Source organism: Thiospirochaeta perfilievii, from assembly GCF_008329945.1.
GTDB lineage: Bacteria > Spirochaetota > Spirochaetia > DSM-2461 > DSM-2461 > Thiospirochaeta > Thiospirochaeta perfilievii.
On the sequence record NZ_CP035807.1, the window covers coordinates 346028 to 403698 of the forward strand.

Below are 57671 nucleotides of genomic sequence, written 5' to 3' on the forward strand. Positions count from 1 at the left end.
AATCAGTTGTAATTGCAATACCACTAGCAACATTTAACTCTTCACCAGAACAGTGCCACTGATTTTCAATATCTTCACTGATAGTAATTGGCAGAGGAACATATTCACATCCAATCTCATCTAACCCAGCTTGTTTAATTGCCTCACCAGCTGTGTAGGCAAAATCCCACCATTGATCGATCATACCTAAAACTCTTCCTGTAGAAACTTTTGCAATATATTCATCGTATGTTTGAGTGAATGATTCAGGATCTACTATACCTTTTTTATACTCTTCGTTTAGTTTTTTAAAATAAGCTATAGCAGTATCTGTAGTATTGTAGTCAATAACTTCCAAAGTTACAGGGTCAACAATACAGGCTCCATCGTTTGGATAACCATCAAGGAATTGAGGTGCATTTTCTAGGCAAAAATATCTCCAGTCATCACATAATATTGTGTATGGAATATTCTCTGTTCCATCTGGCATTGTAGGATTAGCAGCATAATAAGCTTCAATTAAGTCAAAGTACTGATCCATTGTTCTAACAGTAGGATAATCAGCCCATTTTAAGACTCTTGTTTGAATCCAGAAAGCTTCACCATTGTGAGTACAAGTTTTCTCTTCACCTTTAATGTTACTAAACTGAGGAATCCAGTAAATTTTACCGTCATCTTGTTTTAAAGCATCCCATTGTTGTTCAGTAAAGAACGCTTTAATATTAGGATATTTATCAATATAGTCATCAAGTGCAACTAAAGCACCTGCTTCATATAGCTGCTTAGAACCATTTCCACCATCAATTAGGTCAGGATATTCTCCCCCGGCAATAAATGTCCCTACAGCCTCTTCAGCTGTTTGACCTGTTAACCATACTTCTTTTACAGTGACACCTGTTTTTTCTGCAATCACTTTCTGAATAACATTATCATCATTTATTTCAGAACCTGGTACTGCAAAAAATGCAGAAAATTCTTTAGGACCACCATCTTTAGCATTGCTTTTTTCTTTTGAACACCCAGTTGCTAAAACAATAACTAAAGCAATGACAAACAAATAACTTACAATTCTTTTTTTTCTCATTTAAGACCTCTTGTTTAGATTTTGATTTAGTTTAAACCCTATATCCAATACCACAACCATAGTAATTATATGAGAAACCATGGCAAACTATAGTTTATACATTAATAGAACAGGTATTTTTTCTATATGTTGTAGGTGTACAATTTTTTATAGCAATGAATCTTCTAATAAAATAATCCTGATTATGATAACCAACATCTTCTGCTATTTTGTAAATTTTATCGTCTGTTCTTAATAATAAAATAGCAGCTTGTTCAATTCTAAAATTATTGAGATAATCTTTAAAAGAACAGCCATGTTTTTTTCTGAATTTCTGTCCAAGATAGGCTGTATTTACATAATATTTTTCACTTAACTCTTTTAATGTTATATTTTTATTAAAATTATCCCGAATATCTTTTTCGATACTACCAAGAACACCTTTAGAACAGTTTCTTCTTAATTGCGTAAGATAATCACTATATTTACATGAGAAATCTGCTAAATGAGCTTTACTACCACGTGCTATTCCCTCTTCTATAGAGCTCTCACTAATTAGTCTAAATATCTCTTTCTGATTAACGCTATTATCTTGAATTATTGCTAAATGAATAAGTTGAAATAACAGATAATTTATATTTAAACTCATTACCTCCCCAATAGCACCTATAGACTGCATCTTTTGGTAAAGAGTTTTCACACACTGTACAATTTTTGCATGATCATTATGTTCAATATTTTTTAAAAGTTCATCTATACTTTTCTTACATAATAAATTAACACCAGAACTTACTGGTTGAGATTCTTTTTCGTGATAATATATATCTTTTTTACTTCTAAAACCTTTAAAGGTTCTTAGAAGACTTATTGTGTCATATGATTTGGATAAACAACTAATATCTTTTACTTTTTTTCCAACTAAAAAATTTACTGGTAAATCTATTTTATTTTTTAAGTAGTTAAAAAAGGATTTTAGATACTCTTCTTCGCTGCATTTCTTTTCCTCTGCCATATAATCACAGAAGATAAAACCTATATCATAAATATTTTCAAGTCGTGATACATCAAAAATGCAATGAGATTCATCATTTTTATTGTATTCAATACAAGTTTGAAATAGTTTTTTTTGAAACTCTCTTTTTTTATCACATGAAATTTTCTCAATTATACTAGATGTATCAAGTTCAATATCAATATAACGAACGCCTACTGATAATTTCATATGTGATTTTATATATTTCAAATTTTCATTATCATATTTTCCAGAGATTAGGGCTATTATATTTCTTGCAAGGTATGCTCTTCCCATTTTTAAATCTACTTCAGTTTTGTATTCAATTTCCTCATTTATTTTTGAAATTTTAGAAAGAACTTTTATCAGATTCTCTTTATTTATTGGTTTTAGTATATAATCTATACAATTATATCGTATTGCTCTTTGTGCAAAATCAAAATCTGCATGACCACTAAGCAGTACAAAATGTGCATCTGAAATATTCTCTTTTTTAACCTTTTCCATAAGATCTAATCCTGATAATTTTGGCATTTGAATATCTGAAATAATTAAATCAACTCTATTTTTGTACAAATAATTTAACGCATCTATAACATTGTTGACGGTGGCAGCAATTTCAAAACCTACCTTGTTCCAATCAATTAAAACTTGTAACCCTTTTAGTATCATGGGTTCATCATCCACAAGTAGTACTTTTAACATATGGCCTCCTTTCATTTTAAATTAACATGGGGAATTTTTATATGAACAATAAAACCACTTCCCTCTTCTCCATCTAACTCATATAGAGCACTGTTACCTGAAATCATATTGATTCTCAGACATGCATTTACAATACCGACTCTACTATTACTTTTTAACATTTCTATATTTGCATTTCTCATTTTATTTAACATTTCAGACATCATTGATTCACTCATACCAGCGCCAGTATCTTCAATATCCAAACATACAACTTCATCTTCTTGATAAATACGCACAAATATCCATCCTGGGGTCATTTTGCTTTCGATTCCATGAATACATGCATTCTCTATAAAGGTTACAATTGAAAGTTTTGGAATTTTGTAAAATAAACACTTGTCATCAACCTGTAATTCGTAAGAGATACGATCACCGAACCTATGTTTTTGCAACCCTAGATAAGCTTTGACAAATTCCATCTCTTTATAAATTTCAATAAAATCATTACCCCACTCTACATTCTGCCGCTGAATTACAGATAATTTTTCAATCATATTAGCAGTTTCAAATTCTTCTTTAACAATACTATGCATCCTAATACTCTCAAGGACATTATATAAAAAGTGAGGATTAATCTGACTATGTAGTGCTAATAGTTCTGCATTTTGCCTTGCAACTGTTATTTCCTGTTCATGTATTTTATTTTTATATACAATTTGAATAAGTGAATTGATTCTATCTGCCATTCTATTATATTTTTTCATCAAACTACCAATCTCATCTTTTCCATGAACATCTTTAATTTTTAGTAACTCTTCTTTATCTACATTTTTAAAAACTTCACTTAGTTTAGTAATACGTTCCGTAAATGATTTATTAAACATAGTAACAAGAATATATGGTAGTACTGTATTTATAAGTATTAGAATAATTATCAGCTGAATATTTTTGACTAAAGATTTAGTAATTTCATGTTTTGGTTTAAGAATAACTATATCAAAATCCATTCCAAATAAATTTATTTTTTGGGTGTATCCAATTTCATCTGTTAACGCTTCAAAATCTTTCCCTATATCTCCATATTTACCATTAGATAAAAGGATATAACTATCTCTACAGATATATACTGTTGCCCCATAACTCATCTTAGTTAGGTTTCTTGAAATTGAACTATAATCCAGTTCAACTTTTACGAGTTTTTCTCTTTTTAAATATTTGTAATAGTTTAATTTCTGTATAAAAATAATTTTTCTTTTTGCATCTATTGCAGGACTAATACTCTTGTCAAAATATAAATAAACTATTTTATCTAAACCTGATTCTTGTAAATAGTTATACCAGGGTTTACTTTTTGCTACTTCAATTCTTTTAAACTCATTACCATTTACTATTGAATCATTATCTGAATAGAGTGTTATAATAGTATTATCTATACCAACAATACTGTCTAACAAAGTATCTCTAAAGAAATTCTGATAGTTGATAAAAAAGTCCAGTGGATTCAGAAATTGTCTATCAAGAAATTCATCAATATATTTATTAATATAAACACTTCTAGCAATTTCTGAAGCTCTGTTGATATTATTTTTAAAATTATACTCTACTGCATTAGCAATATTGCCCATTTTACGTTCTATAATATCTCTCTCTGTACGAAGAACATCGTAGATAACTATACTATCTGTAATAACTATAGGTAGAAGAACACATAAAATATAAAGAAGAAAAAACTTTTTTCTTATACTATAATCATCAATGATTCTAATCATATTATCCCCACCTAAATTATGTTTAACTTAAATACCAAAATTTAAAATTAAATAATAAGTTTCTACCATAAACTTTATCACATGATTTTATATGACAACAGAAAAAAAACTCTGTATTCAGATATTTTCTCTGAATACAGTTTTTTTTAATTACTTTAATTTTAATAATCCAAATCCAGAAGTATCCTGGTATCCCATATTTGAACTATTTTCCCAGTTAATAACTCCAACTCTTACACCATTTGCATCAGAGTTATTAATTTGTATATCAAATCCCATTACTAGATCTTTTCTAAGAGATATTGAAGTCATAGGAATTGCCACTTCAGCTATATAACCACTCTCTGTTGTTTTTGCTACAGCTTTAAACCCTTTAGAATCTCCACTATTAAAAGTAATTAAATTATTATAGCTAACCCTATATTGGGCATCATCCGACTCATAAACATCTGTTTTTCCATTATTTTCATCAATAAATATCTCAATAGAATCATGTTCCCAAGGGTTTTCTGAACCATCGTTTAGTACAGAATCAACAACACTTACTAATACATAAAGGTAGTTATTATCCCATAATGTTTTAAAATTTGAACCCTCATCACACGTTCCTTCTGTTTTTACAGTAATAGGAACAGGTTTAATTAAGTCCCATTGTTCATCTATTAAACCGTCAATGTTAACTGTTCCAGAGAGTGCTTCTGTAGCTCTTATATTTTTTCTAAGGGTTACTTCCTTTACATGTAATGGGTTTAACTCCTCAGGATTAACAAGTGCTGTATATACAGTTTTCTCTTTAAGGTTACCATCAAAGAATAAAGGAGCATTCTCTCTACCTTTTACTGGAAAATCATTCAACCAACTTTTATCATCAGTTAATCCCCAAATTGTTACATTGGATAAGTTACCTAAAGCAGCTTCTTCTTTAAACATATCAAATAGAGACTTATATCTATATGCCTGCTCTAATAGGATCTCTTCAGTAATCTCCTTTTTAGGTTCATTATCGCTTTTATATACAGATATATCTAACTCTGTTATTTGTACATCAAGGCCTAATGCTGCAAATCGTTTAATAGATTTTCTAATATCCTCAACAGATGGATAATTTAAATTAATATGAGTTTGGAAACCAACTCCATCAATAGGAACACCTCTATCAAGCATACTTTTTACAAGGTTATATAACCCATCTTGTTTGGGACCTTTACGGCTTATACCATAGTCGTTAATAAATAATTTAGCTTTTGGATCAGACTCTCTAGCCCATCTAAAAGCCATTTCTATATATTCATCACTACCAATAATATCATAGTATTGAGACTCGCGAAGGGTTCCATTTTCAGCTAAAACTTCATTTACAACATCCCATGTATTAATATCACCTTTAAGTTCACCAGCTATTGTTTTGATGTGTGTTTCAATCCGTTTTAACAGTGTATCTTTATCTACTTTCTTTCCACTTTTATCAGTAAAAAACCAATAAGGATACTGACTATGCCATAAAAGAGTATGACCTCTAACCACAGAATCATTATCCTTTGCAAATTTAATCATTTTTTTAGCATTATTAAAATTAAATTCACCCTCTGAAGGTTGCATTGCATCCATCTTCATTGAATTCTCAAAAACAAAACTATTAAAGTGTTTTAGTAGAGAATTATACTCGCTTGAACTTTCAAAATACGAAGAGTTATTAATGGCAACCCCTAATTGAAAGTCAGGATAAATAGTGTGTAATAATGTTTTTCCTTTATACTGTGACTCATTTTCAATAGTTTTACATGAGAAAAATAAAACAAACAATAAAACAAATAAACCTATAATAATATTCTTTTTTAACATACTTCCTCCAAAGTTATTTATATAAAATTTCTTTTTGTAATTATTCAATAAGGTTATAATATTAGGAATAATAAGCTTTTCTTATAGTTAATAAATATACCTCCCTTTTTTATCAGAAATAGATGATTTCCTATAGAAGTATGTATTAATTACATCCCTCCACTCCTTCGCATGAGTTAATTGGAACTTAAGTCTATCCAATACTCTTTTGTAACTTTTATTATCAATTAAAGCCTTTAAATTCTTCCAATTTTTAAGAAAAGACTCTACATCTTCTACACCATCAAAATGAGAGTCGTATATGTGTTGAATGATAGTTTTACCTGAATCTAAAACAAAGTTGTAATCTAACCTATGGAAAAAAAGTTTTAGCTCATCCGGACAAGTTTTAATATTTGAAAATAGCTCTTCATTCTTTTTATAAAACTGAAGAGTAAAACCAGTTCCAGTTTTAGTCCTATCGATACCAACACCTAAATGGTCAGCTCTATGGTATGTTCCCCATCTATCATACTCATATCCATCAACATTTGGACCAAAGTGGTTATTTGGGTTTACCATCCAACCTATACCAAGAGGAGCATTATATTTTTCATAACTCTCCCATGAATTAAGAAGAATTCCAGAAACGATATCCACAACTTTTTTATTGTTATTAAATGTCTGTTTTATCCACTCCTCTGCAATCTGGTTAGCAGTTAGAGTTGTATCCCATGCCAATCTTGCAAAACCGTATAAATTTGCCCCTGCAAGATCATGCCCAGTCCAATTTTGATCATCACCTGTATTTGTAACTGCTACTATTCCAGTATTTGTTTTATTAAAGGTTTTACCAGATATAATATCAGAGACCTTTCCATATTTACTGTTACAATATGTATTAAAATCTAGTATCTCTTTAAACATTGGTATTAAATAACATACATGTTTTTGTTGTCCTGTATACTCCTGGGCTATTTGTACTTCAAGGAGTTGATTAGTATTTTCTAAACCACCAAATAGTGGAGAGACAGGTTCCCTTACTTGGAAATCCATAGGTCCATTTTTAATTTGTAAAATTACATTATCTTTAAACTTACCATCTAAAGGTTTGAAGTTATCGTATCCAGATCTAGCTCTATCGGTTTTTGTGTCTCTCCAATCCTGTTGACAATTATATACAAAACATCTCCATATAATAATTCCATTAAACTCATCTATACATTCTGCAAGCATATTTGCTCCATCAGCATGGGTTCGTCCATATGTAAATGGCCCTGGTCGACCTTCTGAGTCAGCTTTTATTAAAAACCCACCAAGTTCTGGAACCATTTTGTATATTAACCGGCATCGATCTTTCCACCAGGTAATAACATCTTTATTCAGGGGATCAGCACTATTAAGACCTCCTATAACCATTGGAGAAGCAAAAGAGACACTAATAAATAGTTTTATACCGTAACCTTTAAATATATCTGTTAAAGTATTGAGTTTTTCTAAATACTCTTCTGTAATTAGTTTATGGGCATCGTAGACATTAACATTATTAATATTAATTGTATTTATTCCAACTGAAGCAATTATACGGGCATAATCTTTTATCCGTTCATTTATTATAATTTCACCGTCTTTAAAAAAGAAAGATTTACCAGAATACCCACGCTCTATTTCACCACTCATATTATCCCAGTGGTTTAATATTCTTAATGGATTTTGTGGAATACTTTTAAAATTATACTCTAAAATAGTAGAATTGCAGTTAACATCTCTAATTATATGAAATACTCCATATAATACTCCAACAGCATTATTAGCTTTAATAATAACCTGTGTTTTGGTTAATGAAAAATCAAACCCTTCATCACCAAGTGTTTTGTCACTTACTAATTTAAGTATTAATGTAGAGTCCTTTATACTTTTACATTCTGTAATATTATAACCAAATTTTTTGTTGGTAAATAAAGCTAACTCTTTAATTATATTATTAGATATATCACCGGAAAAATTTATATAATAATTAGAAAAGAATCTTTTATAACTACTATCTTTGTCTAGTTTATACTCTAACCAAACCTGTTCGTAACTGTTTTCTATATTGTTTATTGCCATAAATAACTCTCTTTTGGTCCAAGGTATGATTCTGAAATATCATTTTGATAAATCACTATTTTTTCTACAACTATACCTATATTTTTCATATGTAACTTAAATAGATGTAGTCCTTCTTTTTCAACTTGTACTGTAGTTTTAAGTTTCCAAATATTATCAGCAACAGCTTTATTCCAGTCATAATCAGAATGAACACTAATACTATCTATATCTTTATCATCTATAGAAAAACCAACTTTTAAATCTTCATTAGCAATAAAGTCATTTACTGGAGCTATATGTATTTCAACATAATATTTACCACTACTCTGTGTTAACACACTATACTCTGTATATGCTCTACCTAATTCATCTTTTGAAGAAGGTAAAACTGCAGGAGAAATTGTTAGTGCTGAATCAAAATTTCCAAGATTAGGTATAGTAGACCATTTATACTCTTTACTTGAGAAATTATTAACGAAGTTTTCAGGATTAATAGAGATATAACCATCAGATTCTATATAAGTTTTAGTAGGAATGTATTCTGGTAAGAATTGATTTACAGCAGTAATATATATAGTAATTTGACTACCTTCATCTCCAATAATCTTAATTGAACCAGAACCCTTAATATCTTTAACTTTATTCCAGTCAATTGTAACTATAATTTTCTCTTGTTCTACTATGAATCCAGATGTATTACTAATTTCTATAAACTCATCTGATATTTCTATATTATATTTAAAAGATTCTTTACCCATATTAAAAATTTCAAAATAATAGTCCTTTTGTCCATATCTATAAAAAATAGGAAAATTATCTATAGTATCATTATCACTCCATGATCTCTTAGACATCTCTACTGCTATACCCATTTCAGGTTTTTGAGGAGTTTCTATTTTAAAGGTCTCGGGAATTACATTAACTTCTGGTTGTTGCCAATATGTGTAACCTATATGAGTCTGGTTAGCTATATGATTCCATTTACCACCTAGAAGAGTATTATATCTATTTGTAATTTCTGCATCATAATCAAAACATATTTGAACATCCTCAGACATTTTGTTTGTTAAACTTCTTTTTTGTTTTTTATATAATCTATTTAAGGAAGTTTTTCTGTATAAATTTAGCAGATTTGTACATGCTATTACTGGGTATTCTACTAATTCAAAAAAAGCGGCATGATACTCTTTTGTAATTTTATTTTTTATATCATTTACTTTATCAAGTAATGTGTTGTAGGCATTCATTACTACTTCAGACTCTCTATAGTTAGTGAGACTATAAGTATTTTGATCAAGAAGTTCTGGTTTTCTTCTAGAATTTAGCTTTGTATATTTAGAAATAATATCTGCTATATCTTTAGAAAACACAGAATCAAACTGCTCTTTAGCCCAGTTCTCAGTATAATTTTCTACATCAGAGAGAGAAAAATATTCTGGGTTCCATGCTAGATCCATAAAAAATGATAATGGGAACTCTAAAGGTTTTATATCCCCTATATTTACAATCCATAGTTTATCTATTCCATTTTTATACGCCATATTTAATTGCTGCCAAGATCTTAATATTGGACTTGTATTTATCCATTTATAATTCCTTGGTCCACCAACATAATCAAAATGATAATATAAACCAAAACCACCAGATCTATTTAAGTCTTCCTTAGAAGGTATTCTTCTTAAATTTCCCCAGTTATCATCACATAAAAGTGTAATAACATCTTCTGGGACTCTAAATCCTTCATCATATAACTCTTGAATTTCTTTATATACAGCCCATAACTGTGGAACTTCTTTAGGTGATTTCCCAGTGACATTCTTAATAATTTCTCTTTGGGCATTTATTGTATCTTGTAAATTCTCAACTTGTTTATAATCTTCCTGAGCTTCATCACCATCTCCTCGCATACCAATTGTTATAATGCTACTTTTTGGTTCTGATCTTTTTATACTATTAGTCCAGAATTCTTTTAATATCTGACTATTATTTTTAAAATGCCACTCTCCAACACCATATCTATCCCACTCTTTCCAATTACGCATCATAGGTTCATGATGGGAAGTTCCCATAACAACACCTAACATATCTGCTAACTTATGGTTTTTAGGGTCATCATCAAAAAAACAATCATTCCACATTGCAGGCCAAAGATAATTACCCTTCAGTCTTAAAAGCAGTTCAAAAATATTTTTATAAAAATCTGAATTAAAACCACCAAATTTTTCTTTTGCAAAACGACCAAGACAAGGATACTCATCGTTAATAAAAAAAGCTCTATATTTAATTTTAGGTTCACCTGAATAGAACAAACCAGGAACCATAAAAACTGATGTCTTTGTTTTAGCTGGAACATCTGCAAGCCAATGTAGTGGAGAGACTCCCAAGTTCTTAGAAAAATCGTATATACCATAGATGGTTCCACGTTTGTTACTACCAGCAATTATTATACTATTATTAACTGTTTCTATTAAAAAGGTGTCCCATTTACCAGTTAAAAGTGTACCATCAATCTTTTTACTACTTACTAAAGAGTCTATAATATCAGACTCCCCTACTGTTCCAATAATAATTGATGGATTTTCTGGATTTTCTAACATTGAGTTAAGTTCAGCTTTAACTCCTGTTACTTTTTCTATATCTTCTAACAGATGTTTTACACAATAGTTAACTCCACCTTTTTCATCACAGATTAAAGGTAAGAATTCATTATTTTTAAAAACTACAATATATTCTCTCTTCTGTTCTTCTCTAAAATATTTCATTGAAAAAGTATAATTCCCACTTTTAGAACTTTACATGTTAAATTTAAACATTAGCATGTATAATATCTATCAGGATTGGAAAATGCATAGTATAAATAAAGTTGAGTTTGGTTTTGGTTTTTTAATAAAAGATTATCCTGAACATTTTGATGATTTTTTCGAGCTTCATTATATTTATAAAGGATCTGGAATATTAAAAAAAGATAATATATTATACTCCTTAAAACCTGATACTCTATTAATAAGTCCCCCTGGAGAGAGACACTCAATAAAAGTTGATAAATGTTTAGGTTTCCATGTTATTAGGCTTAAGTATACCCATGGTATTGAAGAGTTATTATATAGAGTATGTAAACGATGTCAAAACCTTGGAGGTTTTACTCTTCATAAATCTAGAAGATATGAGTTTGACAGGTTAAAACTATTAGTATCATTAAATACAAAAGAGGCTTATGATTCAGCATGGTACGGGATAATTTCAATTCTTGGAGAACTTATCATACCTAACTCAAATACTAAGGTAGCTTATTCAAAAGATATATTAACTGAAATAATTAGATATATGGGAAACCATATAGATAAAAAAATGAAACTTGAAGATTTCTCTTCATTCTTTAATATTACACCATCTAAATTAACAAAATTATTTAAGGTTAGAACTGGATTTTCTGCTATGGAATATTTTTTAAGACTAAAAATTGATGCTGCTTGTTATATGTTAACTAGTTCTAAAATTTTAAATAAAGATATTGCTTTACAACTCGGTTTTTCTGATGAATTTCATTTTAGTAAAACCTTTAAAAATAAAACAGAGTTAAGTCCTAGAGAGTACAGAGAACGATATAAAACAAAAAAAATTGCAAATTCTTCCTCTTAACCCTGTTAGTAGGAGTTGCTAGATGTGGGTTTTCTGACCAGTAGTATTAGAATACCTCACTGCAGAAAAATATAAAGGCAATTTAGAAATCATCATATAAAAAATATTTATACGCATAAGTCTTATATGAAATAAAGTTATATAGACTTGTTTATTAGGTGAATATTTTGTAAATAATAGAACTAATAATTGGAGAAGAAAAAATGAATTCAAAAAAAATACTTAGTATTATTACTCTATTAGTTGTAATGCTCTTATTAGTAGCCTGTGACTCAGGTAAAAAGAAAAAAGAATCAATGGAAGATAAGGTAGTTGTTTACTCTACACATGGAGAAGCAATGTTGGAACTAGTCGCAGAAGCCTTTGAAGAAGAGACAGGAATTAAAGTTGAATTTATCAATTTAAAAGGTGAATTAGCCGACAGAATCCGTGCAGAAAAAGAGAACCCTCAATCGGATGTTATGTTTGGTGGAGCTTCATCTATATTTATGGAATTAAGGGAAGAAGGGATATTCGATGCCTATGAACCTACATGGGGCAATAAACTAGATCCCCTATTTAAAGACAGTGAGAACTACTGGTTTGGAACTATTCAAACACCTGTTATGTTATTTTACAATAGTGATGTAATAACAAAGGCTGATGCACCTACAGATTGGGCTGATCTTACAAAGGATATTTTTAAAGATCAACTTGTATTTAGAAACGCATTATCATCCTCTGCAAGAGCAACTTATTCAGCTCTTTTACAACAATTTGAAATGGATGGGGATCTAGCATCAGGTTGGGACTTTATGAAGGCCATGGACCAAAATACTAAAAAATATTACGGAAGTGGTTCTTTAATGTTTCAAGCATTAGGAAGAAAGGAAGCGAGTGTTAGTTTTGCAACACTTAACTCTATAATCGATAATAAAGTTAAAAATGGCTTACCCCTAGAAGTAGTAAATGCTACAATTGGTTCACCAATAATCACAGATGGTATAGCACTTATTAAGGATGCTAAACACCCTAATGCAGGGAAATCTTTTATCGATTTTGCAGGGAGTGCTAAAGTACAATCTATGCTTGCAGTAGAATTTAATCGAATGCCTACAAACCCTGATGCACTTGCAACATCACCTAAATGGATGGGTGAAATTAAAATAAATCCAATGGATGTAAACTGGGCTGACCTAGCTGGAAAACAATCAGCTTGGATGCAACAATGGGATACAAATATTAAAGATAGTAAAAAAGATACAAAGTAATTGGCAATACTTAATCTCGAGAATATAAATAAAAAATTTGAACAACACCAGGTTCTAAAAAATATAAAGCTCTCTATTAACCAGGGAGAATTCTTTACATTTTTAGGACCTTCGGGTTGTGGTAAAACTACACTTTTACGTATTATAGCCGGTTTTGTTAACCCTGATGTTGGATCTGTAATTTTTGAAAACAGAGAGATTACAAGCCTAAGTGCAGAGAAAAGAGAGATAGGTATGGTTTTTCAAAACTATGCACTGTTTCCCTTTATGAATGTATTCGAAAACGTAGCCTATGGCTTAAGAATAAGACATGAAAAAAAGTGTAAAATAGAGACTCAAGTAAAAAAATATCTAAGTCTTGTTAATCTAGAAGGGTTTGAAAAGAGAGATGTTTCTGAACTCTCAGGAGGAGAACAGCAACGGGTTGCATTAGCCCGTTCCCTTGTATTAGAACCAAAACTACTCCTACTAGATGAACCTCTATCAAACCTAGATGCCAGGTTACGGGATAAGATGAGAACCGAATTAAAGGAGATTCAGAGAAAGTTAGGTATAACTACAATATTTGTTACCCACGATCAGACTGAAGCATTAACAATGTCCGATAGAATTGCCGTTTTTGATAAGGGTCAATGTGTACAGGTTGGATCACCCCATGAAATATATGCAGAACCTGTAAACTCTTTAGTTGCTAATTTTATTGGTGAGATGAACCTTATAGAGGCTACAATAGATAATAGTGAAGCAATAATATCCTCAACATTAACCCTTAAGCTACCTAACCAACAAAAGGGGTGCTATATAGCAATTAGGCCTCAGGATATTTTAATAAAAGACCATAATGATGCTCTTTCTAATACAGTAGAAGGTTTCATAGAAGAAATTAACCTAAACGGGGCTGTAATAGAGTATATAGTAAATGTTGAATCAATAAAATTCAAAGTGGTTACATTAAATAGACTTAATCTTAACAGTAGCTATACACTAGGAGAAAGGATATTTTTATATATCTCTCCCCAATCTATTAAGACGTTAATCAGATGAAAAAAGTAGTAATTACATCGATACTATTATGGGTATTATTTAGTTTTATACTCTTTCCCATGTTAAAAACCTTTCAGATAAGTTTAACAGGAGATAACGGTTTCTCCATTGTTAATTATATAGATTTTTTTTCTAATAAAGCTTATGTAATAGCATTAAAAAACTCTATAACAATAGGGTTAATAACGGTTTTAGTATGTGGAGTTATTGGGACTACCTTAGCTTTTTTAATTAACTTTATAGATATGCCCTTTAAAAATATAATAGACAAACTACTTATGCTACCAATAGTTTTACCAGGACTAATTATAGTTTTTGCATTTATGCAGCTATATGGAGAGAGTGGTATAATAACCAAATCAGTTCAGACCCTATTTAAACTGGATAAGCCCCCCTTTGCTCTATTAGGACTTAAGGGCATAATATTTATCCATGCCTACACCCAATATGTCTTTTTTTATATGAACGTCTCTTTAGCTATAAAGCAGATAGATCGTTGTGCTATTGATGCCGCTATAAATCTTGGCTCTACAAGGTGGCAGGTATTTACAAAAATTATTATTCCATTTACAAAACCCGCTTTAATAGCATCCGCTATTATAACCTTTATGACAGGTATTGGATCCTTCTCTGCTCCAAGTATTATTGGAGGTAGTTATAAGGTTATGACAACCCAGATTCTACTATCTAAAGCCAATAACTTTATGGATGTAGCAGCTACTCAAGTAGTAATTTTAACCCTAGTCTCTTTAACATACCTTGGAGTGTTACGTTATTATGAAAATAAAATAAAATTCAGATCCTCTGTAAAAAGCATAAAGATAAAACCCTATAAAGTTAAAAATAACTTTTTAAGAGGACTTTTATTACTCCTATTACTATTTTTAATACTCTCTATTCTTCTACCTGTTATTACTATAGTTGTTTTATCCTTTGTAAAACCGGGAACATGGATGATAGATATATATCCACGGGAGTTTTCACTGGATAATTATATAAGAATATTCCAAAAGTCCCGTTCCTTAGCCCCATTTATTAATAGTCTTTTTATGGCTCTAATAACAGCACTTATATCTATAGTTGTAGCTATCCCCGCTTCCTATATTATTGTAAAAACCAAGTCTAAGTTTAAACTTATTATTGAGTTACTAATTATGCTTCCCTGGGCTATACCATCTAGTGCTATTGCTATAAATATGATAAATGCATTTAATAAACCAACAGTTTTTAGTGGCAATAAAATCCTTGTAGGGACATTTATACTCCTACCCCTAGCCTACTTTGTTAGTCTCATTCCACTAATGTTTAGATCTACAACCATCTCTCTGCAACATTTAAATGATACCTATATAGAGGCCTCAAAAAGTCTTAAAGCTAACCACTTACAGACCTTTAGAAGAGTAATATTACCTTTAATTACACCAGGTGTTATAAGTGGTGTAATGCTTATTGTAATTCGAAGTATTGGAGAATATACAATCTCAGCATTTTTATACACAGTGCAAAATAGGCCTATATCCATAGCAATGGTCAATGGAATATTTGAATATGAAATTGGATTAACCATGGCCTATGGTTCACTAATTGTACTGCTAACCCTTTTAGCTAACTTACTAATTGGAAAACTATCTAAAAATTAAGGAGTAGGAATGAAAATTGATACAATTACAGATACATATAAAGAGTTTAGTGAAGATGTATATGGAAAAACAGAAAACTGTTTTTGGGTTTTAGATGGAGCCCTATCCTTAAGTAAAGCAAATTATACAGGGGCCTATAGTGATATAGTTTGGATGGTTAACTGGTGGAATAAATACTTATCCCTAAATATTGAACAGTTTAATAAAACCATAGTGACTATTTTAGAAGAGGGTGTGGATCTCTATAACAGGGAATTTAATCAGTATACGGATTATAAAAAACTCTCAAAACTAGACAGGTCCACTTCCGCTATAGTTGTTGTTAGAATTAATAACGGTATAGTAGAGTGTTTTGGCTTAGGTGATTGTGAAATAAATGTAAGAAATAAATATGGTGATATTGAAATACTAATTGATGAAAGTGTAGAAGACATGGATACAGAAGTAATCAATATGATTTTTAATAACAAAGAGCGTAAAAACAGAATAACTTTTAACGGTTACACCGATGAAGAACTGGTTAAGTTACAAAAAAATAGAATGAGAATAAATGAGAAAAATGGGTACTACATATTAGAGCATGAAAAAGATGCTATTAAAAATGGGAATTATAAGGAGTTTAAACTTAGTGATGTTAAGGACATAATACTAATGAGTGATGGTTATTCTGCAATATATAACAAGTATAAACAGTTAACCGTAGATGAGTTAATGGATAAATGTAATAAAGATGGTGTAAAATCGATTATCAAATTAATTCGGACACTAGAAGAGGATGATAGTAGCTTTAAAAAATATAAAAGACTTCGACAACATGACGATGCAACAGCTATATATATTAATATTTGAACCTTCTTATATATATGTGTATGATATATAGATGAAAACATCCTATTTAAGAACATTTATTGAAGTTGTTAACCTACAGAGTTTTTCAAAGGCAGCTGATAAGTTGTGTTTAACACAGCCTGCTATTACTAAACAGATAAAAAGCTTGGAAAAGGATTTTGGTATAGTTTTAATTATAAGAACTAACGACATTATTCTAACTAAAGAGGGTAAAGAATTTTATAAATACGCAACAACTATTCTTAACAAGGAGGAGGAACTTTACGCTAAATTTAGTAAGAATAACAGGGATTTATCAGGTAAACTAACAATATATTCAAGTTCACTTCCAGCTAACTATCTTTTAGATAAAATCCTATCTGATTTTTTAGACAAACATAACAATATTAACTTTCATATTAAAAAGACAGATTCTAAAGATGTATATGAGAAGGTTATATCCGGAGTTACAAATTTCGGATTTACCGGAATGAAATTAAATAAACCTAATATTGAATCTATTGAGATATCCAAAGACCAACTAGTTTTAGCTCTCTCAACCCAAAGAGCAACATCTCTACCCCAGGGGGAGATAAGTATAAAGACCCTATTAGAACAGGATTTTATTATAAGAGAGAATGGGTCAGCTACATTTAAAACCTTTGAAGAGGCACTTAAAAAAAAGAACTATACCCTAAATAATTTAAAAATAAAGGGAATAGTGGGGGATAATGAGATTATAAAAAAGATGATACTTAGGGGTGTAGGGGTCTCTGTAATGTCCAGATTATCCATAGAAAAAGAGATAAATGAGGGTTTAATCACCCCCCTTACAATTAAGGATATGGACTTACAACGAAGTGTTTACTACATCTATCATACCAAGAAGTATTTCACTCAGATAGAAAATAAGTTTAGAGAGTTTCTCCAGAAAGATGGTTCTACATACCTTAAATATTAAAAAAAGAAGTAGCCGAATTCCCACATAAATGAAATAATCGTAAAGAACTAATAAAAAAAGAAAGGATATTATTATGAGCGCTGAACACTATTTCCCTAAAAATTATAAATCACTTCTATCTTTAGAAGAGACAGAGAAGGCAATTGCAGAAATTAAAAACTTTTTTCAAACATATATGTCTGCCCAACTTAAATTAAGGAGAGTAACAGCTCCCCTATTTCTAGAAAGTAAAACAGGTTTAAACGATGATCTAAATGGAATTGAAAAACCAGTTTCATTTAAACCCTTAGGAATGGAGGGTGTAACTGCAGAGATAGTACAGTCACTAGCTAAATGGAAAAGAATGATGTTAGGAGATTACAAAATTGATCTTGGTTACGGAATTTTTACTGATATGAATGCTATTAGACCAGATGAAGAGCCTGATAATCTTCACTCCTACTATGTTGATCAGTGGGATTGGGAAATGGCTATAAAACAAGAGAATAGAAATATAGACTTTCTTAAAAAAATTGTTAAAAAGATCTACGCTACAATGTTAGCAACAGAATTTTTAGTATACGAAAGTTACCCAGAAATAAAACCTATCTTACCAGAGGATATAACATTTATCCATTCAGAAGAGCTTTGTAGAAAATATCCAGATCTATCACCATGTCAGAGAGAATCTGAAGTAGCAAAAGAGTTCGGAGCAGTATTTATTATAGGTATTGGAGGGAATCTCTCCGATGGGAAACCTCATGATGGTAGAGCCCCTGATTACGACGACTGGAGTACTCCTACTTCTAAGGACCAAAAAGGGTTAAACGGAGATATTATTTTGTGGAACCCAGTTTTAGAGAGAACATTTGAGATATCCTCTATGGGTATTCGGGTAAATGCAGAGGTTTTAGAGAAACAACTTAAAATAAAAGGTGCAGAGGATAGAAAAGAGCTTCTTTTTCATAAGCGTCTACTAAATGGTGATTTTCCAGACTCAGTTGGTGGTGGTATTGGCCAATCTAGACTCTGTATGTTTTTCCTAAGAAAGGCACATATTGGGGAAGTTCAATCTAGTTTATGGCCAGAGGACGTTATAAATAACTGTAAAAAGAACAATATTTACCTTATGTAATAACAGCTACAAAACATAATAGGTGGCAGTTCTATTTGTTATACTGCCACCCTATTTCTTATACATACTCTCTAATGTTAACTTTAAACTATGTTACATAATATATTTACTATTTAAATAGTGAAACCATTTTAGTCTTTTCTGCTAGTTTAACCATATCTTCTGTATAGTTATAATTTGGATCATAATTTTCAGCTGCCTTTACAATCTTTGGAAATATTTTTACCTCTGCTGCTGAGTTGATAAATGAATTACCTAACTGTAATGCGTAGCCTATAAGGGTATCTAGTTCATCTTGCTTATCATATGGCCTATACCATGTGGAGTAATTTTGTTTAGTATCTCCCCAGGGTCCTCTACAGATAGTTTTTATGCATTGAAAGGCGAGATTTTTTTAATAGCTATGTCTCTTAACTCATTAAAATCTTTATTATATTGTTCATTTCTCATTAAAGCGTAGTTGTAAGGGAGCAAAACCGACTCAAAATCAAACTCTTTTAAACTTCTAATGTGCATTTTGGGAACTACTAGTTCATGCCCTGTTACACCTAAATGCTTTGCTAACCCCTTCTCTTTAGCCTCTATAAATGCCTCTAGAGCTCCACCTTCACTATAGGTTTGTTGCCAATGATCCTCATCTATTAAAAGGTGCATTTGCCAAAGATCTATATGATCAGTATTTAGTTTATCTAGGGATCGATACAACTCTTCTAAAGCCTCTTTTTTACTTCTCTTCTCAGTTTTAGTTGCCAGAAAAAATTTATCTCTATACTTTTTAATCCACGGCCCTAGACGTAACTCAGACTTACCATAACTAGCTGCAGTATCTATATGGTTAATACCACTCTCTATTACATGTTCCATACATTTATCTGCTGTTAACTGATCTACATCGTAAAAAGCTGCAGCACCAAATAGTATCCTTGTCGATTTGTGTCCTGTATTACCAAAGTTTAATTTTTCCATTATATTCCCTCTACTTTTTACAATTATAGAACAATATATGTTTAAGGTCTAATATCTCTCTAGAGATTAGATAGTCATCACAAGTTTTACTTATTATATATTTCAAAGTATATATCATATATCCTATTTATTATTTTAATATTTAGTTTAATTCAATAGTGATATGGCTTATCTCACATTTATTTCTTACTTGATTGTAAAATTGTTTTTTATTAAATTCAGGTCCAGGTTTTATAGTAAGAATCAAAGCTTTACTAGTTTCGGATATTTGCCAAAGATGAAGATCAAAAATAGAAGATTTACTCTCTTCTAGTAATTTACTAATAATTTCATACTCCTTTTTACTTGGATAATAGTCTACTAGCAATTTACCACTTGAAACCAGTAAACCATGAGCCCACTTCAATATAACAATAGCCCCTAATATGGCAACTACTGCATCTGGCCAAATTTGGTCAAAATATTTTCCTAATAATAATGCAAAAATAGCAAGTATAGATGTTAATGCATCTGTTAAAACATGAATGTACGCAGCCCTTAAATTATGATCATGACTATGAGAGTGATTGTGTTCATGCCCCGAAGAACTCTGAGATAGAATAATGGCACTAATGACATTAACAACTAATCCTATTATAGCGACAAATATTGCTTGATTAAAAAGTATATTTTGTGGTGATATAATCCTATGTATAGCTTCATATATCATAAAAATGGCAGTTATTCCCAAGACTATAGAGTTTGAATATCCACCTAAAATACCAATTTTACCGGTTGAAAATTGGAAATTTGGATTTTTAAAATGATTTTTAGCTATTAAATATGCTATAAATGTAATAATTAATGCAAACGTATGAGTACCCATATGTATACCATCTGCAAGTAGTGACATTGAACCGGTTATTAAACCATATACAATCTCTGCTATCATAGTTATTAGGGTGAGAAGAACCACAATACCTGTACGCTTCATATTTTCTGAATTATTTATCATTTCTAAATCTTGATTACAAACTCTCATTTAATCTCCTACATTACTTCTTGTATTTTTTTAAGATTTCTAAAAAAAACCTCACACTCTTGGGGTTCAATTATATGAATAATATCTGCAATAAGATGGTCGTGCATATTGTGGTGATTATCATATTCTATTTGACCTTTTTCAGTTAATGCAATAAAATATGACCTTTTATCATCCTTATCAATAATTTTTCTAATATAATCCTTAGATAGCAAACGGTGTACCATAACTGTAAGAGTTCCTGTAGTAACACCTACAGTCAGAGCTAACTCTTTCATTCTTATTTTTTTATTATATCCAACAACTTCTAATAGATGCATTTGTGCTAAAGATATGTCCCTATTTGCTACAATACTATTTTCCCAGGATGACATACGTTCATAGAATTCGACTAATATATTGGAATATTTTTCATTCATAAAATTACCTTGACTATCAAACTATACGGCTTTACCTTGATTGTCAAGGTATTTTATTATCCTCTATAAATAAAAAATAATATAACGACCTAACTAATAACTCCCCTTAACTCAATTACTTAATAGTAAAGCTTGATATAGGATAAATAAAATAGTATTAATCAACTTTAAATTTTCCAACTTCCTTCATTAATGCTTCTATACTAGACTTATTATCATTAGTTAGTTCATTTACTTTTGTTACTGCTATACTTACTAAATCCTCTCCAGTTGTTATTTCGGATATTCCAGTGGTAATTTTTTCTGTAATGGAGTTCATATTAAACACTTCTTTAGAGACTTGTTCACTACTTCTTAGCATCTCTTGAGAATTAACTTGAACTTGTTGAGTAATATCATTAAGGGTACTTATAGCCTCTAGAACTTGTGTACTACCTGAGCTCTGCTCTTCCATAGCTCTTCTTATTCCTATTTCTTGTTCAGCAACTATGTCTACTTCTGATTGTATAATATCGAACTTATCTTGAACATTTTTTGTTGAGTTAGTTATCTCTTCTATAGAATCTTTGATTCTTTTAAGTACAACAGATACTGTTTTAGCCTTCTCATTTGAGTTTTCAGCTAACTTTCTAATCTCATCAGCCACAACTGCAAAGCCTTTTCCTGTATCTCCAGCATGTGCAGCTTCTATTGCGGCATTCATTGATAATAGGTTAGTTTGACTAGCAATATTTTGTATAACTAAACTAATTTCTAAAAGACCATCGGATTCTTCTGCTACTTTTAATATATCACTAGCAATATTATCTAAACCATTTCTACCAGAATTAGAAGACTCTTTGAGTTTTTTAATATTTATATCATTTTTAATCAGTGTCTGGGTAACACTACTAATATTAGCTATCATCTCTTCAATTGAAGCTGATGACTCAGTTACATTAGTTGACTGATCCTCAATAAGATAGTTTAGTGTCTCAATACTTATAGTAATTTTATCTATAGCTTCGCTTGTTCCTGTTACACTTAGCACCTGATTAGTTGTTAGCATATCTATTCTATTTATACTGTTATTTATATCGTTAATTTTAATTGCTGTTTCAGACATATTATTTGAAAGATTTAAAGCTACATTTTGTAATGATATTGATTGATTTTTAACAATTGCTATAAGCTTTCGAATCTTATCAAATGTTCTATTAAGATATATTACCATATCACCAATTTCATCTTTAGAACTAATAACTATTTCTTGGCTAAGATCTCCAGAACTCATAGCTGGTAAAAGATTTACTATTTTCCTTAAAGGCTTAGTAATTTGAACACCTAAAACAATTGAAATAACTATAGATATAGATATTCCAATTACAAGAATAATAATAATCCATGTTATAATACTTTTAATTGGATTATATATTTCATGTTCCCAGGCTGAAGAACATATAGACCACCCAAATTTGGGCGATGCTTGAAAGTATACTTGTTTCCACTTTCCTGTTTTTGGAGATATATATCTTATAAACCTTTTTTCTAAGTTAGAGTTTCGTTGTTCTATAATGTAATCAATAAAGTCTTCCTTCCCTAACCAATTTTGCCCTAAGACCGATTTATTTGGATGAATAATATATGTTCCATGTTTATCTAAAACAAAATAAAAACCTGTTTCACCTATGACTCTGTCTAATACAACTTTACTAATTTTTTCAAAATCTTTATCCATGTCCATTGTTTCAACTACATTAGTCAAGGTTGTTACCATGTTTTGAGATTCTGATTGAATCATTAAACGTATAGAATTACTTACAATAGCTAATATAATACCACCTGCAAGTGAAAATAACAGCGTAATTGTAAGCGTGAAAGAGAGAATTAAACGTGGTTTTATATACATAAATACTCCTACAAACTTTTCTTAGAACGATCTAATATAATTAAAGTATAGAGTAAATAAAACTTCAATAAAATAAAACTATTTAATATAATCCTATTACATACCTATGTGTTTATCTGTTATAAATAAAATTTAGGGAAACTATTCTCAAAATAAATCCTGATACATAAAAAAAGCGGCCAATGATTTAATTAGCCGCTTTATCATACTACATACCTTTTTCTATTACATTAATAATATATGGCCTTAACTCATGAGTTTTAATAATATCATCAATTGAACCAACGGATTTAGCCCTCTCTACTGAGTGTACTGAATCAAAATTCTGACTCTGTTCACTCTGTTTTTCGTTTTTAACCCTATTAAACAGGGTATTATAATCCTTTTTACTTAAGTTCCCAGATTCAAAATCTGCTTTAGCCTCTAAAATACGTGGATCATTACTTGTAGCTGTTAATACCTTTTTAGGGAATATTACAGCTGCAGCAGGAGCACCACCAATAACAGAAGCGTAGGAACCCTCTAGGGCTGCGGATCTTAGGTTTGGATTTAAAGATTTTGAGAAAACAACATAGGCCCCTCCGTGGTATCTTGCAACAACTACAAAACTAATTGGACCTTTAAAGTTAACAACAGCTCTACCAATCTCTGCCCCATACTCTAACTGTAATTTTCTTAAAGACTCAGGGGAGCCATCAAATCCTGAGAGGTTTGCAACAATTACCAGTGGAAGATGTCCACTAAAAGCGTTAATACCCCTTGCAATCTTTTTAGATGACATTGGAAATAGTGTACCACCAGACCAACTATCTGGACCGTCAAATGGTACTTCCCCAATTCTAGAGAGGTTTCTTGACTCGATTCCTATCATTCCTACTGAGTATCCCCCCATTTGGGTTTCCCACACAATTGAAGTATCAGAGTCTTTAAGGTTTCTCCATCTTTCACAGTAGTCTGCATCCTTATCTACTAGGGATCCCATAACCTGTCTTATATCAAATGGTTTTTTCCTCTCTGGATTCTTCTCAAAACTAAAGATATCTCCAATAGTTTCAAAACCCTGATCTAAAAAATCCCTATAAGGCTCTTTTGCAACATCCCTATCCACAGGGTCGTTTGTTACTTTACGTGAAGGGTATTTATTACCAGATGGAACATAGGTATATCTGTAGTGACTAAATAGATAATTATACGCCTCTACAAGATTTGAAACTCTAACTTGGGCTTGACCGTTTGGTCCCATTATCTTCTCAGCACCACCAATATCTAAGTTATTCTCCCCAGAAACAGATCCTGAAAAATCTAAGGCTTTTTTACCTGTTAACAGTAAAGCTCCATCATCTGTCATTATTAATAGCCCCCTAGTATGCATTAACATTGTAGCCTCTGCATTCCAGTAGGACTGGGCACCAACATTTATACCTGGAACTATAATATTTATCTCGCCCCCATTTTGGGTAAAATTAACTATCTTTCTTAAAGTAGTACCTGTCCAATCTAGGTTTTCAGTACCACTGTCCATAGTTATTTTTGCTCCGGATGATATTGCAACCCACTCAATAGGAAGCTTTTTCTCATCTGCTAGGTCAATTGCAGCATTTATTCTCCTACACTCTGGTTCAGAAAGGGAACCTAAATCCTTTGAAGGGTCGGATATTATAATAACCCTTTTTAGACTCTCTTCCATAAAGGTTACCCTATTACTAATTATACCAAAAACTACATTAGCTTGGTTTTCCCCAGGTTCCCGACCGTTACAAGAGATGGTCTCCTGCTCTCCATTATTGTCTATAGTTATATCAAACTCTTGGAACTGTCCAGATTTTATAGCCGAATCCATGGATTTAGAACTAGTAAGTAGTTTAATAAACTCATAGGGATAAACAGAGTTTCGCTGTCTAGCTACTACAGCCCTTGAAACATAGTTGTTGTAACTCTGTAATAACTCTTCTGAAGGTGTTCTCTGTCTAAGATTAAATTTGTCATCGGATACAATTGTGTAATTAAGCTCAATCTCCCGTATAGCCTCTTCACTCCACCTTTTACGAACAGAGTAGATAACAAGCTTCTCTAAACCTAGATCATGGGTTAAAGGTAGAAGTTTTTTACTATAACCCTGTAGATCCTTATAGCCAACTTCTAATAAAGTTCTATTATGAATAATAATCCTATTCCATACTAATCTATATTTATACCCCATTTGGGCTGATCTCATAGAGTTTATAAGGTCAATTAATCTACCCTCCAGGAATACCATTCGTTGAAGATTACCCTCATCGTCTATCTCCATCTCTGTTCCAGCTATATCAACATAACCTAAAAGTCTAACATCCTTAGGGTTATCTTTAGCTGTAGCTTCTAATAAGAAGATATTTTCCTGTCTATATAACATTTTAACACTAAAGTTTCTTAACCTATATATTCTTAACTCTCTATACTGTAGTGGGCTAAAATCCCTATGTAGAGTATTCTCTTCCCATTTTGAGTTAAAGTTATAACTTCTAAAATTCCATATGTTATCTTTTAAATTACCAATAGAAACAGTTAAACCACTTAAACCTTTAACTTCCTCTATTTTAGAAAATAGGGAGTCATCTGCGTCTTTAGTTAAAAAGATAACTTCTGATAAACCCTTTAAACTAGTAATATCTAAAAGGTCATAGGCACCCTTTTCTAATAAAATTACTCCACTACTTACAGAGCTGTTATTACTATTTACAACAGCACATCTATTTCCTAAAACATCAATATTATAAGTGGAAGATATATCCCTATCTCTATTAAGTTTATGGGCTATAAGAGGTAAGATAACATCTCTTTTACTATCACTTTCATAGGCTCTATTAACTAACTCTCTTAACATCATAGATCCACTATTGGAAACTTTACTTATATCTTCGTTATTAATATTATCTGCATCAATATCATCTAATAGTTCATGTAGGTTTTCTAATTTAATAGTTTCATACAGGTCTCTTCTAGACTTATCTAGTAAGTGATAACGGGCATGGAATGCTGCATCAGTTAGAGATATATTAGATGACCTACTAATGTAAATTAATCTATTTAACTCAGATTTAACCCTACTAGTCTGTTCCTTAGTAATTCCTAGTTTAGCAAGAGTTGAAAGTAGTACTTTTAATATCTCCTGCTTCTTATTTAATAGGCCATGGGATCTAAAAATATTAAATAGAGCCCTCTCTTGTTGTATTTTTATATCCTTATTAATACTTGGGTATAGTTTAAATGCCTTATCTAGATCATCTAAAAACCTCTGGGGAAGTCCCTTCTCCCTATCATCGAACCTTCTAAAATAGTGCATTAATAGCTCAGGATATGTCATAGGTCTTGCAAGGGAACTATCTACAACCTCGGTGGGAATAAATAACCCTTCAATACTGTTATAGAATTCAACTAGATCTAGAATTGTATCAACTAAGTCCTCATTATTACCAGCAACTAGGGTTGATATTTTTTCACTCTCTAAAACATCCTGATCAAAACCTAAAAAGAGACCATGTAAGCTTCTTTTTATCATTAAATCACTACTCTCTATTGATTCAAAGCCATTAAATGTTACCGGTTTAATACTATTAAGTCCCTCTCCTATACTATCTTTCTCTGATTCTAGTTGAACTAAGGGCTGTCCAGCTGCAACTTGAGCTCCATCATCTATACATATCTCTGTAATAATACCATCTGCAGGAGCTTCTATAATCATCTCCATTTTCATGGCTTCCAGGACTAATAAAATATCACCTTTTTTAATCTTCTGACCAACTTCTAAATTAATAGATAAAACAATAGCAGGAGATGGAGAGCTTACATATCCTCCATTATCAGACTCTAAAATAACAGGAGTCCCGTCTACTTCACACTGTAAAACATCTCCCCTTGGAACCATAAGAATATTAACACGACCACCCTTTAAATATAGTGTTCTTTCACTATCATTACTAATATATTTACAGTGGATAATATCCTTGTCTAATTTAAGTTCAAAGTAATTCTGTGCTAACTCTTTAACAAAAAAAGTATAACTATTACCTTGGGCAGAGAGTATAACCTCAGATCCTTCTGCTTTAGGTAGATTTCTAGGTCTTCCACTTTTTGCTAACTGCTCACTAAAGTTTAAAAAATCCCTCTCTTTCTGGTCTAGATAAAACTCCACAGCTCCAGCAATAAGTGCTTTCTTAACTATAGAACTATCCTGGACTAGAATACGACTCTCTAATAACTCTTCCACATAACCTGTATGAACAGAGCCGGATAGGATTTCTGGTTTATTAAGTAGTTCAAGTAGAAAACTTCTATTTGTAGTTCCATCTTTAATTCGTATTTTCATCTCGTTTAAAGCACGTTTTAATCTACTAACAGCCTCTTCCCTACTATTCCCTTGGGCAATAACCTTTGCAACCATAGAATCAAAATCTGAAGGAATATCAGATCCCTCTTCAATTCCAGAGTCAACTCTTATTCCTGGTCCTGCCGGAGCTTTAAAAAGATTAACTAGCCCTGGTGCTGGATTAAAATCCCTCTCAGGATCCTCGGCGTTAAGTCTAACCTCCATAACATGACCCCTTGGAGTTCTATCTGACCAGTCAACAACTAAACCTCTAGCTACATCGATCTGTCCCTTAACAAGGTCAATACCGTATAGAGTCTCGGTTATAGGGTGCTCTACCTGGAGCCTAGTATTAACCTCCATAAAGAAGAAACGGTTACTTTTTAAATCAAAAAGGTACTCAACAGTTCCAGCTCCAACATAACCAGCTGCTTTTATTAGTCTTGCTGCAGCCTCCTCCATATCCCTTATTAGATTAGGGTCCATATTAGCTGGTGGTGTCTCTTCAATTATTTTCTGATTTTTTCTCTGTATAGAGCAATCCCTAACACCAAAGGTATTAACATTTCCATGGGAGTCAGCCAATACCTGTACCTCTAAGTGCCTACCCTTCTGGACTAAATACTCAATAAAAACAATAGAATTCCCAGTAATACGGAGTGTCTCATCCTGGGCGGATTTATACTGGGTTGCTAACTCTTTAGGGGTCCTAACAAACCTTATTCCCCGTCCTCCACCAGCATTTGATGCTTTAACAATTACCGGGTAACCGATCTGCTCTGAAACAACCTTAGCTTCTTCTAAGGTATCTACCGACTTTTTACTCCATGGAAGTATAGGAACATTTGCACTATCTGCTAAATCCTTGGCCTGGATTTTATCTCCAAGTGTTGCCATTGCTTTACTTGATGGCCCCATAAAAATAATTCCAGCTTTTTCAATCTTCTCTGTAAATGGGGCATCCTCTGAAACAAAACCCCAACCAACCCATATAGCATCACACTTACTTTTAGTTAATCCCTGTAGAATAAGTTCATGATCAAGGTAGGGACTTTTCTGCTTTCCTGGATAAAGGGATAGGGATGATAGGGCTAAACTCTCATCAGCCTGTTTTACAAAGGGAGCATACTCCTCTTTATCAATATAAAAAGCTACAGTTGTTAGTGTTGTGTTATTTTGGGCATTATACTCTTTTACTGCTCTAATAAATCTAAGCGCAGCCTCACCCCTATTTATAATTCCTATTTTTGCATTATCATTTAATTTCATGGATAAAACCTCCAAAGTCATATATCTAAATTTAATAAATCATATTAATAATTATAATTGATAAGTATATATATATTTATTAATTACACAACACAAAAAACGTCAATATAAATAATTTTATCTGAAATAAGGTCTTTTTTATTATATATAGTACGGTTTTAGTATCTAAGTTTTACTTCTGTTACTTGAGTAGTAGCATCTATTAGTAAGTCCTTAATTTTTATCACTCCATATGCTGGTATAAATTACGATATATTAAACGCAACTTATGGTGGCCAATTTGGTTTTAGAATACAACTTTAAAAATAGATAAAGGGTTCATTTGGACCCTTTATCTTAAGACCTTTTTTAGTCCAGCTTGATTTATTGTGTTATAACATTAGTTTCTAATTTAAACCAAGATTATCATTCTACAACTTCTTTTTTATTCTTTTTCCTACATGATAATGCTAGTTCAATATAACTTAATGTAAAATTACTATTTATTTATAGACCCAACGCCCCTTTTGTCAGGATATTCAACTAATCCATTTTCATACTTAGCAAAACGTTTTTGGTTAATATCATGACAAATTTCAAAATTTGAAAACGGCCATCCGCCAAAATAGTCTTCTTTGTAATCATTATAGGCTTGGAATATTTCGTCTTCTGTTGTCATAACAAAAGGACCGCGGCTAATAATAGGCTCAGGAATAGGTTCTGCCTCTAATAGCAGAACCTTAGCAGGAACTGCCCCCTTGTTCTGAATTATTGTTTCACTATCTGGAGTTACAAAGGCGTAAGCAGTATTAGAAAAAAGTTGATCATCTAATAATAATTTTTCTCCATTGTAAAAATATAAAGATCTATTAATTGTAGATTTACCCTGGGGAATGTTATAGGATGCACCAGGCTCTAACTCTATTATTTGAATAGAAGTGTGGTGGTTTTTATCCCTTGCCCATGAATCTATAGGAGGTTTAGGAGGAATTTCACCACCTAATTCACCGGCTATAACAGTTATAGTAACCTTTAAACCAGTTTTATCAGTTAAAGTAACAACTGGAATATCTTCTTTCCAGAGCATTTTATACCCTGGTTTTACCATTCGATGTTTACTATCAAGGCTTAACCAGATCTGAAAGAGTTCTAAAGGATTATCCTTATTAGTTTCAATAAGTGGAAACATTTCTGAATGTTGAAGTCCTCTTCCTGCAGTCATCCATTGCACATCTCCATTTTGATACCTACCCTTGGATCCTAGCCCATCTGTATGGTCCACCGTCCCCTTTAATACTACCGTAACTGTTTCAAAACCACGGTGAGGATGTGCTGGGAAACCAGGAACTTCTCTGCCATGATACATACGCCAACTGGAGTCCCTATCAAAATCCCCCCCGTTATTAAGTTCTTTTTTTATTATAGGTCTTAATTTACCATCTCCTGCTGGGTATTTATCTACATGATACATTGTGGTAACAAAAGGATTCTGGGTCTTTAAAACAAACCCAATACCACCGCTTTCCATAATCATATTTACTCCTTATATTATCCCAATAAACTTTAAATTTAGGATTATACAGTAATAAGAGTAGTATTGATTATTGTAATTATCAAATTTACTATTTATATATATCCATATAGAGTTCAGAGGGTTTATACACCATTGGTATTCTATTTTTTAGTATATTTCCATATTATTGTTAAAATGAGGATGTAATTATGAGAGATTCAGAAGTTGTAAAAAGATTTATAAATTATATTAAAATTAATACCCAATCCTGTGAGGATTCAGAAACATGTCCATCGACAAAGAGCCAATTAGATTTAGCACATCTACTAGAGAAAGAGTTAAATGAACTACACTTAAGGGATGTTTCTGTAGATGAGAATGGATATGTAATAGCAGAACTACCAGCTAATACGGATAAAAAACTCCCAGTTATTGGCTTTATAGCTCATATGGATACTGCTCCAGATATGTCTGGATTAAATGTTAAACCAAAGTTTAATCATAACTACAATGGGAATGATATTGTTTTAAATGTTGATAAGGGTATTATCTTATCCCCCAAAAATTTTCCCGAGATGAAAAACTATATTGGTGATACTTTAATAACCACCGATGGGACAACACTTTTAGGTGCTGATGATAAAGCTGGTATAGCTGAGATTATGACAGCAATTAAATATTTAATTGAGCATCCTGAAATAGAACACGGAACTATAAAAATTGGATTTACTCCTGATGAAGAGATTGGACAGGGTGCAGATAAATTTAATATAAAAAAATTCGCTGCGGATTACGCCTATACTGTTGATGGTGGGGAGATTGGAGAGCTAGAGTATGAAAACTTTAATGCTGCTGAAGGGATTATAGTGGTTCATGGAACAAATGTTCACCCAGGGTCAGCAAAAAACAAAATGGTCAACTCAATTGAAATCGCAGGAGAGTTAAATAGTCTACTACCGGCTGACCAGAAGCCAGAATATACAGATAATTATGAAGGATTTTTCCACCTTCATACCTTTAATGGTACAGTAGAAGAGAGTAAATTAAAATATATAATAAGAGATCATGATATGGAGAAATTTGCTTTTAAAAAGGATCTTTTAATCGGAGCAGTTGATTTTATAAATAAAAAATATGGTAATATAGTAAGTATCAAAATTAAGGATCAATATTATAATATGAGAGAGAAAATAGTTCCTTTTTTCAATATTGTAAAAATAGCACAAAAAGCCATGAAAGAGGTAGGTGTTACCCCAATTATTAAACCTGTTCGGGGAGGTACAGATGGAGCAAGACTATCATATATGGGTCTTCCCACTCCTAATATATTTACAGGGGGCCACAATTTTCATGGGAAATACGAATATATACCAGTTAGTTCAATGGAAAAGAGCGTTGAAGTAATAATAAAAATTGTAGAGCTTACTAAATAGAGTAGTAAATATAAATAGTGTTATAGAGGGAGTTTTTATCATCATTTGAAAAAGTATTTATAACCCGGAACTAAAATTTATACACCATAGAGTAGCTGCAGTGGCATCTCTAAATTTGTTTTAGTTAATAACTCTTTATTGGTAAAAATCTCTATATTAGAGCCGTCTGCAACAACCTCCCCCTTATATAGAACAATTACCCTATTGCATACTTCATAAGCCATATCCATATCGTGGGTTGTTATTAAAAAAGTCTCCTGTCTATTATTAAGTAGATTAATTAGTTTTCTTCTAGATTTAGGGTCTAATCCCACTGTTGGTTCATCTAGTACAAGAAGTTCTGGTTCATTTGATAGTGCTACAGCTAATGAGACTACTCTTTTTTCACCACCAGAGAGCTTATAACTAGGTTTATCAATTAATTCTTCCCCATTTACATCTAATAAAACCTTATCCGCTATCTCTCTACACTTATCTTCTGGTATCTTCTTCTGTTTTGCAGTAAATACAATGTTATCATACACTGTAGGCATAAAGAGTTGATTATCAGGGTCCTGGAAGCCGTAACCAATTTTGTCTCTAACTCTACTAAGACTTTTTTTATTTAACAATATATCATTAAAAAGAATCTCTCCATATAACGGGTTAAGTAGGCCTAATAGTAGTTTTAGTAGTGTGGACTTTCCAGCACCATTTGCACCAATAATACCAACTTTTTCATTTTTAAATATTGTTAAATCTAAATTCTTTATCTGATAACCCTGGTTATCGTAACTATAATTTACACTTTTAAACTCAACTATAGGTTTATTCACTATCTATATCCATCCCTCTAATTAACATAGCCTGATAAATGCTCTCGGATCTAATATAAGATCGAATTATAATTTGTCCAACTAATGATCCCCAACTTGAGATATGCAGTCCTTTTTCACTATTAACCCTAAGACTATAAGCCTCTATGGTTTTACCACACTCTTCTAGAAGTATAAATATGTAACGATAGATTAAAAAGAAAAGGAAAACTAGAGGTTTAGGGATTTTCAAAAAATTGAAAGCTTTAACTAGGTCTCTTAGGGGTGTAGTAGATACTAAAAGCAGTGTCATAGATATAGTAAACAGGGATTTTAAAATTATTGTAAAAAGGGAGATTGTGCCACTTAAAAAACTACTATCAAGTACTGGGTTTAATATACCTAATGAACAGCTGAAAATAAGAGGAAGAAAAAGTTTACTAATAAACTCCTTCCCATTTATCTCTGATATAAAAAAAATAGTAGTCGGAATTATACCGACTACTATTACTAAAGAGATATTATACTTACCAATAGAAGTTACAAACAGAGTGTATAATAAAACAGAGACTACCTTTATTTCAGGATAAACTCTATGTACTACACTATCTCTATTAGCATACTTTTCTAACTGGGTTAGATCTGCAATACTCCTTATAAACTTATTCATTCCTTAGTTTTCGTTTCCTATATAACAGACCCATTAGAAATACTGATGTAAAAACAATTAAGCTTCCAGTTAAACCGGAAACAGATGTTCCAATATCACTACTTGATTTTTTAAAACCATAATCTGGAAACAGTGCAAGTTCGCCCTGTTTATCACTTAACCTAGATACTTTTTCATTTAGAAATGGGATCTCTTTTTCACCAACTATTTTTTCAATTGCCCACTCTAATCCATCAGGGTGACTTGAGGCAAAAATTGAGATAAAACCTGCAATAACTACTGTACTAATAGCAAACATTATAAAAACTCTTCTAGTATTACGACTCTTTTTAGGAAGCTCATATATTACGCTATTATTATTAATTACTAGGTACTTAACTATAACACCTGTTATTACTCCCTCGACTAATCCAATTAGTATATGAATCCCCTGCATTAGGGATAAAAACTCAATAAAAGGAAGATCTGTTCTACCTGATAAAGTAGTTTGGAGAACAACCCCAAAAGAGCCTAGTTGCAGTCCAATAATAGAGGCAACAATAGAGCCTAAAATAACTCTTTTAATTTTTTTATTATCCCTGTCGAATTTTGTTAATAGTCTAAAGATAAAGGGATAAGCAACAAAACATGTAAAAAACCCTAAATTAAACAGTGTACATCCATAGGCTATAAGACCTCCATCACCAAAAAATAGAGCTTGTATAAGTAGAACTATTGCCAATGTTAAAAAAGCGGCGTATGGCCCTAAAACAATAGAGAGTAGTAGCCCTCCCCCTATGTGACCACTAGATCCAGTTCCAGGTATTGTAAAATTTATCATTTGAAATGCAAAAATAAATGCTCCCATAATCGCCATTAAAGGGATTTTTGAAGTTATATCCTCTTTCATTTTATCTAAAGAGTACTTGCCTACTCCAATACTAGAAATTAACATTACTCCCCCAACAACAGGGGTTATTAAAGCATCACTCATGTGCATATATATTCTCCTACATGTTTTTATATAATTTGATCTTGTTATATTTATTAACTAAATAGCTTTTTTAAAGTATTTAGTGTGTCCATAAATCTCCTGTGTTAAAGGATTTTTCTTTCTTTTAACTATGGTATAAATCATATAGCTAAATACACCAAGATTGAATGTTATAGATATAATACTAATTACCTGCCACATTATTGGTTTATATACAGGCACTATTTGGAATAATTCACTACTCTGATAATCGAAACTTAAAGAGAATATAGCGTAGAGTACTAATATTTGGGCTCTATGTTGTAACCAAGCACCTCTTTTAAAAATGTATTCAGCTAAAACAGCTGCAATTAATATTGCAAATCCTGCATACATAGACCTTGTGGAGATACAGTTATAAACATAGGCGAAGTTCCATAGAGTATACCCCCATATATATAGCCATGTCATATCTGGCCATATCATATCCTTAGATTTTGACTTAGATACTTTAATCCCTACAAAACCTGTTAAAGTTACAATGGTTAGTATACCTGCAATACCGTTTAGAATATTCCAATACCCACCTAATATTACAATTCCTCCAGCATCTGTGGTCATTGTGGCATAGGTTGCATATACCTCAAACTCCCTAAAAATAGCCTCTGCAATATTTAGGGATAATATAGTCCCAGGAAAAATTGTTGCAAATTTCCCCCCTCCTAACTTAGTAAATCTAATAAGTAAAAAACCATACACTCCTATTAAGGCTGATATAACCTTTACCCATCCAAACCAAGTCTTTCCTGTAGGGGAACCTAATGGTCCAATAAAAACCAATAAAGCCATTACTACAGGTAATACACAGAATATAATTATAGATGATAGCTTTGATCTTCTTGCAACCTCATTTATCCCAACCCAAAAACCGATAAAAATTAGAAGAGTTATAATACTACCAAAAGTATATCCCTCATAAAATAATCCCATACTTTCCTCCATTTATATTTTTTATTAACAAGCTAAAATCTCTTTAATATTGAACTCCTGCCCAGACTTTAATTCATACTTCTTACTGTTACATTTAGGGCATGTTTTTTGGTGTTCAATAATATTATATAGCTCCATACAATCCCCACACTGGGCGATTGCAGGGAGAGTTTCAATCTCTAATTCTGTATCTACATATGCAGTGTCATCCACAGCTGCAGGATAACACTCCTGTATAAATCGTGGGATAGCCTGGGATAATTGACCTATCTCAAGAACAATTTTTTCCACCTTAGTTATACCGTTTGTTACAACAAAATCATCAACAATTTTTATTACCTCATAAACTATTCCTAATTCATGCATAGGTCCTACCTTGTAGCTGTAAATGGATTTAATTTATTTGCTACAATTTTAACTTTTCTACCAAGTACGTTTTTAATAACTGTTTTAGGAAGATCATCAATTTCATAACCTATAACATCGTGTACTCTTTCAAGTTTAATTGCATCAAACTTACATTTAAGGGTACAGGCTCCACAACCAACACATAGATACTCATCTGTTTTTGTAGCTCCACACCCTAAGCATCTAGCACTCTCTTTTTTAATCTGCTCCTCTGTTAATAGACCTCTTAAATCCTTAAATGTTGTTTTAGCAACTTTTCCATCAACATGCTCTATTTTTTGCCTCGATGTTCCATCATAACCATTAATTTGTGCTAAATTATCCTTATCAAACATCTTGTATGAGTGGTTGTCTCTACCAAAAACCAGGGATTGGCCATGTTGAACAAATCTATGAATAGATACAGCTCCCTCTTTACCTGCTGCTATAGCATCTATTGCAAATCTAGGGCCACTAGCTACATCTCCACCGGCAAAAATATCCTCTACAGAGCTCTGTAGTGTAATATTATTAACTTCGATTGTATTTCTATTGGTTAACAATACATTTTCACCCTTAAAAAGATCACCATAATTGAAAGTTTGACCAACAGATAATAGAACATAGTCACACTCTACTGTTTTAATATCACTTTCATCGTATTTTGGATTAAACCTACCATCAGTATCAAATAGGGAGATACACTTTTTGAACTCTATGCCAGTTACCTTCCCATCTTTAGTTAATACCTTTGTAGGTCCGTAGGAGTTATTAACATTAATATCTTCATCTATAGCTTCATTAACCTCTTCCACATGGGCAGGCATCCCATCCCTAGACTCTAAACAGAAGATATCTGTACTATTTACGCTACTAAGTCTAACAGCGGTTCTAGCAACATCTATGGCAACATTTCCACCACCGATAACAACAACTCTTCCCTTAACACCTGTTTCTCTACCTAGGTTAACATCCCTTAAAAAATCAACTCCACTAACTACTTCATTAGACTCTTCACCTTCTAGACCCAGTTTACGTCCAGACTGGGCACCTATAGCCACATAAAAAGCTCTGTAGTCCTGATCTCGTAACTGGGCAATAGTAATATCCTTACCTACCACTACACCAGTTTGAAACTTAACTCCCATATCCTTTAAAACATCTATCTCTGCATTAATAACATCTTTTTCTAATCGATAAGAAGGTATACCAAGGGTTAACATTCCACCTAGCTTTTCCTCTTTTTCAAATATAGTTACATCATAACCATCTATAGATAAATCATAGGCACATGTTAAACCTGAAGGTCCCCCACCAATAATTGCTATTTTCTTATCACTATAGTTATGTCTCTTTCTAGGTGTATATCGTGTATCCTTATTAAGATCCTGTTCTGCTATAAACTTTTTAATATCATCTACTGCAACAGCCTCATCAATATCCCCTCTAGTACAATCCTCTTCACAAAGTCTAGGACAGATTCTTCCACAAACAGCAGGTAATGGGTTATGTTTTTTAATAAGTTCCAACGCCTCGCTATATTTACCCTGGGATGCAAGCTTAACATAACCTTGTACAGGAATATGAGCTGGACAGTTTGTTATACATGGGGCAGTACCAGACTCCATAGAGTTTTTACGATTAACCCTATAGTCTGTATTCCACTTCTCTTCTGGCCACTCTGTATTTTTAGGTGTTACTTTTGTAATTACCTCATCAATAACCTCTTTAGAGCATAGTTTCTGACCTAAACGAAGAGCATTTGTAGGACAAACATCTACACACTCTCCACAGGCTACACAGTTTGACTCATCTACCTTTGATTTATAGTTAGATCTAACAATGTCATTATTAACAAACTCATTTGCAAGTCTCATAGCATAACAACCACAACCACAACAGTTACAGATAGCGTGGGTATGACCTAAACCATCTAAGTTAGGAACAGAGTGCATAAGACCGTTATCCTCTGCTCTTTTAATTATATCAAATGCCTCTTCCTTGGAGATCTCTCTACCACGGTTTGTTTTAATATAATACTCAGCAGCGTGGTCTAACTGGATACACATATCCTCTTTTAAGTGACCACAACCCTCACCCATTGCCTCTCTAGATGTTCTACAAGAACAGTCAGACACAGAAAAAACCGTAGCTTCATTTAAATAACTAGATAACTCCTCGTAGGAGGCTCTTCTTGAGTTCCCATCTATTGATCTCTCAATAGGCAGAACCCTCATAGGTCCACCACCTACAGGCATAATACCAGCAGCTGCTGGTCCACGTTTTGACCCAAAGTAGTAGAAGGCCTCTGCAACCTCTGGGAATTTCTCAACTAGCTCCTTATTGTTATTGATCATCTCTAAGTGACCAGGTACAAATATATCCTGCCAATACATGTCCACACCATCTACAGTGTTAACAAATGCAACACCTGCCCATGCAATATAATCTAGAGCTTCTTTAACCTTTTCATAGGGTTCCCCTGAGCTTTTAACAACATCATGGGCACTAACTTTCTCTCTAAACTTAAGGTGCATAGCAATCTCTGCTTGATACTTATTTAGAATAGGCTCTAATGCGTAGTACTCAGGACCAAAGGGTATAGCCTCCCGGGATGTACCAGCCTTTGTTCTACCAATCTTATTGGCAAGATCCAATATCTCTTGTCGATAAACTCTACCATCAACATCAGCCCAATTAAGTGCGAAATTAAACCTTGTTGATTTATTAAAATTTGTTTTCTCTACTTTTCTAGCCACTCTATTTATCCCCACCTATCTCTTTTTTAATCCAATTAGCCCAATCTTCTACACCCTCTGTTGTTTTAGCTGAAATTGGAAATATTAATATATCTTTATTTAATTTTCTAACCCTCTTCTCAAGTAGATCAAAGTCAAAATCGAAATGTTCAATTGCATCAATTTTATTTACAATTAAAACATCAACCTTACCAAATATTTTAGGATACTTAAGTGGTTTATCATCCCCTTCTGGAACACTTAAAATTGCAACATTTTTCATTGCCCCTGTATCGTATCCTGCAGGGCAGATAAGGTTACCAATATTCTCTAAAAATACTAAGTCCAGCCCATCTACTCCCAGCTCATCTAATCCCTGTTTAGTCATTGTTGAGTCTAAATGACAAAGCCCTCCAGTATGTAGCTGTATAGCTTTTGCTCCAGCATTCTGTACTGCAACTGCATCTACATCAGAATCTACATCAGCCTCCATAACACCAATTTTAAATTGATCCTTTAAGATTTTTATGGTACTTACTAGTGTTGTTGTCTTTCCACTACCTGGAGAAGACATAATATTTATTAAAAAAGTCCCCTTACGTCTTAACTCTTCTCTAGTTAACTCTGCAACTTTTAAATTATCCTCATGAATATTTTTTTTAATGGTAAAAACCTTTAATTCACCCAAATTAATATACCCCCCACGCCATCAATTATTTTGATATTAACAGTAGATTTTAAGAGTCGCAACTTTAGATTTTACCCACAAATTCAGAGATAAGAACTTTAGCAATCTGTTTACATTTATTAAAATAGATAAAAATATACTTTATTTCCATTTTTGATTCTAAAAACTGTGTAGAGATGGGTTTTAAACTCATTTTTTTAATATTTAGTGTAAACAGATATATAAAGTAAACTTTTTATACCTAAATTTTAATATTGCTATAATTGTTATTGCAATCTAATATATGTTTAGATATTAAGTTTGAGGAAAGTATATAGTTTGCAAAAAGAGTTAAAACTTAAAATTATTTCAGAATCTATAAATAATGGTGTTACTGTAACTTGTAAAAAATATAGTATCTCTAGAACTGTTTACTATAGGTGGTTAAAACGGTACCAGAGAATGGGTGTTGAGGGCCTAGAAGATATAAAAAAAGATTTTACTCCATCAAATAAAACATCTTTAGGAATAGAGAGAACTATTCTTGACCTAGTTAAAATATACCCTAGTTATGGACCAAAGGCACTTAACTATCTTCTTGAGGAGTTAGGTCATAAAATAAGTGTCTCTGCAGTATATAATGTTTTAAAAAGATATCAACTTTCCAATAAACATAAACGAATTCAGTTCTCAAAAAAACGAGAGCAAGTAGTAATACATAGCCTTCCTCCTATTTCCCAATTAAATAGTGGTGAGTGTTGGATATTCTGGATAACAGATATTGGAGGGTTTGAGACATATAAAAAAGGGTATACATATACTCTCTTTGATCTTAAAAGTAGAATTGCCTGTAGTAGGATTTATCCAGATCTATCATTTAATAACTTCGAGGAAGTTTTAGCTTCGGTAGCGCTATCTGTTGCTACTAGCTTAGAACTTAAAATTTCATATCTCTGCTTTTTTAATAACTGTAAAATTTTAAAGAGATTCCCCAACTCGTTTAAAGGCAAAATTTACGCAATGTTAAAAAAACATGGAAGAAATGTTAAAGTGGATTTTTTAAAGGATTATAGCGATCTAGAAACAGTAATTAGATACAAGGAGGATTATAATAGACAGTTATTAACAACACTGTTACACTCCTTTAATAGTGGAAAGAGTCTTGGTGATACAAAAAAAGATTTAAGAAATTTTATAAAAGATTACAATCTAAACTTTAAAGTAGATTTTGGAGATATTTCCTGTTCTCCAGTTGATTATCATAATAAAACAACAAACAACAAACTTATATTGCCCCTATGGGCCTATATCGATAGAGAGTATTAAGAGGTTTTATGCACGTAGCAATAATAGGAGCTGGATTTAGTGGAGTCCTTGCAGCTTATCTACTTAGAAGAAGAGGTGTAAGGGTAACAATATTCGAAAAAGAGAAGAGTATTGGTGGTCATTGTAATACTCTGACAATCCAAAACAGCTATATTGAACTAGGAACAATCTGCTCCTTCTCTAAGAATATAAAAGAGTTACTTATAGAGCTAGAAATAGATTATACTGAGCGGGTTATATATAAACACTTTGTAGATGTAAATTATAACAAAACAGAACATATGTCTAAAAATGAGGTAGAAGAGTTATTACTAGAGATTCCAAGGGTTAAGGAGTTATTAGAGAGCTTTTCAGATACTCTTCAAGATATTAATTTTGGGTTTATAGATCCAATACTATTAAAACCATTTGGTCAATTTATTAAGGAGTTTAATCTACCATCAATCGGTAAATTTTTTAGACCATATCTCTCATCCTTTGGTTTTGGAGATGTGGACACTATACAGACATATTATATATTTAAAATATTTAATATAGAGATGATCTACTCATATATGCAGGGACGAAAAGTAGTTTTTTTCAATAATGGAGTATCTGAACTTATTGATAAGCTAAGCAGAAACATATCAAACATTAGATTCGCTCTAGAGGTTAATAATATTGAAGTTGAGCAGGATCGAGTAAAAGTAGAGACTCCCTATAGTTCAGAGATTTTTGATAAAGTATTTATTACAACTAAACTTCCAAGGGATGTTATAAAAGATAATTTATATAACTCCTTAATGAAAAAAATTGAGACTAACCCATTTATAACCTGCTTATATGAGATTAAAGATTCAGACTCCGTAACTACATATTTTAAAGATAATCAGGGTCTTTGGGGGAAAACACAATTTTTTAGAATAACAAGGGAGAATAACAGAACAAATCTTATAGCCTATGCATATGGTAGGGTGGATAAAGAGATAATAGATGGAATAACAAATGACATTAAATCTCTAGGGATATCAATATCCCATCTAATTACAGTAAACCAGTGGTTTATGTTTCCCCATTTAAAACAAGAGAACCTAACACCTAATTTTTATAAGGATATAAATAACCACCAGAAAAATAGTAATATATGTTTAATGGGCTCCCTACTATCCCTACCTTCACTAGATAGTCTGTACACATCTATAAAAAACTCTGTAGATAAAATTATGGGTTAACATCTTAAGATATTAAATAAATATAACAATTTATATAGTCATTTATCTTTCTAAATATTTTTTGTTTGTAATTTTAATTTGATATATTAGAAGTTGGTTACGTTAATAGGATGGCCGATTTTTGCTCTAAAATATGCTGTTCTATATAAATAAATTTGATACAAAAGCCATACTATCAAACTCTTTCTCTTTTAGTTCATCTAAGAGGTTAGTTAAAAAGATATCATGGTGACTTATTGTTTTAGTATGAACCTGAACCATAAGAACAACATCATCTAAGGTTATTTTACCATTTTTAACTGCGAAACCTGATAGGTAAAACCTAATAAAACTATATCTTACAACCATCATTAAATAGCCATCAAATTTAATATCATTAACATTAAATGGAAAATTACCTTGAAACATAAAGTTAACTAAGTAATTCTCAAAAAGATGGTTGTTTTCATTTATATAGGGTGTAACTATCTTCTTCTCAATATCTTTATAGATTTTAGAAGATTCTATAAGTGAATCACTACCTAGTTTAAGGCCGTTAATTAAATCTCTGGTAAGTGATATAAAAACCTCACTGTCTATCTCTTTAAAAACCTTTAATGATTTAATCAAACCGTTAAAAAAACCAACTCTAAAGAGATATTTATTATCAACATCTACTGGAGAATAATCCTTACTATCAGAAAGATTTTGACCTAATTTTATTAATCTATCCTCTATTGATAATTTTCGATTTTGAACTATTTCAATAGAATTTCTTCTAAGTTTTTTTAGGTAGATAAGGGGGGATTTTGTAGCGCGAATCTCCTTAGAGTTGTAAATACTTTGAGTTAAGTGTCTATCTAATAGAATAGTCTCCCCTATAAACTCAATAGGTTTTTTATCTGATAAAAGTTTTCTAACAACTTCGGGGCATGACATATACATTGATAACTCATAAATACCATCTATAATATTATATACCCTTGGATATGAGTAACAGACATTAGAGAGATAATCCTCCCCTAAAACTTTATATATTTTGCATAACTTATCCTCTTCTAAAAATGGACACCACTTATTTTTAGATAGTTTCATATTTCCATAATCAATATCTTCATATAAACAATGTTCATTTCTAACAACCTTTTTTGAGAACTCTTTTTTCATCTCTAGGTTTGTTGTTCTAAAATATTTACGGTATGTTATTTTATCAATATCTATACTCCACCCTATACAACAGCTATCCTGACAACTACTTCCAATGCATTTAAAACCTGTTGTATATGAAGGCCGTAATATTTTAGTTAACTTTTTCAATTTATACTCTCTTCTTAGTTACTAATTATCATAACTTATATAAAAAGCCAATATTAGAATATAGCAGAACCCTTTGTCAATTAAAATCATCAAGGAGATATAAGTCATATGGAGATAGTTACATATTTCTCTCAATAGATCTAGCTAATTATTAAATGTTTTAAAGGCTAAAACTAACTTCTCTTTATAGAAATTCTCATTTTTAATTTCACACAACTCTATAACGCTCTCTACAGTACATAGCCCGAAACTCTTTTGGTTTCTTCTTAAAATATAGTTAGATTTTATACTATTTGGAAAACTATAAGAGTTGTATCTTTTTAAATATGGGGTGCGATTATATATTTTTTTTGCTTCCTGCCATGTCCCATCAAGAATAATAAAGTTTTCAATACTTTTTAATTCAGTAGTTGTAATTGACTCCTCACCAGGGAATACTAAAACTGTATTAGATGGGTCTAACCCCTTTTCTAGCTCTATATCCGGTTCTACCCTACTCCAGGGAATTACCCTACACAACTCTTTAAAAACTTCTTTTACGATAGGTCCAGTTCCAGTTTTTTTATTAAGTTCTCTTTTATGGGTTAATAGATAAATAAACAAGTTAAAACTTCCTAACACCATATCTAAAGGGTTCTGCCACAGTTTTGTTAAAAAATGATATAATTGGTCCCATAAAAAAGGCTGTAATTAAGGTCCCAATGCCTACTGTAGCTCCAAGAATAAACCCTGTTAAGGTACAAACAAGGTCAGTCCCGATTCTGCAGTAATGAAATTTAGCTATCTTTTTCTCTGATAAAATAAGAGCAACAGCATCGTAGGTAGAGACACCCATATCACCGGTAAAGTAGAGGGCTGAGCCAAAACATATAATAACAATAGCTGAAAACAAAGCTATAACTCTTATTAACACCATAGGCTCAGGAATCAAACTATTAAATAACCAAGAGGAGAATTGCACTACATAACCTAGAAGAAATATATTAATTAAAGTGCCTAGACCAATTTTACTCCTATCAATAAAAAATATAAAAAGAAGCATTAATAGATTAACTAGAGCATAAAATGTTCCAAACCCTAAGGGTAAGTGCCTCCAAACTCCATGGGCAAAAACCTGGAATGGATCCATTCCAAATAGGGAGAAATTAAATATTCCAACACTAAATCCAGTAATTAACACACCAGATATAGTCATAACAATTCTTTTACTCTTTTCACTCATATATACCATGATGTAAAACATAGATCCATAAAACAAAAAAGTAAATAGTTTCCGTATCTATCTCTTATCCTATTTTTTGTAATAAAAATATTCAATTTATCTTTTAAATTAATTAAAAGTAAACTATAGTGTCCTATACAATACTAATACATATATCAACGCTATATATAGTGGATTAAAAAGGAATGTAGATGAGTAAGTGGAAATGGGAACAACCAATAAGCGAAGAGATATTTTTTCAAAAATACGGATTATTTAATGAAGAGAACGTTGAAGAGGTTTTCAAAGGTGTAGCTTCTGAGGTCTCATCAAAGGAGATTGAAGCAAAAAAATGGGAAGAGATCTTCTATAATGAGTTAATCCAGGGAAGATTAATGCCCGCTGGTAGAATACTTGCAAATGCAAGACCTAACAGCCCAATGAAAAACTATAACAACTGCTTTACAATAGATATTGAAGACTCTATGGAGGGTATTTATAGCTCTTTAACAGAGGATGCAAAAATAAGTAAAATGGGTGGTGGTGTTGGATTTGATATATCAAAATTAAGACCAAAGGGTGCCCCTCTCTCAAGTGGAGGAGAGTCTTCAGGTGTTATATCATTTCTAAGAATATTTGATCAGTCAGCAAAAACTATTATGACAGGGGGACAACGCAGAGCAGCCCATATAGCACTATTGGATATATCCCACCCCGAAATAGAGGATTTTATTACAGCAAAAAAAGGTGATAAAAACAAAGAGCTTACCCAGTTTAACATATCTGTAAAAGTTACAGATGACTTTATTAATGCTGTAAAAAATGACAAAGATTGGGATCTTACCTTTGATAATAAAGTTTATAAGACAGTAAAAGCAAAGGAGTTATATAACAAACTTGCTAAAAATGCATATTTTAATAATGAGCCTGGGATATTCTACTCCGATACTGTAAATAGATATAATAATGGTTATTGGAATTTTAATATGGATAGATGTAATCCTTGTGGAGAACTTGTAATGCCTGCATACTCCCTCTGCTGTCTATCTGCACTTAATCTTGTGAAGTTTGTATCCAAGCCCTTTTCTGATAACCCTACTTTTAATTTTAAAGATTTTGAAAAATCAATAGAAATTGCAGTAAGGTTTTTAGATAATATTTTAGATATTACTGAGTATCCCCTTAAAAAGATTGAAGATTTCTCAAAACTGTGGCGTAGAATAGGTCTTGGTTTTACCGGCTTAGGTGATGTTTTTGCAATGTTAAAAATTCCCTATGGAAGTAAAGAGTCCCTAATTTTATCTGAAAAGATAGGAAAAACCTTAAGGGATGCAACCTATAGTGCCTCATCGGATTTAGCCCTTGAAAAGGGTACTTTCCCATCCTTTGATAGGGATAAATATTTAGATGGAGAGTTTATAAAACAACTTCCTGATTGGTTAAGGGAGAAAATAAAAAAACAGGGAATGAGAAATGTACAGTTAAATACTATAGCCCCTACTGGAACAACCTCCCTTTCAATGGGTCAAAACTGCTCCTCTGGTGTTGAACCTATATTTTCCCTATCTTATAATAGAACAGTCCGTACAGGTAATGGTGATGAGACAAAAACTGAAAATGTAAGTGACTATGCATGGAGGCTATATAAATCCATTTTTAACACTGAAGAAAAACCAGATTATTTTACAACAACAATGGATATTGACCCTTACAAATCTATAGATGTACAAGCTATCTTCCAAAAATATATTGACCACAGTATATCTAAAACCCTCAATTTACCACCAGGGACTAGTTATGAGGAGTATCAAAAATTGTTTATGTATGCCTATGATAATGGTCTTAAGGGTTTTACAACATTTAACCCTGAGGGAAGTATGAAGGGTATATTAGAGTATAATGATAAACAAAAAACAGTAACTCGACGGGTAGCACCAGAGAGACCTGTTGAACTTCCATGTAAAATTCATAGAGTTAAGTCTGGTAATAAAAGTTTCTTGGTAATTGTTGGGCTATTAAATGGTTCATTATATGAAATATTTGTTATTGACGATCCTAAAGAGGAGATAAACCTGGATACAGATAAAAAGACCCTAGTTAGGAAATCTGATAAGGGGAAATACGATTTGATCTTTAGCAATGGAAGCAAGACTATTAGATTAAAGGATTTTACAAATAGGTATGACTCAATAGATGCATCTTTGGCAAGAATGATTTCCATGTCTCTAAGACACGGAACACCACTACAGTTTATTGTAAGCCAACTACAAAAAGATACACATTTTACAGCTGTAGAGAGAAGTATCTCTAGAGTTCTAAAGAGTTATATAAAGGATGGGGAGGAAGTTGTTACAAGTGAGGGCTTTTGTCCAGAGTGTAATGAAAAATTAGCATTTAGAGATGGTTGTATGACCTGTGTAAGTTGTGGTTATAGTAAATGTTCATAGAATAATAGTCTTATCAGACTCCTGTTTATATAGGAGTCTGATAAATATAATATAGGGTTAAATTATATCCATAGCTAATTTAATATACTCTTCAATCTTTTTAGCCTTCTTAACTTCACCAGAGAACTTTACGTCCCCATCAATAACCAGCGCTGGTGTTGACATTACCCCAAAGGATGAGATTTCCCCGTAGTCAGTAACTTTCTCCAGATCTATATCTACCCCTAAGTTTTTAGCGGCTTTTATTGTTTCTGCAGTTAAAGTATTACACTTCTTACAACCACTACCTAAAATTTGTACCTTCATAAATATTCTCCTTTTAATACTGCCCTTAAAACAGCATGTTTATTAATAAACCAATAAATGTAAATGCAATTAAAAAGTAGCCAAATAAGTAGACTAAAAGCCTAGGTTTTAAAACCTGTTTTAACATTAAGAACTCGGGAAAACTAGCCCCTACAGTTGATAACATAAAAGCCAAAGAAGTCCCAACAGGTAGACCTTTTAATAGTAGAGTTTCAATAATAGGTATCATACCTGAGGCATTACTATATAGTGGGATGCCTAATAAAACTGCAGATGGAACAGTCCACCACGCTCCATCTCCTAAATGATGAATAATCCAACTTTGAGGTACAAATCCGTGGAGCCCAGCACCAATACCAACACCTAGTAGTACCCACTTCCATATTCTTGAAAAGATCTCTATTGCCTCTTTTTTCGCAAAATTATGTCTATCCTTTAAACTTAATTTTAAAGTGACGCTATCTGTTTCAACTTTTTTATGCTCTCCCTCATATAATTTTTGAGCCATTGGTTGTAACATTTTATCTGCTCCAATTTTATCAAAAAATATCCCACCTAATATACCAACACTAATACCAGCAATAAGATAGGTTATAGTAAATTTTAAACCTAGAAGAGATCCTAATAATACTATTGCTACTTCGTTTAATAAGGGAGAAGTTATTAAAAATGACAGAGTAACCCCGGTAGGTATTCCAGCAGCTGTAAAACCTAGAAACATAGGAATACTGGAACAGGAACAAAAAGGTGTAATAGCACCAAAAAGTGAACCTGCACTATACCCAAACCACTTAGATCTACCCTGTAGTGTATCCCTAACCCTTTCCATATTCATAGAGGCTCGTAAAATAGCTATCAAGTAGATCATAACTAAAATTAATACAAAAATCTTACTTGTATCCTCAATAAAAAAATGAACAGCATCAGCAATCTTTGTTGTTGGATCTAGATTTAAAATTGTATAAGTTAACCAATTAGCAAACCTAGTAAAAACTATAAACATCTATTTCTCTCCTTCTAAACAATTAAATGGTAGTAAAATACAGGGTGTCTCTAATGTATAAAATACTTTTAAGCCCTTTTTTTCTCTACTTACCAACCCGGCACTATGTAAAAGAGAGATATGTTTCGAGATTGTAGACAGATCAGCATCTATTAACTCGTTAATCTCACATACACAAAGAGTTCCCTCTTTTAAAATATCTAAAATGTAGAGACGAGTTGGATGGGCCATAGCTTTTAATACTAAAACTCTTTTTTCATATTTTTTAAGTAAGTCACTATCTAATCTATTTAATTGCATATTTGGCATAATAACCAAATACTAACTTATAATCAAGTTAAGAATATACCTAAAAGATATTTATCTTAGGGTTTATTTGTTTTACAATTCAATTATCGGAGCCTAATATGCCTACAATGTTTTTAAATGAAGAAGAGAGAAAATATGGTCAAAAGAAGGTTTACACATTCCAAGGTTTAAATGGTATGGGTTTCAACTTTATGGGAGAGACTCCTGTTTATCTTATGGCCATACAGTTTGGGGCAACTAACATAGAGTTAGGTTATATTTCCTCTGTAATATATTTGACAGGTTTAATTTTAGTATTTATACCAAGGATGTTGGCGGGAAAAAACCTTATAAAGGTTCAATCCCTTGCATGGCTGCTTAGAGGCCTATTTGTCCTACTCTACCTCTTTCTATATTTTATGGAGGGAAGAGCAGCTGTCTTATTAATATTAGTTGTATATACTCTATTTTGCAGTGCAAGAATTGTAGGTGTTGTTATTTGGAATCCACTAATAAAAATGGTAACAACATCCCAAACACGGGGGAAAGTTCTAGCCCTTGGAAATATTGCCAACCAAAGTGCATCACTTATTTCAAAATTTATAAGTTTTGTAATTACTTCTTTTCAATACTTATCAGGTATTGGAGGACTTCTACTTCTTCAGTTATTTGGGGTAATTCTGAACTCTACTGCTGCCCTTGAATTAAAGAAAATACCCTGCCGTGAAACTGTAGAGTATAAAAAGAGTAGAAACTTATTTGTTATATTCAATGAGTCTATAAACATTAGGGATAGACGATACCCTCTTATAATCAGATGGATTTCCATTAGCCTTATGGTTCTCCATGGTCTTACCATAGCCTTTGTAAAAAAAGAAGCAGGATTTACTGGAAATATAGTTTTTTTATATACTATGGCTATAGCATTGGCCAATATATGCTCCGGACTCTTTGCAAAAAACTTTGCAGATAGAGTTGGAAGTAGACCCTTATTAATTGGTTCTAATATTTTTCTCTCTGTATTTATATTTATTTGGATGATTCTACCAGTAAGTTCTAAAATTACTATGCCAATTCCTATCTATTTTATTCTAGGATTTTTATCCAACTTTTTTTTATTATCTAATAATGTTTTAATCGATAGGGTATTGGTAAATACAATGCCAGATGAAGACAGATTTGGATATAACTCTATGATTAACTTTATAACTGCTATTTTTTCACTTATATCAGGACTTTTAGGTGGTCTTTTAATTGACTTAGGAGAAACATTTTTCTTATTACTACCAAATACCTTCTCCCTTATGTTTTTATTAACTCTAATATTAAGTTTATCAATGGTACTCTTAAGCGCTAAAATTATTGATAGTGGCAGTCTTACTCCCAAAGAAGCTGCAGCAATACTATTCTCATTTGAGGGGTTAAGGGCTTTTAGTTATATAGGAAAGCTTAAAAGTATAGCTGATCCACTTAAAAAGAGAACAGTTATATTATCAATAAGCCAAAATGGGGCGGATATAGCAACAAAAGAGCTAAAAAAGATATTATCTTCTCCCCTCTCTCCACTTAAAGGAGATGTAATCAAATCACTATTTACCCATCCTAGAAAGGAGCTTATGGATTTACTACTAAAAGAGGCTACCGATTTTGGGTCATACCATCAAATGAAGGCTATTTTTACTCTTGGGGCATACCCATATAAGGAAGTTGAGAGAGTTCTGCTTAAATTATTAAACTGTAATAGTGACTCTATAAGGTCAAATGCAGCAAAATCCCTTGGAAGAATTGGATATAAAGATTCAACAGAGATGGTCTACAACCTAGACTCTTTAAGTAGAGACCCATGGGATAAACTTAACTATTTAATAGCACTAAAAAACATGGATGAGAGAGGTGTCATATTTAGTAAAATATTTAATATTCCTAACATAGATGATAATAGTATTTTTAAACAGACCTACTACTCCTTAGTTGGGGATTTATTAGACTTTACTCCCCCTCTATCTGAAATATACGCTTCAAAAAATCATAAAAAAGGGGAAGGGTTAAGGGATTTTTTAGATGAGACAAGGGATCTTAATCTATATAACACTAACCATAAAGAACTTATTTATTGGTTCAAAAATAATGACTGGAGTAGTATATGGGATTTTTGTAAAAGTGGGTTAACATCAATAATAACAGACAATAAACCTATAAACAATCTAACAAATGCAATCCTACTTAATACAAATAGCAGTAGTTATACATATAATGACTCTTTAGCTGCCCTGTATTTTACTTATCAAATACTCTGTTATTCAAAGTAAGAAACATACCTGTTAATATAATTATTACACCAAAATAAAAGTGTAGAGCAGGTATATCGCCTAAAATAATTATAACAAAAATAGTAGCTAATATAGGTTTTAAATAGAACATTGAGGTTCCAACTACTATTGGTACACGTTTAAGGCCATAAAAATAGAGGGTATATGCTAAACCTGTAGTTATTAAAGAGAGATATAACAATACCGGTAGTGACTTAGTAGTATTAGTTACAACAAAGCTGTCTATAAAAAATAGATATGGAATTGAGCCAAAAACAAATATAACACCTGTTGTAAAAAACGTTCCATACTTAATAACTAGGGGCTTAGATGCGGCTATATATATACCAAAACCAATGGATGCTACTAACATTAAAAAAATAAACTTAATATTAGATAGATCTATTTTATTAAAACCAAAAACAACAACATAGACACCTATAAATCCAATTAGTATCCCCAATATTTTATTTATATGTAGTCTCTCTTTTAATATAAATGCTGCAAAAATTGAAGAGAAGATAGGGTTCATACTAAATATTACAGCTCCAGCTGCAGGACTTATACCTGTAATAGATATGTGGTAGGCACCAAATGAGATAAAAATCCCAATAAAGGCTAAAAATAAAAATTGGGCCCAATCCCATTTTGTAACAGACTTAAACCTTTTAAAATCAATGGCTATAAGTATGATTCCAGAGAAGAAAAAACGGATAAATGCTAAAAAAAGAGGATCAATATTACCATTTAAAATATTTGAAAAAACCTCTATTGAACTAAAGAGTAAAATTGTAATAAAAATTGATATATATGGTAACACTATCTATCCTTATTTTTAATAATATCTTCAAAGGATGAGAACTCATCACTCTTCATATTACTTTTTTCATTCCAACATTTTCGACACAGCGCAGTATACTCATCTTCTCCTACAACTATATCATTCTCTTTATTCCCTACTTTATAAAAGGAGAACTGTGCATCGTCACCACAATTAGTACAAACAGCACTTAACTTATCAATCTGATCAGAAATTGGAATTAAATCTTGAACAGAACTAAATGTTTTTTTCTCTGAGGTACCGTTTAAAGCAGAAACAATAACAGTAATACCCATATCAGCCCACTTATCAATAATCTTAAGGTCAGAGAAAAATTGCCCTTCATCTATTCCTATAACATCATAGTTATATAGATCTTTAAAGTCAGAGATATTCTCAAGAAAGAACTCTTTAACACTATTCTCTTTTTTGTCATGGGTAAAAAATCCCCTAGTATCCCTTTGTGGTCTTAAAAGCAGTGTCTGCTTTCCTGCAATTTTATATCTTGTTAATCTTCTTAAAAGCTCAGAACTTTTTCCTGAAAACATAGGACCAATAATTAATTCAATCATTCCATTATTCAACACTATTATCCTAACTTTTTCAATTAAAAGTTTATTTATAATTGATGAGAATCACTCTTCGTGGTATCTTGTAGCTATGTCTATAATAGCGAAACTTGATGTTTTTACTCTAAAAATTAGAGAAAAGGGTAATAAAGAGAATTACTTAAATTTTAACGATGTTGGTGGATTTAACCTTCTAAATGAGATCTCTTTCTATTTAGGAAAGAATATCTATCTTTTTAAAATTGATAATGAAGCTGAGCGAACATCTAGAATAGAAAAAAATGAGTTAATAGAAAACTCTCTATTTTGTAGAATAAAGGTTGGTAAATTTGGTGAATCATCTGAAATTGTAGACACACTATCAGGTTCTGGTATATTTCATAAGGAGAGGGAGCACTCGGATACAATTCCACTTTTTTTCCATATATATGTTACAGAAAAAAGTGATATGGCAATTCTACATATTGAAAAGTGTAATAATAGATCACTAATCCCAGAAATCAGGAATATTTTATCAACAGTTCTAGAAGGTTTAAGGGAGGATCTGTTTATATATGAACTAAGACCTTTAAGAAAAACATTAACCCTAGATGAATTGATTAAAAAGAGTTATGGCTCAATAAATAAGATTAGTCTTACAATTGATCAAAATATTAATGATGACTATTTAGAACCAACTGTATTAACTATAAAATCAAAGCCTAGAAAGGATTTCTCGGATAAGATAATAAATAATCTAATAAGCTGCTCTAAGAGTAAAAACTATAACGAACTTAAGAGTTTACTACCTAAGGCTCTTAATAAGATTGATATACAAAATGTTATTCTTGGTATTAGACTAAATGATAAGGGAAATATTACTGTTAACTTATCTGAACCTATACAAATTACAAATAGCTATATAGTATCAAATGACAGTCTAAATATCGATAAGTTTGGACATCCATCGTATAAGTATTTAAAGGAGTATAGTAGCTCCCTAATGTAGAAATCCCACACCTAATTTGGTGTGGGGATATTATTAGATAGATCTGTATACAAGATCTAATAACTCTTCTGTTTCAGAAATACTGATACATTGATCAGTTACAGAGACTCCATACTCTAGTTTAGATAGATCATCCCCTATTTTCTGGTTTCCTTCCTTTAAGTTACTCTCTAACATAAAACCTATTATTGAACTATTTCCAGACTGTTTTTGAGCAATTATGGACTTTATAACCTTACCCTGATTTTTATAATTTTTATCTGAGTTAGCATGGCTACAATCAACAATAATTGAGCTATTAAGCTTAGATGCCTCTAATAACTCTTCGGTCTCTAATATATTTTTAGCTCCATAATTAGAACCATTTCGCCCACCTCTTAATATTACATGTCCATACTTGTTACCCTTTGTTTTAAGAACAGATGTTTGACCAACTTGATCGATACCAATAAAAGTGTGGGAGTGATTAGATGCAATAAGTGCATCAATTGCTGTTTTTATACTACCATCAGTTCCATTTTTAAAACCAACAGGCATGGATAAACCACTGGACATCTCCCTATGAGTCTGACTCTCTGTAGTTCTTGCACCTATAGCAGCCCAGGATATTAGATCTGAATTATATTGGGGAACAATAGGGTCTAAAGCCTCTGTAGCACATGGTAGCCCTAGGTTATTAATATCAGCTAAGAGCTTCCGCCCCCGTCTTAATCCTTCCTCTATATCACAGGAGCCATCCATATATGGATCCAGGATCATCCCCTTCCAGCCTACAGTAGTTCTAGGCTTCTCAAAGTATACTCTCATAACAACAACAATTTTTTCTTTATATCTATCTTGAAGTTTTTTTAACTCTTTTGCATACTCCATGGCACAATTATAATCATGTACTGAGCAGGGACCAACTATAGCAATGATCCTACTATCCTCTTTATCAAGGATCTTTTTAATTGTCTTTCTTCCAGTAATTACTGTCTGATATGCTGAATCACTAACTGATATTTCACTCTTTAAATCATCTGGAGATAATAGAGGTTTACAACTTCCAATGTTAACATTCAATATTTTTTCCATACTCTCTCCCAATTATTAACTAATAAAAAGGGTAGAAAAAATAGTTTATTAACCTTATTATTAATTACATTATTTTTTGTGAGTTTAGAATATATAATAAATAATGTACATAGGGGCAACTTAAGTGAAAATCAAAATATTATACATAATTTTAATCATATTACTGTTTTCTTGTGTTACAACTACGCAAATTAGTGACGACAATGAAGATATTTCGGATAACATATTAATAGAGAATCCTGTTGATTTAAATATAGAGGATATAGATAAAGAAGCTGTATTAACAAAAGATGAGTTAGATAGGATTAAAAGAGAAGAAATATTAGAACAGATGAGTCTAGAGGAGAGAGTTGGACAACTATTTATTATCCAAATCAGGGGTTATACCCGGGTAGATAGTCAGTTAAAAGCGTTTATTCAAAAGTATAAACCTGGGGGCATAATCCTATTTAGTAACAATATTGAAAATAACGAACAAGTTTCAACATTAATAAAGGATTTACAATCTATAAATAGTTTACCCATGTTTATTGCAGTCGATGAGGAGGGTGGTATTGTTTCAAGGCTAGGTAAAGAGAAAAATGTAGATGTAACCCACCTACCCCCAGCCCTTACTATTGGAAATAAAAACAACCCAAGGCTAGCTTATGTTGAGGGAAAGATTTTAGGTAGAGAGCTAACAGCCCTTGGATTTAATATGGATATGGCTCCTGTTGCAGATGTAAATACAAATCCTCAAAATCCAGTTATTGGTAATAGAACTTACTCTGCTAATCAGCACATAGCCGGTGAGATGGTTGTTAATGTTATAAAAGGAATGAGAGAGGAGGGGTTAATATCTGTAATTAAGCACTTTCCTGGTCATGGGGATACAAAAACAGACTCCCACCTAGGGGCAGTAGTATCTCCCCATAATATTGATAGGCTAAATCAGATTGAGTTTGTACCCTTTAAAAGAGGAATAGATAGTGGAGTTGATGTTATTATGACCGCCCATATTATAATGCCAGGAATATCAAATCTACCCCTTCCCTCTACACTTAACCCTGAAATTTTAACAGGAATTCTACGGAATGAATTGGGTTTTAACGGACTAATTATGACAGATGCCCTGGATATGGGTGCTATAACAGATAACTTTTCCACAAAAGAGGCTGTTACTCTTGGTATAGAGGCAGGAGTTGACCTCCTATTAATACCTGCAAACCAAAAAATTGGTATAGAATCCCTAATAGAGTCAGTTAAAAACGGTGAAATCTCAGAAGATAGAGTTAACGAATCAGCTTTAAGGATTTTAAGATTAAAACAAAAGAGTAATCTTTTAACTTATCAAGAACCAAAAGAGAGTATAACTGACGTAAAAAATGACCCAAAACATAGAGCACTAATTGATTCTTTATCGGAATAAACTGCTTTTTATACAAAATAAACATTTTTTTATTACTATACACTACAAAAAAGGCTAAGCAGGTAAAATTTAAACCTTAAATTGTAACAAAAAGCAGTTTTTATATAAAAGCACCAAATAAACTAACGTCAAGATTGACACATATATTCTCAAATGTTAATATTTGTTAATACTCTAACTATCAGGAGAGATTATGAGTCAAAATATGAGAACTGGTGCTGATGCAGTAGTAGAAACAATGTTACAACTTGGGGTTGAATGTGTTTTTGGACTACCTGGTGGAGCTGCAATACCTATTTATGATGCAATCCATGAATCAAAACTAAAATTAATTTTAACAAGACACGAGCAGGGTGCAACCCATATGGCAGATGGTTATGCTAGGGCTACAGGAAATACTGGAGTAGCAATAGTAACATCTGGTCCTGGAGCAACTAATACGGTTACTGGAATATTTACAGCTATGATGGACTCTATACCTATGGTTGTTATATGTGGTCAACAGACAACTAATAATTTAGGTTTAGATACTTTTCAAGAAGCGGATGTTTCTGGAATATCCTACCCTATTGTAAAACATTCATATCTAGTTACTGACATAGAAGATCTACCAAGAGTTGTAAATGAAGCTTTTTACTTAGCAAAAAGTGGTCGTCCTGGACCTGTTGTTATTGATATTCCTAAAAACATATCTAGTGGTTTTTGCGAGCTATCAGAGGAGAGAGTTTTTGACCTTCCTGGATACAAAGTAAAAAAAGAGGGTGATCCTAAGTGCATACAAAAATTTGCCGAGGTTGTTAATCAATCTGTAAGACCTGTTATTTTAGCAGGACATGGAGCACTAATATCCGGTGCCGAGAAAGAGATTGCATACTTAGCTAAAACATTTAGTATCCCTGTTACAAATACGCTGCTAGGTAAGGGGGTTTTTCCAGAAACAGAAGAGCTATCCCTAGGAATGCCAGGAATGCACGGTACAGCATATGCTAATAAGACCCTGTGTGAGGCTGACCTTATTATCTCTATAGGTTCAAGATGGGATGATAGAATAAGTGGAACCCCTGAAGCTTTTTGTGTAAATGCAAAAAAAATTCAGATTGATATTGATAAGTGTGAAATAAATAAAAATATAAAACTAGATGCCTATGTAAATGGGGATGCTAGAACTGTTTTAGAAGAGTTAATACCACTTTTAGAAAAAGTGGATAGAAAACAGTGGATAAAAAATGTATTAAAACTTAAAAAGGATTTCCCTTTAAACTATAAAAAAGAGGGTAAATTACGGGCTCAACATGTAATAGATGAGATGTATAACCTTGCTAAGAAAGATGCTATATATGCTACAGATGTAGGTCAACATCAGATGTGGGCAGCTCAGTTTATAAAAACAGATAACCCAAGAACTTGGTTGTCATCAGGTGGAGCGGGAACTATGGGTTATGGTTTTCCTGCAGCTATAGGTGCTCAAATAGGTAAACCTAAGTCTCAAGTTATAGCAATTGTTGGGGATGGTGGATTCCAAATGACCCTTTGTGAACTATCTACAGCTGTTATCCATAAACTTCCTATAAAAATTCTTGTTATTAACAATAAGTATTTAGGAATGGTTAGACAGTGGCAGGAGTTATTCTACGACAACAGATTATCAGGTGTTGACCTTGTTGGTAACCCAGATCTATTAAAACTTGCAGGAGCCTACGGATTAAAGGGTTTTAGAATTAAACGAAGCTCAGATGTTAGAAGGGTTTTAAAAGAGGCTCTAGATTATAATGATGGTCCTTGTATTATCGATGCTGAAGTAGAGAAGTGTGATAACGTTTTTCCTATGGTTCCAGCAGGAGCACCTTTAGAGGATATGCTTTTAGAGAGACCTAAAATGAAAATGGCTAAACCAAAGGGGAGTACCTGATGAAAATGAAAAAACACTCAATCAGTTTAAGAGTTGCAAATAAGCCGGGGGTTTTAATAAGAATCTCCCTAGTTTTTGCTAGAAGAGGTTACAATATAGATAGTTTAGTTGTTTCTGAATCTAATGATAGAAACTTCTCAAGTATGAATATTACAGCAACCGGTGATCCTGAGACACTTCACCTAATGTTAAATCAGTTAAATAGATTAGTTGATGTAGTACATGCAAAAGAGCACAATAATGAGAATGCTCTACAGAGAGAGTTAGCCCTAGTTAAAGTTAAGTGTGAAGATGTTCAAAGAACTGATGTTCTTCAAATAGCCGATGTTTTTAAAGCCAGAAACATGGATATATCTGACCATACTATTACATTTCAAGTAACAGGTTCTAGTTCAAAACTAGATGCATTCCAAGAACTTTTAAAGCCATACGGTATAGTTGAGCTTATTAGAAGTGGAAATCTAATTATGGCAAGGGGAAGTGAATCTACAACCTAAGATATAAATTAATTAAAAAAAGGCTACAGGGGAACTTGTAGCTTTTTTATTTACCCTCTTTTAACATTTGAACATAGTATCTATCCTCTA

At 32.0% G+C, this 57671-nt stretch carries 45 protein-coding genes (2 of these 45 running past the window's edge); 16 read left to right on the plus strand and 29 right to left on the minus strand.

Going from position 1 to position 57671, the window contains the following annotated elements; translation table 11 throughout:
- The 6 genes from EW093_RS01565 to EW093_RS01590 form a co-directional block, all read right to left on the minus strand.
- On the minus strand, positions 1 to 1063 hold the 5' portion of the coding sequence (locus tag EW093_RS01565; RefSeq protein WP_149566702.1) for a type 2 periplasmic-binding domain-containing protein. The gene continues 602 nt to the left of window position 1, outside the view; only the first 1063 of its 1665 coding nucleotides appear in the window; the start codon lies at positions 1061 to 1063; its stop codon lies off the left edge, out of view.
- A 94-nt stretch (positions 1064 to 1157) separates the two neighbouring features.
- Positions 1158 to 2759 carry a response regulator transcription factor gene (locus EW093_RS01570; RefSeq protein WP_149566703.1) on the minus strand — a complete coding sequence of 534 codons (1602 nt, stop codon included), beginning with the start codon at positions 2757 to 2759 and terminating at the stop codon, positions 1158 to 1160.
- An 11-nt stretch (positions 2760 to 2770) separates the two neighbouring features.
- Positions 2771 to 4510 carry a sensor histidine kinase gene (locus EW093_RS01575; RefSeq protein ID WP_149566704.1) on the minus strand — a complete coding sequence of 580 codons (1740 nt, stop codon included), beginning with the start codon at positions 4508 to 4510 and terminating at the stop codon, positions 2771 to 2773.
- Positions 4511 to 4660: 150 nt separating this feature from the next.
- A complete protein-coding gene (locus EW093_RS01580; RefSeq protein WP_149566705.1) occupies positions 4661 to 6352 on the minus strand; it encodes an endo-1,4-beta-xylanase in 1692 nt (563 codons plus the stop codon).
- Positions 6353 to 6439: 87 nt separating this feature from the next.
- Positions 6440 to 8440 (minus strand): alpha-glucuronidase, encoded by a 2001-nt coding sequence (locus EW093_RS01585; protein WP_149566706.1) that lies wholly within the window; start codon positions 8438 to 8440, stop codon positions 6440 to 6442.
- Positions 8431 to 11184, minus strand: a complete 2754-nt coding sequence (locus EW093_RS01590; RefSeq protein WP_149566707.1) for a glycosyl hydrolase 115 family protein — start codon at positions 11182 to 11184, stop codon at positions 8431 to 8433. The genes EW093_RS01585 and EW093_RS01590 overlap by 10 nt, the downstream gene beginning before the upstream one ends.
- An 82-nt stretch (positions 11185 to 11266) precedes the next feature.
- Between EW093_RS01590 and EW093_RS01595 the strand changes: the two genes are divergently transcribed.
- From EW093_RS01595 to asnA, 7 genes are all read left to right on the plus strand, one after another.
- Positions 11267 to 12061, plus strand: a complete 795-nt coding sequence (locus tag EW093_RS01595) for an AraC family transcriptional regulator (RefSeq protein WP_187759782.1) — start codon at positions 11267 to 11269, stop codon at positions 12059 to 12061.
- Between the two features lie 203 nt (positions 12062 to 12264).
- Positions 12265 to 13311 carry an extracellular solute-binding protein gene (locus EW093_RS01600; protein ID WP_149566709.1) on the plus strand — a complete coding sequence of 349 codons (1047 nt, stop codon included), beginning with the start codon at positions 12265 to 12267 and terminating at the stop codon, positions 13309 to 13311.
- Positions 13312 to 14355 carry an ABC transporter ATP-binding protein gene (locus tag EW093_RS01605; RefSeq protein WP_149566710.1) on the plus strand — a complete coding sequence of 348 codons (1044 nt, stop codon included), beginning with the start codon at positions 13312 to 13314 and terminating at the stop codon, positions 14353 to 14355.
- On the plus strand, positions 14352 to 15995 hold the full coding sequence (locus tag EW093_RS01610) for an ABC transporter permease (RefSeq protein ID WP_149566711.1): 1644 nt from the start codon (positions 14352 to 14354) through the stop codon (positions 15993 to 15995). The genes EW093_RS01605 and EW093_RS01610 overlap by 4 nt, the downstream gene beginning before the upstream one ends.
- Before the next feature lie 9 nt (positions 15996 to 16004).
- The gene (locus EW093_RS01615; RefSeq protein ID WP_149566712.1) at positions 16005 to 16844 is read left to right on the plus strand and encodes a protein phosphatase 2C domain-containing protein; all 840 of its coding nucleotides are present in this window, start codon (positions 16005 to 16007) and stop codon (positions 16842 to 16844) included.
- A 31-nt stretch (positions 16845 to 16875) separates the two neighbouring features.
- Entirely contained in the window at positions 16876 to 17784 is a 909-nt protein-coding gene (locus EW093_RS01620) for a selenium metabolism-associated LysR family transcriptional regulator (protein WP_149566713.1), read from the plus strand.
- Between the two features lie 73 nt (positions 17785 to 17857).
- A complete protein-coding gene (gene asnA / locus EW093_RS01625) occupies positions 17858 to 18898 on the plus strand; it encodes an aspartate--ammonia ligase (RefSeq protein WP_149566714.1) in 1041 nt (346 codons plus the stop codon).
- Positions 18899 to 19267: 369 nt separating this feature from the next.
- On the opposite strand, the gene EW093_RS01630 is transcribed toward asnA, so the two are convergent.
- The 6 genes from EW093_RS01630 to EW093_RS01655 all read right to left on the minus strand — a co-directional run bounded on the left by EW093_RS01630 (position 19268) and on the right by EW093_RS01655 (position 30319).
- Positions 19268 to 19864, minus strand: coding sequence for an aldo/keto reductase (locus tag EW093_RS01630; protein ID WP_149566715.1), 597 nt, complete (start codon positions 19862 to 19864; stop codon positions 19268 to 19270).
- Between the two features lie 142 nt (positions 19865 to 20006).
- A complete protein-coding gene (gene dmeF / locus EW093_RS01635; RefSeq protein ID WP_149566716.1) occupies positions 20007 to 20885 on the minus strand; it encodes a CDF family Co(II)/Ni(II) efflux transporter DmeF in 879 nt (292 codons plus the stop codon).
- An 8-nt stretch (positions 20886 to 20893) separates the two neighbouring features.
- Entirely contained in the window at positions 20894 to 21304 is a 411-nt protein-coding gene (locus EW093_RS01640; RefSeq protein WP_149566717.1) for a MarR family winged helix-turn-helix transcriptional regulator, read from the minus strand.
- A gap of 157 nt (positions 21305 to 21461) precedes the next feature.
- Positions 21462 to 23192, minus strand: a complete 1731-nt coding sequence (locus EW093_RS01645; protein ID WP_149566718.1) for a methyl-accepting chemotaxis protein — start codon at positions 23190 to 23192, stop codon at positions 21462 to 21464.
- Between the two features lie 208 nt (positions 23193 to 23400).
- Entirely contained in the window at positions 23401 to 28806 is a 5406-nt protein-coding gene (locus EW093_RS01650) for an ATP-binding protein (RefSeq protein ID WP_187759783.1), read from the minus strand.
- Positions 28807 to 29284: 478 nt separating this feature from the next.
- On the minus strand, positions 29285 to 30319 hold the full coding sequence (locus EW093_RS01655; protein WP_149566720.1) for a pirin family protein: 1035 nt from the start codon (positions 30317 to 30319) through the stop codon (positions 29285 to 29287).
- 188 nt (positions 30320 to 30507) lie between these two features.
- Here EW093_RS01655 and pepT point away from each other — a divergent pair, with 188 nt between their 5' ends.
- Positions 30508 to 31731, plus strand: coding sequence for a peptidase T (gene pepT / locus EW093_RS01660; RefSeq protein WP_149566721.1), 1224 nt, complete (start codon positions 30508 to 30510; stop codon positions 31729 to 31731).
- 77 nt (positions 31732 to 31808) lie between these two features.
- On the opposite strand, the gene EW093_RS01665 is transcribed toward pepT, so the two are convergent.
- Genes EW093_RS01665 through hypB form a run of 7 tightly spaced genes read right to left on the minus strand, consistent with a single transcriptional unit; the run spans position 31809 to position 38950 of the window.
- Positions 31809 to 32546, minus strand: coding sequence for an energy-coupling factor ABC transporter ATP-binding protein (locus EW093_RS01665; RefSeq protein WP_187759784.1), 738 nt, complete (start codon positions 32544 to 32546; stop codon positions 31809 to 31811).
- A complete protein-coding gene (gene cbiQ, locus EW093_RS01670; RefSeq protein WP_149566723.1) occupies positions 32539 to 33195 on the minus strand; it encodes a cobalt ECF transporter T component CbiQ in 657 nt (218 codons plus the stop codon). The genes EW093_RS01665 and cbiQ overlap by 8 nt, the downstream gene beginning before the upstream one ends.
- Positions 33188 to 34174: an energy-coupling factor ABC transporter permease gene (locus EW093_RS01675; protein ID WP_149566724.1), complete on the minus strand. Its 987-nt coding sequence runs from the start codon at positions 34172 to 34174 to the stop codon at positions 33188 to 33190. The genes cbiQ and EW093_RS01675 overlap by 8 nt, the downstream gene beginning before the upstream one ends.
- 51 nt (positions 34175 to 34225) lie before the next feature.
- Entirely contained in the window at positions 34226 to 35137 is a 912-nt protein-coding gene (locus EW093_RS01680) for a DUF5692 family protein (protein WP_149566725.1), read from the minus strand.
- Between the two features lie 24 nt (positions 35138 to 35161).
- Entirely contained in the window at positions 35162 to 35503 is a 342-nt protein-coding gene (locus EW093_RS01685) for a hydrogenase maturation nickel metallochaperone HypA/HybF (protein WP_149566726.1), read from the minus strand.
- A gap of 5 nt (positions 35504 to 35508) precedes the next feature.
- A complete protein-coding gene (locus EW093_RS01690; RefSeq protein WP_149566727.1) occupies positions 35509 to 38283 on the minus strand; it encodes an FAD-dependent oxidoreductase in 2775 nt (924 codons plus the stop codon).
- Between the two features lies 1 nt (position 38284).
- Positions 38285 to 38950, minus strand: coding sequence for a hydrogenase nickel incorporation protein HypB (gene hypB / locus EW093_RS01695; protein ID WP_149566728.1), 666 nt, complete (start codon positions 38948 to 38950; stop codon positions 38285 to 38287).
- A gap of 318 nt (positions 38951 to 39268) precedes the next feature.
- On the opposite strand from hypB, the gene EW093_RS01700 reads away from it, so the two are divergent.
- Together EW093_RS01700 and EW093_RS01705 are read left to right on the plus strand one after the other, a co-directional pair.
- Positions 39269 to 40255 (plus strand): helix-turn-helix domain-containing protein, encoded by a 987-nt coding sequence (locus EW093_RS01700; protein ID WP_149566729.1) that lies wholly within the window; start codon positions 39269 to 39271, stop codon positions 40253 to 40255.
- Between the two features lie 8 nt (positions 40256 to 40263).
- Positions 40264 to 41466, plus strand: coding sequence for an FAD-dependent oxidoreductase (locus EW093_RS01705; RefSeq protein ID WP_149566730.1), 1203 nt, complete (start codon positions 40264 to 40266; stop codon positions 41464 to 41466).
- Between the two features lie 141 nt (positions 41467 to 41607).
- Here EW093_RS01705 and fliB read toward each other — a convergent pair whose 3' ends face one another.
- The 3 genes from fliB to EW093_RS01720 form a co-directional block, all read right to left on the minus strand.
- The gene (gene fliB, locus EW093_RS01710; protein WP_149566731.1) at positions 41608 to 42762 is read right to left on the minus strand and encodes a flagellin lysine-N-methylase; all 1155 of its coding nucleotides are present in this window, start codon (positions 42760 to 42762) and stop codon (positions 41608 to 41610) included.
- A 144-nt stretch (positions 42763 to 42906) separates the two neighbouring features.
- Entirely contained in the window at positions 42907 to 43365 is a 459-nt protein-coding gene (locus EW093_RS01715) for a tRNA-uridine aminocarboxypropyltransferase (protein WP_187759785.1), read from the minus strand.
- 1 nt (position 43366) lies between these two features.
- A complete protein-coding gene (locus EW093_RS01720; RefSeq protein ID WP_149566733.1) occupies positions 43367 to 43984 on the minus strand; it encodes a YczE/YyaS/YitT family protein in 618 nt (205 codons plus the stop codon).
- A gap of 191 nt (positions 43985 to 44175) precedes the next feature.
- Between EW093_RS01720 and EW093_RS01725 the strand changes: the two genes are divergently transcribed.
- Positions 44176 to 46410 carry an adenosylcobalamin-dependent ribonucleoside-diphosphate reductase gene (locus tag EW093_RS01725; RefSeq protein ID WP_149566734.1) on the plus strand — a complete coding sequence of 745 codons (2235 nt, stop codon included), beginning with the start codon at positions 44176 to 44178 and terminating at the stop codon, positions 46408 to 46410.
- Positions 46411 to 46467: 57 nt separating this feature from the next.
- Here EW093_RS01725 and EW093_RS01730 read toward each other — a convergent pair whose 3' ends face one another.
- The 3 genes from EW093_RS01730 to EW093_RS01740 are packed head-to-tail and all read right to left on the minus strand — an operon-like array spanning position 46468 to position 48019.
- Positions 46468 to 46716, minus strand: coding sequence for a thioredoxin family protein (locus EW093_RS01730; RefSeq protein WP_149566735.1), 249 nt, complete (start codon positions 46714 to 46716; stop codon positions 46468 to 46470).
- Positions 46717 to 46741: 25 nt separating this feature from the next.
- On the minus strand, positions 46742 to 47719 hold the full coding sequence (locus EW093_RS01735; RefSeq protein ID WP_149566736.1) for a permease: 978 nt from the start codon (positions 47717 to 47719) through the stop codon (positions 46742 to 46744).
- Positions 47720 to 48019, minus strand: a complete 300-nt coding sequence (locus EW093_RS01740) for an ArsR/SmtB family transcription factor (RefSeq protein WP_149569556.1) — start codon at positions 48017 to 48019, stop codon at positions 47720 to 47722.
- 107 nt (positions 48020 to 48126) lie between these two features.
- On the opposite strand from EW093_RS01740, the gene EW093_RS01745 reads away from it, so the two are divergent.
- Positions 48127 to 50316, plus strand: a complete 2190-nt coding sequence (locus EW093_RS01745) for an MFS transporter (RefSeq protein ID WP_149566737.1) — start codon at positions 48127 to 48129, stop codon at positions 50314 to 50316.
- Here EW093_RS01745 and EW093_RS01750 read toward each other — a convergent pair.
- Positions 50285 to 51136, minus strand: a complete 852-nt coding sequence (locus EW093_RS01750; protein ID WP_149566738.1) for a DMT family transporter — start codon at positions 51134 to 51136, stop codon at positions 50285 to 50287. The two genes, EW093_RS01745 and EW093_RS01750, sit on opposite strands and share 32 nt — an antisense overlap.
- Complete coding sequence (locus EW093_RS01755; protein ID WP_187759786.1) at positions 51136 to 51708, minus strand: thymidine kinase; 573 nt, start codon at positions 51706 to 51708, stop codon at positions 51136 to 51138. The genes EW093_RS01750 and EW093_RS01755 overlap by 1 nt, the downstream gene beginning before the upstream one ends.
- Positions 51709 to 51796: 88 nt before the next feature.
- On the opposite strand from EW093_RS01755, the gene EW093_RS01760 reads away from it, so the two are divergent.
- The gene (locus EW093_RS01760) at positions 51797 to 52693 is read left to right on the plus strand and encodes a hypothetical protein (RefSeq protein WP_149566740.1); all 897 of its coding nucleotides are present in this window, start codon (positions 51797 to 51799) and stop codon (positions 52691 to 52693) included.
- Between the two features lie 33 nt (positions 52694 to 52726).
- Here EW093_RS01760 and EW093_RS01765 read toward each other — a convergent pair whose 3' ends face one another.
- On the minus strand, positions 52727 to 53767 hold the full coding sequence (locus EW093_RS01765) for a 3-deoxy-7-phosphoheptulonate synthase (protein WP_149566741.1): 1041 nt from the start codon (positions 53765 to 53767) through the stop codon (positions 52727 to 52729).
- Positions 53768 to 53891: 124 nt separating this feature from the next.
- Between EW093_RS01765 and EW093_RS01770 the strand changes: the two genes are divergently transcribed.
- The 3 genes from EW093_RS01770 to ilvN all read left to right on the plus strand — a co-directional run bounded on the left by EW093_RS01770 (position 53892) and on the right by ilvN (position 57581).
- Positions 53892 to 55175 carry a glycoside hydrolase family 3 protein gene (locus tag EW093_RS01770; protein ID WP_149566742.1) on the plus strand — a complete coding sequence of 428 codons (1284 nt, stop codon included), beginning with the start codon at positions 53892 to 53894 and terminating at the stop codon, positions 55173 to 55175.
- A gap of 193 nt (positions 55176 to 55368) precedes the next feature.
- Positions 55369 to 57084 carry a biosynthetic-type acetolactate synthase large subunit gene (ilvB, locus tag EW093_RS01775; RefSeq protein ID WP_149566743.1) on the plus strand — a complete coding sequence of 572 codons (1716 nt, stop codon included), beginning with the start codon at positions 55369 to 55371 and terminating at the stop codon, positions 57082 to 57084.
- Entirely contained in the window at positions 57084 to 57581 is a 498-nt protein-coding gene (gene ilvN, locus EW093_RS01780) for an acetolactate synthase small subunit (protein ID WP_149566744.1), read from the plus strand. Before ilvB ends, ilvN begins: the two co-directional genes overlap by 1 nt.
- 46 nt (positions 57582 to 57627) lie before the next feature.
- Here the strand turns inward: ilvN and cyaB are convergent, their stop codons facing one another.
- On the minus strand, positions 57628 to 57671 hold the end of the coding sequence (cyaB, locus tag EW093_RS01785; RefSeq protein WP_149566745.1) for a class IV adenylate cyclase. It continues 487 nt past the right edge of the window; only the last 44 of its 531 coding nucleotides appear in the window; its start codon lies off the right edge, out of view — the gene reads right to left on this strand; the stop codon is at positions 57628 to 57630.

What these genes read in the sequence shown, in the direction of transcription:
- EW093_RS01570 (WP_149566703.1), bottom strand. Translation starts at nt 2,759, where the DNA reads ATGTTAAAAGTACTACTTGTGGATGATGAACCCATGATACTAAAAGGG.
- EW093_RS01575 (WP_149566704.1), bottom strand. Translation starts at nt 4,510, where the DNA reads ATGATTAGAATCATTGATGATTATAGTATAAGAAAAAAGTTTTTTCTT.
- EW093_RS01580 (WP_149566705.1), bottom strand. Translation starts at nt 6,352, where the DNA reads ATGTTAAAAAAGAATATTATTATAGGTTTATTTGTTTTATTGTTTGTT.
- EW093_RS01585 (WP_149566706.1), bottom strand. Translation starts at nt 8,440, where the DNA reads ATGGCAATAAACAATATAGAAAACAGTTACGAACAGGTTTGGTTAGAG.
- EW093_RS01590 (WP_149566707.1), bottom strand. Translation starts at nt 11,184, where the DNA reads ATGAAATATTTTAGAGAAGAACAGAAGAGAGAATATATTGTAGTTTTT.
- EW093_RS01595 (WP_187759782.1), top strand. Translation starts at nt 11,267, where the DNA reads ATGCATAGTATAAATAAAGTTGAGTTTGGTTTTGGTTTTTTAATAAAA.
- EW093_RS01600 (WP_149566709.1), top strand. Translation starts at nt 12,265, where the DNA reads ATGAATTCAAAAAAAATACTTAGTATTATTACTCTATTAGTTGTAATG.
- EW093_RS01610 (WP_149566711.1), top strand. Translation starts at nt 14,352, where the DNA reads ATGAAAAAAGTAGTAATTACATCGATACTATTATGGGTATTATTTAGT.
- EW093_RS01615 (WP_149566712.1), top strand. Translation starts at nt 16,005, where the DNA reads ATGAAAATTGATACAATTACAGATACATATAAAGAGTTTAGTGAAGAT.
- EW093_RS01620 (WP_149566713.1), top strand. Translation starts at nt 16,876, where the DNA reads ATGAAAACATCCTATTTAAGAACATTTATTGAAGTTGTTAACCTACAG.
- asnA (WP_149566714.1), top strand. Translation starts at nt 17,858, where the DNA reads ATGAGCGCTGAACACTATTTCCCTAAAAATTATAAATCACTTCTATCT.
- EW093_RS01630 (WP_149566715.1), bottom strand. Translation starts at nt 19,864, where the DNA reads ATGGAAAAATTAAACTTTGGTAATACAGGACACAAATCGACAAGGATA.
- dmeF (WP_149566716.1), bottom strand. Translation starts at nt 20,885, where the DNA reads ATGAGAGTTTGTAATCAAGATTTAGAAATGATAAATAATTCAGAAAAT.
- EW093_RS01640 (WP_149566717.1), bottom strand. Translation starts at nt 21,304, where the DNA reads ATGAATGAAAAATATTCCAATATATTAGTCGAATTCTATGAACGTATG.
- EW093_RS01645 (WP_149566718.1), bottom strand. Translation starts at nt 23,192, where the DNA reads ATGTATATAAAACCACGTTTAATTCTCTCTTTCACGCTTACAATTACG.
- EW093_RS01650 (WP_187759783.1), bottom strand. Translation starts at nt 28,806, where the DNA reads ATGAAATTAAATGATAATGCAAAAATAGGAATTATAAATAGGGGTGAG.
- EW093_RS01655 (WP_149566720.1), bottom strand. Translation starts at nt 30,319, where the DNA reads ATGATTATGGAAAGCGGTGGTATTGGGTTTGTTTTAAAGACCCAGAAT.
- pepT (WP_149566721.1), top strand. Translation starts at nt 30,508, where the DNA reads ATGAGAGATTCAGAAGTTGTAAAAAGATTTATAAATTATATTAAAATT.
- cbiQ (WP_149566723.1), bottom strand. Translation starts at nt 33,195, where the DNA reads ATGAATAAGTTTATAAGGAGTATTGCAGATCTAACCCAGTTAGAAAAG.
- EW093_RS01675 (WP_149566724.1), bottom strand. Translation starts at nt 34,174, where the DNA reads ATGCACATGAGTGATGCTTTAATAACCCCTGTTGTTGGGGGAGTAATG.
- EW093_RS01680 (WP_149566725.1), bottom strand. Translation starts at nt 35,137, where the DNA reads ATGGGATTATTTTATGAGGGATATACTTTTGGTAGTATTATAACTCTT.
- EW093_RS01685 (WP_149566726.1), bottom strand. Translation starts at nt 35,503, where the DNA reads ATGCATGAATTAGGAATAGTTTATGAGGTAATAAAAATTGTTGATGAT.
- EW093_RS01705 (WP_149566730.1), top strand. Translation starts at nt 40,264, where the DNA reads ATGCACGTAGCAATAATAGGAGCTGGATTTAGTGGAGTCCTTGCAGCT.
- EW093_RS01720 (WP_149566733.1), bottom strand. Translation starts at nt 43,984, where the DNA reads ATGAGTGAAAAGAGTAAAAGAATTGTTATGACTATATCTGGTGTGTTA.
- EW093_RS01725 (WP_149566734.1), top strand. Translation starts at nt 44,176, where the DNA reads ATGAGTAAGTGGAAATGGGAACAACCAATAAGCGAAGAGATATTTTTT.
- EW093_RS01730 (WP_149566735.1), bottom strand. Translation starts at nt 46,716, where the DNA reads ATGAAGGTACAAATTTTAGGTAGTGGTTGTAAGAAGTGTAATACTTTA.
- EW093_RS01735 (WP_149566736.1), bottom strand. Translation starts at nt 47,719, where the DNA reads ATGTTTATAGTTTTTACTAGGTTTGCTAATTGGTTAACTTATACAATT.
- EW093_RS01740 (WP_149569556.1), bottom strand. Translation starts at nt 48,019, where the DNA reads ATGCAATTAAATAGATTAGATAGTGACTTACTTAAAAAATATGAAAAA.
- EW093_RS01745 (WP_149566737.1), top strand. Translation starts at nt 48,127, where the DNA reads ATGCCTACAATGTTTTTAAATGAAGAAGAGAGAAAATATGGTCAAAAG.
- EW093_RS01755 (WP_187759786.1), bottom strand. Translation starts at nt 51,708, where the DNA reads ATGATTGAATTAATTATTGGTCCTATGTTTTCAGGAAAAAGTTCTGAG.
- EW093_RS01760 (WP_149566740.1), top strand. Translation starts at nt 51,797, where the DNA reads ATGTCTATAATAGCGAAACTTGATGTTTTTACTCTAAAAATTAGAGAA.
- EW093_RS01765 (WP_149566741.1), bottom strand. Translation starts at nt 53,767, where the DNA reads ATGGAAAAAATATTGAATGTTAACATTGGAAGTTGTAAACCTCTATTA.
- ilvB (WP_149566743.1), top strand. Translation starts at nt 55,369, where the DNA reads ATGAGTCAAAATATGAGAACTGGTGCTGATGCAGTAGTAGAAACAATG.
- ilvN (WP_149566744.1), top strand. Translation starts at nt 57,084, where the DNA reads ATGAAAATGAAAAAACACTCAATCAGTTTAAGAGTTGCAAATAAGCCG.